This is a genomic window from Polaribacter sp. YIW18 (assembly GCF_057219325.1).
On record NZ_JBXVVE010000004.1, the window covers coordinates 173,014 to 230,684 of the forward strand.

The window sequence follows — 57,671 nt, forward strand, 5'->3', positions numbered from 1 at the left end:
ACACAGAATTCGGCTTATTAGCCTGCTTTTTTATTTTGATTTTTATAAAAAAAACACGAAAATTATTAAGTAGAAAAATGTAATTTATACACAGTTTAATAATTATCGCACCCATTTTCTCATAATTGGGAACTCTTCTTTTTTGCAAAGGTTCATCCATTCTAATAGAGGTAAACCTATATAATTTTTATTTGTAAATTGTTTAATTTAAAATCTTGATTCAGGATCTTCAAGATCTAGATTTTCTGTTTTTTTTAGATTTAAAACAAGATTTATTTTCTTACGTAAAATTTAATCAACGTTTAAAAAAAATTAGATGAAGTAAGTAAATAAAACTCTCTAATTTATATAGTCATTATGATAACAACTTAGCATAGTTAGTAAAATGACTTTTTTAATTATTTTTTAAGTAAATGCAAAAAAAGACGGTTTTATTTGAGTTAAATTTAGTTAATTTTCAAATATTCTTTTTTTATTCATTAATTCTTGCATTCTTTTAATTATACTTGAAAGTTACTAGAAAAAATGTATTTTTGTCAAATTAAATTAACCAAAAAATAAAGCACTATACCTTAGCTAAAATAGAGGTGTAAATTTTTAGAAAAAATAACTTTCTCATGCATACTTACAAAGACTACCTTATAGAAATTGAAGAACGTAAAGCGCAAGGTCTCCAACCAAAACCTATTGATGGTCAGGAATTATTAAGCGACATAATTTCACAAATAAAAGATATAAATAATCAGTATAGAGAAGATTCTCTAAACTTTTTTATATATAATGTACTACCAGGTACAACAAGTGCAGCTAGTGTAAAATCAAAATTTTTAAAAGAAATCATTTTAGGGGAATCTAAAGTTGATGAAATTACAACTGAATTTGCATTCGAGTTACTATCTCATATGAAAGGTGGTCCATCAATTACAGTTTTGTTAGATTTAGTATTACTAGGTAAAGACATTGAAATAGCGAAACAAGCTGCAGAGGTTTTAAAAACCCAAGTTTTCTTATACGAAGCTGATATAGAAAGATTAGAAGACGCTTATAAAAAAGGATGTCCAATATCAAAAGAATTATTGGAAAGCTATGCTCAGGCTGAATTTTTTACAAAACTTCCAGAAGTAGAAGAAGAAATTGAAGTGGTTACTTATATAGCAGGTGTTGGAGATATTTCTACAGATTTACTATCTCCAGGGGCAGATGCACATTCTAGATCTGATAGAGAATTACACGGTCAATGTATTTTTGAGCATAATAAAGATATGCAAAATGAACTTTTAGCTTTAAAAGAAAAACACCCAGATAAGCGAGTAATGTTAGTTGCTGAGAAAGGAACTATGGGAGTAGGCTCCTCTAGAATGTCAGGTGTAAACAATGTTGCACTTTGGACAGGTGTAGAATCTAGCCCTTATGTACCTTTTATTAACATAGCTCCTGTTATTGCAGGTACAAACGGAATTTCTCCAATTTTCTTAACCACAGTAGGGGTAACCGGTGGTATTGGAATAGACTTACAAAATTGGGTAAAACAAAAAGATGCAGAAGGAAATACTATTGTAGATAAAGATGGCGAACCAGTTTTAAAGCAAATGTATTCAGTTGAAACAGGAACAGTTTTAACAATTAATACTAAAGAAAAGAAGTTATATAGTAATAATGTTGCGTTAAAAGATATTTCCACAGCCTTAACTCCACAGAAAATGGAATTTATCAAAGCAGGTGGCTCTTATGCAGTTGTTTTTGGTAAAAAACTACAAACAATTGCTTGTAAAATATTAGGAATAGATATTCCTCAAGTATATGCTACTTCAAAAGAAATTTCTATTGAAGGTCAAGGTTTAACTGCTGTAGAAAAAATATTCAACAAAAATGCAGTTGGTAACACTCCAGGAAAAAAATTACACGCAGGTTCAGATGTTCGTGTAGAAGTTAATATTGTAGGTTCTCAAGACACCACAGGTTTAATGACTTCTCAAGAATTAGAAATGATGGCTGCAAATGTGGTATCTCCAATTGTTGATGCAGGTTATCAATCTGGTTGTCATACAGCTTCAGTTTGGGATGATAAATCAAAAGCAAACATTCCTAGATTAATGAAATTTATGAATGACTTTGGCTTAATTACTGCACGTGATCCAAAAGGAAATTATCACGCAATGACAGATGTTATTCACAAAGTTTTAAATGATATCACAATTGATGATTGGGCTATTATCATTGGGGGCGACTCTCATACACGTATGTCTAAAGGCGTTGCTTTTGGGGCAGACTCGGGTACTGTAGCTTTAGCATTAGCAACTGGTGAGGCAACAATGCCAATTCCTCAGTCTGTAAAAGTTACTTTTAAGGGAGATATGAGAAGTTTTATGGACTTTAGAGATGTAGTTCATGCAACGCAACAACAAATGCTAAAGCAGTTTAAAGGTGAAAACGTTTTTCAAGGAAGAATTATTGAAGTTCACTTAGGGACTCTTACTGCAGACCAAGCGTTTACATTTACAGATTGGACTGCAGAAATGAAAGCAAAAGCATCTATTTGTATTTCTGAAGATGACACATTAATTGAGTCACTAGAAATTGCCAGAGATCGTATACAAATTATGATTGAAAAAGGAATGGATAATGAAAAACAAATGTTACAAGGCTTAATAGATAAAGCCAATGCTAGAATTACTGAATTAAAAACAGGAATTAAGCCAGCGTTAACACCAGATGCAGATGCTAAATATTATGCAGAAGTTGTTATTGATTTAGATGAAATAGCAGAACCAATGATTGCTGATCCAGATGTTAACAATAATGACGTTTCAAAACGCTATACACACGATACAATTAGACCGTTATCTTTTTATGGAGGAACTAAAAAAGTAGATTTAGGTTTTGTAGGTTCTTGTATGGTTCATAAAGGAGATATGAAAATATTAGCTCAAATGCTAAAAAATATTGAAGCTCAACATGGTAAAGTGGAGTTTAAAGCTCCTTTAGTAGTCGCCCCTCCAACCTACAATATTGTCGATGAGCTAAAAGCAGAAGGAGATTGGGAAGTCTTACAAAAATATTCAGGTTTTGAATTTGATGATAATGCTCCAAAAGGATTGGCAAGAACTAAATATGAAAATTTATTATACTTAGAACGTCCAGGATGCAACTTGTGCATGGGGAATCAAGAAAAAGCAGAGCCAGGAGATACAGTTATGGCAACATCAACACGTTTATTTCAGGGTAGAGTAGTAAAAGATTCTGGAGAGAAAAAAGGAGAATCACTATTGTCATCTACTCCCGTAGTTGTATTGTCTACAATTTTAGGCAGAACACCAACTATGCAAGAATATGAGAAGGCTGTAGATGGTATTGTTTTAACCAAATTCAAACCATCTCAAAAACAGCTGGTTGGATAATAAAATTTTAAAAATAATTAAGCTCAAGTTTTACTTGAGCTTTTTTTTTATTGTAATTAAAAATCAAACAATAATAATTTAATAGAAAATAGATATAGTGCCATAAGATAAAGTTAGTAAGAGAAATTGTTATCTAATTTTTTTTATTTAAATTAGAGAGTAAAAATAAAAAAAAACTCAAACTATATGGCTTTTGATATTAATATGATTAAAAAAGTCTACGCGAACGTTGTAGAACGTGTAGATGCAGCACAAAAAATTACAGGAAAACCTTTAACTTTAGCAGAAAAAATATTGTACTCTCACCTTTGGGACGGGAATCCAAGTAAGGTTTTTACCAGAGGAAAAGATTATGTAGATTTTGCACCAGATAGAATTGCATTACAAGATGCAACAGCACAAATGGCGTTATTGCAATTTATGCAAGCTGGTAAATCTAAAGTTGCGGTTCCAACCACTACACACTGTGATCATTTAATTCAAGCAAAAAACGGTGCCAGTACAGATTTACAATCTGCGTTAAATACAAGTAACGAGGTTTTTAACTTTTTAGAATCTGTATCTAATAAATATGGTTTAGGTTTTTGGAAACCAGGTGCAGGTATTATTCATCAAGTAGTATTAGAAAATTATGCATTCCCTGGAGGAATGATGATTGGTACAGACTCTCATACAGTAAACGCTGGTGGTTTGGGTATGGTTGCCATTGGTGTTGGTGGTGCAGATGCAGTAGATGTAATGGCTGGTATGCCTTGGGAATTAAAATTTCCCAAATTAATAGGTGTAAAATTAACAGGTAAACTTTCTGGTTGGACGGCCCCAAAAGATGTTATTTTAAAAGTAGCAGATATATTAACCGTAAAAGGCGGTACAGGTGCTATTGTAGAATACTTTGGTCCTGGAGCAACATCAATGTCTTGTACTGGAAAAGGTACAATTTGTAACATGGGGGCAGAAATAGGTGCTACAACATCTACTTTTGGGTATGATGATTCTATGGAACGTTATTTACGTGCTACAGATAGAGATGATGTTGCAGATGCAGCAAACCAAGTCAAAGATTATTTAACAGGTGATGCAGAAGTGTATGAAAATCCAGAAAACTATTTTGACCAAGTAATAGAAATTAACTTATCAGAATTAAGTCCGCTTTTAAACGGGCCATTTACACCAGATTTATCTACTAAAGCTGGTTTAGAAATGACTAAAAAGGCAAATGAGAATGATTGGCCATTAAAAGTTGAATGGGGATTAATAGGTTCTTGTACAAACTCTTCTTACGAAGATTTATCAAGAGCATCTTCTATTGCACAACAAGCTATTGATAAAAATTTAAAAACAAAAGCAGACTTTGGGATCAACCCAGGTTCTGAAAAAGTAAGATATACTGCTGATAGAGACGGTATTTTAGGAGTATTTGAAAAATTAGACGCAACAATATTTACAAATGCCTGTGGACCATGTATTGGGCAATGGGCTAGATATTCAGATCCAAAAAATGCACCCAAAAACTCTATTATTCACTCTTTTAATAGAAACTTTGCTAAACGTGCAGATGGTAATCCAAATACACATGCCTTTGTAGCATCCCCAGAAATGGTGGCAGCTGTAGCTATTGCTGGTCGTTTAGATTTTAATCCAATGACTGATAAGTTAATCAATGAAAATGGAGAAGAAGTAATGTTAGATGAACCAACAGGATGGGAATTACCTCCAAAAGGTTTTGAAGTAAAAGATGATGGTTTCTTAGCTCCAGAAGAAGATGGAAGTCATGTAGAAATTGCTGTAAAAGACGATTCTGAAAGATTGCAATTATTAGAGCCTTTTACACCTTTAGGATCAGAAATTAAAGGAGCAAAATTATTAATAAAAGCCTTTGGAAAATGTACAACAGATCATATTAGTATGGCAGGTCCATGGTTACGTTTTAGAGGGCATTTAGATAATATTGCAAACAATACTTTAATTGGTGCAGTAAACGCATTTAACAAAAAAACAAATTTTGTAAAAAACCAATTAACAGGTGAATATGGTGGTGTGCCTGATGTACAGCGTGAGTATAAAAAAGAAGGTGTAAAAACGGTTGTTGTAGGAGATCACAACTATGGTGAAGGTTCTTCAAGAGAGCATGCTGCAATGCAACCACGTCACTTAGGTGTTGCTGCTGTAATTGTAAAATCTTTTGCACGTATACACGAAACAAACCTAAAAAAACAAGGAATGTTAGGCTTAACTTTTGCAAATGAAGCAGATTATGATTTAATTCAAGAAAATGATACTTTTAACTTTTTAGACTTACATGAGTTTGCACCAGAAAAACCTTTAACAATAGAAGTTGTTCATGCAGATGGTAGCAAAGATATTATTAAAGTGAACCACACATATAATGATGCTCAAATTGCGTGGTATAAAGAAGGTTCTGCTTTAAATTTAATTAAAAAGCAAAACGCTTAATATTATAAAAAAAAACTCCTGAATTTCTTCAGGAGTTTTTTATAAAAACTTATCTTTCTCTCCGTCTTCTACCAAAACCACCAGATTTTCTATCTCCAGAATTTTTAGGTCTATCACTAGAGCTTCTATCAGATCTTTTTCTTCCACCTCTTTCGGAAGAGCCTTCAGAGCTTCTTTTTCTTCCAAATCCTCCATCTTTTTTTCCAAAGGGTTTTTTACCGCGTCTTCTTCCACCACCAGAACGTTCTTTTTTAGTAATTTCTACATTTACAGAGCGTCCGTCAAAATCTGGTTGATTTTCTTCAAAAGCAGCTAATGTTTCGTTTTCGAAATTTTTATCTATTTCAAAGAACGAAAATGTATCTAAAATATCAATAGCACCAATTTCTATTTTATCACCTATATTTTGGTCATTAATTAAACCAATTAATTTGGCAGGGTTTAAACTATCTTTTCTACCAATGTTGATAAAGAAACGAGTCATGTTTTCATTTGTAGCTCTTGCTCTAGAGTTTTCTCTAGATGATAAATCGTTTAAATCTTTAGCATTTTCATAATAAGCTAACATGGTGTTAAACTCTAAAGAAACAAATTTTTGAATCAATTCTTCTCTGTCTAAAGCGGCAAGTTTTTCGTAAATAGTTGGTAAAAACTCGTTAATTTCAGATTCGTTAACTTTTGTAGCTTGTACCTTATCAATTAAATTCATCAACTGATTTTCTACAATTTCTTTACCGGTAGGTACTTTAGTTTCTACAAATTTCTTTTTAATAATTCTTTCAATTGCTCTTAGTTTTCCTTTTTCTTTACCGTTTACTAAAACAATAGAAATACCTTTATTACCAGCTCTCCCTGTTCTACCACTTCTATGTGTATAGTTTTCTATTTGATCTGGTAATTTATGATTTAAAACATGCGTTAATTCAGTAACATCTAAACCTCGTGCAGCAACGTCTGTTGCTACTAATATTTGTATGGTTTTTTTACGAAACTTACCCATAACAGAATCTCTCTGACCTTGAGATAAATCTCCATGTAAAGCATCTGCACTATACCCATCTTTTATTAAGTTATCTGCAACTTCTTGTGTTTCTCTTCTGGTTCTACAGAAAATAATTGCGTAAATATCTGGGTTTAAATCTGCAATTCTTTTTAATGCTGGGTAACGTGTTCTTTCTGTTACCGAGTAATATTCATGACTTACGTTATCAGAACCTTGGTTCTTTTCACCAGAAGTAATTTCTACTGGTTTGGTCATATAGTTTTTTGCAATAGCTTCTACTTCTCTTGGAAAAGTTGCTGAAAAAAGTAGGGTTTGTTTGGTTTCTGGAGTTGCTTCTAAAACTTTGTCCAACTCATCTTTAAAGCCCATGTTAAGCATTTCATCTGCCTCATCTAATACTAACCATTGTACATTGCCTAACTTTAAGGCTCTTCTATTAATTAAATCTACCGTTCTACCTGGAGTACCCACTACAATTTGAGATCCTCTTTTTAAAGATCTAATCTGTGTATCCATATTAGCACCACCATAAACCGTTGTTACTTTTACTTTTGGTAAATATTTACAAAAATCTTCTATGTTTTTACCAATTTGTACTGCAAGTTCTCTTGTTGGTGATAAAATAATAGCTTGTACATTGCTATTATCTTCATTTAAAAGTTCTAATATTGGTAAACTAAAAGCGGCTGTTTTACCGGTACCTGTTTGTGCAAATGCTTTTAAATCGTCTGTAGATGAAATAATTTGCGGAATTGCTTTTTCTTGAATAACAGTTGGTTTTTCGTAACCTAAATCTGTTAATGCATTGTTTATAGGTGCTTTTAAACCTAATTCTAAAAATGTTGACATTACTGTGTTTTTGTAGATTCACAGAACGCCCACCTGCAAATCAATTTATAATTTCGACTTGATTTTTATTCGAGTATATCTCAAAAATAAAACCGTGCAAAGGTACAGCAAATTAAATAGATAGCAAGTTTAAACTTGTTTTAATTATTTTTAGTGAGTTGTTTTAGCTGATAATAGATGTTTTGCGAAGCTATTGAAGCATAGCCATTTTCTACAATACCATTTTTGTTTACCAAAATAGTTCTTGGCATACCACTAGTTAAAAAGTTATTTTTTAGATTTTTGGTATTGATGTAATATTGATTTTTTATATCAATATTAGGAATTCTATTTAAGCTATTGCCATCTATTTCTATAATAGCAATATTTAAATCTGGAAATTTATTTTTAAGAAAAGGGATTCGAGTGCTTAAAAAAACTTTTGAATAATAATCTTCATTCCAAAAAACCAATAATGAGTTTTTGTTTAAAACAAAATCTTGAATGTTTATAGGTTGTTCTGTAAAATCATAAAATAGAAAATCTTTAATCTCATCACCTTTGTGTATGGCTTCACCATCATTTAAAATATTTTTAACCAACGATTTGTCTTTAACATTTGTACTGTATTTAAAAAAGGTATCAAAAGTTTTTGTATTAAAATTACAGCTAGATTTTTTGTAAAAATGTTCTAAAACAGTACTTTTTAAAAAGGCATTTTTAGAATTCTCAGAGCTTATTTTATCGTTTATAGATTTTAATAAGTCTACCGTAAAATTAGCAGTGTATTCATTTTTCATAGGTTTATAACCTAGAGCATATGTAACATTATATAAATAATCTCTTATATATCTTGTGTATGGTGGATAATACATTAGAGAATCGTTATTAAAATCTATATAATTTCTGTGGTTATAAAAATTACTTTTTGTTTCTATAAAACTATTGTGTTTATTTATTTTACTGTGGTTTAAGGGGTATCTTTCTATTCTAGAAAAAATAGGGTAGGTAAGTGCAATTTTTAAAAGTTTAAAATAATTATCTGTTTCTTTAGTATGATCTTTTACATAATCATTATAGGTATCTAATCTTATTTGAAGTATAGAATCTATTTTATTTTTGAAGATGGTTGGCTTAAATTTATTAAGTAGATAATAAGATCTTCTATCATTCTCATCTTCTAAAAAAATATCTATTAAAATATTGTTTCTTTCGGCACCTTTACCTGCGTAAACTAAAGATTCATCAAAATCCCATGTGTTTAAACGCAACATTAAACTGTCTTTAGGCTCTAAATATATGTATTGGTTTTCATTGCCATGTTCAAAGTAGTAAAGTCCTTCTTTTAAAGAAGTAAATTCTGCTAAAAACTTATTTTTATTATCTAATAAAATTGTATCAATTACTTTATCCTTAGCATATAAGACAACATATTTTGTTTTTGGGTTTATTATTTTACCACCAAAAAATGTAGGTTTATTTTTTTTAGAGTCCGTACAACTAATAGTTAATACTAAAAGTGTTAGGGATATATATAAAAATATGTTTTTTATCATTTATCATTTAAGTCTTGTGAACAAATTTAGAAATTTGGGACTGTTGTTCTTGTTAATTCACTGTTAAAATAGCCTTAAAAAAACTGCCAATATTATTAAAGATAGTGCAAAAATCTCTTGTATTTAAAGATTGTTAAGCAAAATGTAATTTGTACTTTTGCACAAAATTTAAAAATACAATTATGTTATCAGTTTCTAACTTATCTGTACAGTTTGGTAAGCGTGTTTTATTTGATGAAGTAAACACTAAATTTTTGCAAGGAAATTGCTATGGTATTATCGGTGCAAATGGAGCAGGAAAATCTACTTTTTTAAAAATTATTTCTGGTAAGCAAGAACCTACTTCTGGACAAGTACACTTAGAAACAGGAAAACGAATGTCTGTGTTATCTCAAGACCATTACGCTTATGATGAGTTTCCTGTTTTAGAAACGGTAGTTATGGGTAACAAAGAATTGTTTTCTATTAAAAAAGAAATAGATGCTTTGTATGCAGATTATACTGATGAAAATGCTGAAAAAATAGGAGAACTACAGGTAAAGTTTGAAGAGATGAATGGTTGGAATGCAGATTCTGATGCTGCAGCAATGCTTTCTAATTTAGGCATTGCAGAAGATTTGCATTACACTTTAATGAAAGATTTAGATGGTAAACAAAAAGTACGTGTTTTAATTGCACAAGCTTTATTTGGCAATCCTGATGTATTAATTATGGATGAGCCTACCAATGATTTAGATTTTGAAACCATTGCTTGGTTAGAAAATTTTATTGCAAATTTTGATAACTGTGTAATCGTAGTATCACACGATAGACACTTTTTAGATGCTGTTTGTACGCATATTTCTGATATCGATTTTGGTAAAATCAACCATTACTCTGGTAACTATACTTTCTGGTATGAGTCTAGCCAATTAGCAGCAAAACAACGTGCTCAACAAAACAAAAAAGCAGAAGATAAAAAGAAAGAATTAGAAGATTTTATACGTCGTTTTTCTGCTAATGTTGCAAAATCGAAACAAGCAACATCTCGTAAAAAAATGATAGACAAGTTAAATGTAGAAGACATTAAACCTTCTAGTAGACGTTACCCAGCTATTATTTTTGATAGAGACCGAGAAGCAGGAGATCAAATATTAAATGTAGAAGGTTTGTCTAAGAGTTTTGAGGATGAAAGTCTTTTTAATGAGGTACATATAAATTTGAATAAAGGAGATAAAGTAGGCGTAATTTCTAAAAATTCTAGAGCTATTACTGCTTTTTATCAAATTATTACTGATAATGAAAATGCAGATGACGGTAAACATTCTTGGGGTGTAACAACTACACAATCGTACTTACCTTTAGATAATTCAGATTTTTTTCAAAATGGAGATTTAAACTTGGTAGATTGGTTAAGACAATATGCACAAACCGAAGAAGAACGTGAAGAAGTTTTTTTACGTGGGTTTTTAGGAAAAATGATTTTCTCTGGAGAAGAAGCTTTAAAGAAAAGTAACGTTTTATCTGGAGGAGAAAAAGTACGTTGTATGTTATCTAGAATGATGATGAAAAGAGCTAATATTTTAATTTTAGATGAGCCAACAAATCACTTAGACTTAGAATCGATACAATCTTTAAACAACGCCTTAATTAACTTTAAAGGGACTGTGCTATTTTCTACACACGACCATGAGTTTGCACAAACGGTTGCTAACAGAATTATAGAATTAACTCCTAAAGGAGCTATAGATAGATATGCTACTTTTGACGAATACTTATCGGATCCAAAAATTAAAGAATTACGAGAAAAAATGTATTCTTAGTTATTTAATAATAAATACTAAAAAAAAAGGAAGCGGAAGAGCTTCCTTTTTTTATGATAATAATTTTATTTATTTTGCAAAGGACTAATAATTTTTACATCAGAAAAAGAAATAGCACCTCTAACTACACCATCAATAGTCTTTTTTAAAGCCTCTATTAATTGCATTTTTAATTGCGATTTATGGTAAATTAAACTCACCTCTCTTGCTGGTGGTGGATTTGTGAATTCACGTAAGTGTCTTTTATCAACATCGCTTAAATCAAGGGTATGTAAATAAGGCAACAAAGTCATTCCTAAGCCTTCTTTAGATAATTTTATTAAGGTGTCAAAACTTCCACTTGCCAACTGAAACCCTTTTTTATTATCTATTTTGTGATTTCTGCATAAATTTATTACACTATCTTTAAAACAGTGTCCATCTTCTAACAATAAGATATCTTCCATTTCTAACTCACCTTCAGTAATTTGTTTGTTATTAAAAAGTCTGTGGTTTTGCGGAATTAAACCCACAAATGGTTCATAATACAAAGGTTTTTCTTTAATTGCCTCATTTTCTAGCGGTGTTGCAGCAATGGCTGCATCAATGTGACCATCAGTTAACTTTCTAACAATTTCTTCTGTAGTTAGTTCTTCTACAATCAATTTTACTTTTGGATATTTTTTAGTAAAATTATTTAAAAACATTGGTAATAAAGTAGGCATTATAGTTGGTATAATACCTATTTTAAACTCACCCCCAATAAACCCTTTTTGTTGGTGTACAATATCTATTATTCGGTTACTTTCGTCAACAATAACTTTGGCTTGCTCTACTATTTTTTTACCCACAGCAGTGAGTTCAATAGGTTTTTTAGAGCGATTAAATATTTGTACTTTCAATTCATCTTCTAGCTTTTGAATTTGCATACTTAACGTAGGTTGCGTAACAAAGCTATGTTCTGCAGCTATGGTAAAATTTTGGTATTCTGCAACAGATAAAACATACTTTAATTGGGTAATTGTCATTTTATATAATAATTTTCGATAAAGATATTAAAACTATCAATATTTACTATGGTAAATCGTTATAAATTTTTTGTAATTTTAAAATAAATAAAAATAGAAGAATATGAGTATATCAATAATAGGATTAGACAAAAAAGAAAGTGCAAATTTAGTAAATAAATTAAATGGTTTATTGGCAAATTTTCAAGTATATTATCAAAATTTAAGAGGTTTACATTGGAATATTAAAGGAAAGAACTTTTTTGAATTACATGTAAAATTCGAAGAATTTTACACAGACTCTCAAGTTAAAATAGATGATATTGCAGAACGTATTTTAACTTTACAAGGTAAACCATTGCACACGTTTACAGATTACATAGAAAATGCATCTGTACCCGTTGGAAAAGATATTTCTAATGATGTTGAAGCTGTAAACTTAGTTGTAAACTCTTTATCAGAATTATTAAAAATTGAAAGAGAAATATTAGACCTTTCTGATGAGGCAAATGACGAAGGTACTAATGCAATGATGAGTGATTTTATATCTGAACAAGAAAAAACAATTTGGATGTTAAACTCTTGGTTAGGTAACTAAATTATTTAAAAACTTACAATCTAAAAAACGCTACAAAATTTAAGTTTTGTAGCGTTTTTTAGTTTAAAATATATTGCAAACCAACTTCAAAACCCAGAAACGAATAACCATTATTTGGTTTTTTAGTATCAAAATTAGAAACATGGCCAATATTACTCCCTATATATAACGTAGTTTGTTTGTAAAATTGGTAACACAAACCTAAAGAGCCATTTTCTAAAAAGGTAAATCCTTTAGCCAAACGTTCAGTACTAGTATCTATGGTAGCAACCCCTAAACCAATAGTTGCTAAAAATTTTATATTTTTTAATAATTTTTTTTTTAAAACAAAACCCAACTCAAAACCATATAAATTAATGTTTTTAGGTGATGTAAACTCTGTTCTTTTTTCTAAGTAATTTAATTCTGAAGGTAATACAAATTGTTCATTATCAAGTTGATGATAAATTCTTTGATATTGTGGTTGTACAATTAATTCAAAATCTAAAGATTTCCAGCTACCTAGATAGTAAAAAGCTTGTATTTTGTAGGTTTTTGTATTGTACGAATAATCTTTATCATCAAAAATAAAGTTTTTTTCGTTGGCATAATTGTATAAAAAGCCAATTTTTTTAAGTTTTAATTTATCAATTTTCACCTGAGCTTTTATGGTAGTAACTGTAAAAAAAAATACAATGAGAAATAAAAATATCTTTTTCATATATCAACTTAAGAAAACATACTCGCTACTTTTTCTGCTTTTCTGCTTTCTGAATAATCGTAAAAACCTTCACCAGATTTTACCCCCAATTTACCAGCCACCACCATATTTACTAATAATGGGCAAGGAGCATATTTAGGATTTTTAAATCCATCATACATTACATTTAAAATAGACAAACAAACATCTAAACCAATAAAATCTGCCAACTGCAAAGGTCCCATAGGATGTGCCATTCCTAACTTCATAACCGTATCAATTTCTGCAACACCAGCAACTCCATTATATAGGGTTTCAATAGATTCGTTAATCATGGGCATTAAAATTCTATTAGCAACAAAACCAGGGTAATCATTTACCTCAACAGGAATTTTATTAATTTTATTTGCCAAATTTACAGTAAAATCCATTACAGTATCAGAGGTATTGTAACCTCTTATAATTTCTACCAACTTCATAATTGGCACAGGATTCATAAAGTGCATCCCAATAACTTTATCAGGTCTATTTGTTTTCGCAGCAATTTGCGTTATAGAAATAGAAGAAGTATTGGTTGCTAAAATGGTGTCTTTAGGGCAAAACTTGTCTAATTCTTTAAAAATATTACCTTTTAAAGCAACATTTTCTGTAGCAGCTTCCACCACTAAACTTGCATTTTTAACCCCCTCTTTAATAGAAGTATAGGTTGTTATATTTGCTAATGTATTGTTTTTATCATTTTCTAAAATTTTTTCTTTAGCAACCATTCTATCCAAATTTTTACTAATGGTAGCCAAGCCTTTTTTTAGAGCATTTTCAGACACATCTATAAGTTGTACACTATAATTAAACTGTGCAAAAGTGTGTGCAATTCCATTTCCCATAGTTCCTGCACCTATTACTGCTATGTTTTTCATTGTATTTTTTTTTGGGCGTTTTAACAGGCTTTCGCTACTCGCTTTTCGCTTTTGGCGTAAGAGCTCAAACAGGTCGCTCAATCCTTAACGCATTTATTAATCAACTTTATTGATATATTGTTACTTACTGCAATTCTAAATTTTAATTGTTTAAAAACAATCAATAATCATTTGTGCAACACGTAAAGCTTCAGCACCTTGGTGTAAAGAAACAATTGGTTTTGTACCATTATTTATGGCATCTGCAAAAGCTTCTAATTCATCTAAAATGGCGTTGTTATTTTTAACTTCAGGATTATCAAAGTAAATTTGTTTTTTTATACCTTCTGCATTTTGCAAAATCATAGCAAACTCATCGGGTTTTTCAGGTACATCTTTCATTCTAACCACTTCCGATTTTTTCTCTAAAAAATCTACAGAGATATAAGCGTCTTTCTGAAAAAAGCGAGATTTACGCATGTTTTTCATAGAAATTCTACTAGCTGTTAAATTGGCAACACAACCATTTTCAAATTCTATTCTTGCATTGGTAATATCTGGAGTTTCAGAAATTACAGAAATACCACTAGCGTGTACATTTTTTACTTTAGAATCTACAACCGAAAGTATAATATCTATGTCATGAATCATTAAATCTAGTACAACAGGTACATCTGTTCCTCTAGGATTAAACTCTGCCAATCTATGAGATTCTATAAACATAGGTGTATCTATTTTATCTTTTACAGTTGTAAAAGCTGGGTTAAAACGTTCTACATGACCTACTTGACCTTGTACATGAAATTGGCTTGCCAAAGTTTTAATAGCCTCTGCCTCTAAAACCGTTTTGGTTATGGGTTTTTCTATAAAAATATGACACCCTTTTTCGATAGCTACTTTTGCACATTCAAAATGAGATAAAGTTGGGGTAACAATGTCTACAACATCTACAGCTGCAATTAAATCATCGATAGAATCAAACAATTTATAGCCAAATTCTTTAGAAACTTTCTCTGCATTTTCTTTAAAAGGATCAAAGAAACCTACCAATTCATATTTTTCTGATTGTTGTAATAAACGAAGATGAATTTTACCTAGATGACCAGCACCTAAAACGCCTGCTTTTAGCATAAAATGTATTATTTTATTTTGTCTGCTCGAGCGCAGTCGAGAGGTTTGTAATTAATTATAAGATAGTTCTTGACTGCGCTAGAACTGACATATTAAATAATAAAAATTAAAAAATGCCAAAAACAAAGATACAATTTTATGAGTTTGTAATTAGAATTATTCTTATTTTTAGCTCATAGAAATTTGTTAAAATTGAGAGACACTTCGAAACACCAAGGACTTAGAAATCAGTTAGCTAAAGTATTAATGGCTAAAGGTATTACAGATAAAAATGTATTAGAAGCAATTCGTAAAATTCCACGTCATTTATTTATAGATTCTAGTTTTGAGGCGCATGCATACCAAGACAAGGCTTTTCCTATTGCAGCAGAACAAACCATTTCTCAACCTTATACAGTGGCATTTCAATCGGAAACTTTGGCTGTAAAACCCGAAGAAAAAGTGTTAGAAATTGGTACAGGTTCTGGTTACCAAACCGCAGTTTTATTAGAATTAAATGCAGAAGTATTTACCATAGAAAGACAACACGAACTGTTTAAAAAAACAAGTTTTTTTTTACCTAAAATAAGTTACAAACCAAAGAAATTTATTTTTGGCGATGGGTATAAAGGTTTACAAGATCAAGCTCCTTTTGATAAAATAATTGTAACTGCTGGAGCACCATTTGTGCCCAAACCTTTACTTTCTCAATTAAAAATAGGAGGGATGCTGTTAATACCTGTAGGAGATAAAACACAAATTATGACACTTTTTACAAGAAAATCTGCCAAAGAATTTGAGAAAAAAGAATTGGGTGATTTTGCTTTTGTGCCAATGTTAGAAGAAAAGAACTAGTTTTTGTTTTATAGTTTTTTTTACAAAATTAAATAACTCTTTCCCAATAAGCAGTTTTTCCAAAAAATGAAACACCAATATAGCCTCTTATTTTTAATTTATTAGGTTCTTCTATCTTAATATAACACTTGTAAACTTTTCCATTTCTTGGATCTAAAATAGTACCTCCAGACCATTCATCGTTCTCTTTTTCTAAACCAGATAATATATTTAAACCTAGTATTGGTTTGTTTTTATTTTCTCCTTCACAAGCAACACAAAGTGCATTTTTTCTATCAGGATTTAAAATTTCTATAATTTTAGCATACGCTTTCCCATCCTTTTTATATACTTCTAAAACGGAATCTACCTTACCAGCATCGTTTTTAGAGTGCCATTTACCAAAGATAGTTTGTGCATTTATGCCAATTGAAATTAATACGAATAAAAATGTAATACTTACTGTTTTCATACCTGAGAAGTTTTAATTATTTTGTGAAAATATAAACTTTTTAGCAAATAATTTGTTAAAACTATACACTCGCATCAAAATTTTCTGTCCATTTGTTTTGTACTCGTAAAACTTGTTCTATTACATCTCTTACACACCCTTCTCCACCTTTTTTGTCTGAAATATATTTAGAAACTTGTTGAATTTCTCTAACAGCATCATTTGGGCAAGCTGGTAAACCCACTAATTTCATTACAGGATAATCTGGAACATCATCACCCATATACAAAATATTCTCTGGTTTCAAATTGTATTTTTTAACCAGCTCACTATACTGTTTTATTTTATCATGTGCCCCTAAAAAAACATCATCAATACCTAAAGCTTGCAATCTATTTCTTACGCCTTCATTAGTTCCTCCAGAAATAATACATACTCTAAACCCCTTATTTAAAGCGTTTTTCATGGCATAACCATCTTTTACATTCATATGTCTAACCAATTCGCCATCTGGCATAATGGTTAAAGTACCGTTGGTTAAAACCCCATCTACATCAAAAATAAAAGTGTTTATTTTTGGTAATATTTGTTTATAGCTAATTTCCATAATTTTTTATTAAAGAGCTTTTAAATACGCTCTAATTGACAATTTAATTCAACTTATTTGAAGATTTTTTTATTGACTTTGTTAAAATTTTATATATTTTTTTCTGCTGTTTATCTAACAAAGCTAAATGATTTTTTATCGTTTTTCTATCGTTTCTAATTGCGGGTCCAGTTTGTGCTTGCTTTGGCGAAAGTTCTTTTATTTTTTCAGAAGTTTCGTTAATTAGAGGCTGTAAAATATCAAAAGGAATATTGTTTTCTTGGCAAATATCATTTCCTATTTTATATAAATGATTGGTGAAATTATTTACGAAAACAGCAGCTACATGTAGTTTTTTTCTTTGTTCTGAATTGATTTTATATATTTTATGTCCAATTGATTTTGTTAACTTTTCCAAGACTATATAATCTTTTTTATTTGTAGCTTCTAGGCAAAACGGAACTAAAGAAAAATCGATTTTTTTATCTTTAGAAAAACTTTGTAACATATAAAAAACCCCTTTTCTAGTGTTGTTTTTTAAGTCTTTTAGAGCAAAACTACCAGAAGTATGCACCACAAAAGAATTGTTGATTTTTGCAGAAACTTCTGCAATAGCATCATCTGAAACCGCAATAATAGTAACATCGGTTTCTGGAATATTTTCTAATTTTCTAGAATTTACTTGTATAACTTCCACATTTTTAGCTTTTAAAAAAGCATTGTGTAAATGTGTGGCTACATTTCCATTTCCAATAATTGCTACTGTTATCATTACAACGAAGATATTGATTTTTTGTAGAAATTTAGAGTTGGATTTGGTAATTTAGCAATAGAAAATTCGATACAATGAAAAATTCAAATAAATTAGGAATAAATACAACCTGTGTGCATACAGGAGAAGTAAAAGACGAACAATTTAAAGGAGCAGTTTCGCCTATATATATGTCTACTTCTTATGCTTTTGATGGAGTTGATGTAAAACGTTACCCACGTTATTTAAACACACCAAATCAAGAAATGTTGTATAAAAAAATAGCCGCTTTAGAACATACAGAAGATGGTTTGATATTTTCTTCTGGAATGGCAGCAATTTCTGCAGCAATGCTAGCATTTTTAAAAACAGGAGATCATGTAATAATACAACAAGTGATTTATGGAGGAACTTATAATTTTATTGTAAAGGAATTTGATAAATATGGTATTGAATATTCTTTTACTGAAAGTGATCAAACAGAAGATTTTATTCCTTTGATAAAACAAAACACTAAGATTATTTACATAGAAACACCTTCTAATCCGCTTTTAGGAATTACAAATTTAGAAACAATAGCAACTTTGGCAAAGCAACATGATTTGCTAACTATGATAGACAACACGTTTGCATCACCTATAAATCAAAATCCTGCAGATTTCGGAATTGATATTATTTTGCACTCAGCCACAAAGTATATGGGAGGTCATTCAGATATTTCTGCGGGTGCAATTGCAGGATCTAAAGAACATATTTCGCAAATTTGGGAAACAGCCATTAACTTTGGTGGTAATCTAAGTGATCAAACAGTTTGGTTGTTAGAAAGAAGTTTAAAAACATTAAATCTTCGTGTAAAAGAACAGACTAAAAATGCAATGGAAATGGCAAATTATCTAGAAAATAATCCGAAAATTGACGCTGTTTATTACCCAGGTTTAGAGAGTCATCCACAGCATGTATTAGCAAAAAAGCAAATGAAAGGGTTTGGTGCAATGTTATCTTTTGAACTAAAAAAAGGAATAGATGCTATGGAATTTCAGAATAATTTACAATTGATAAAACCTTCTATGAGTTTGGCAGGTTTAGAAAGTACCACAGTAAGTCCTGCGCAAACTACACATGCTCTATTAAGTGAAGAAGAGCGTTTAGAAAGAGGAATTAAAGAGGGGTTAATTCGTTTTTCTGTAGGTATAGAAGAACCCAAAGATTTAATTGCTGATATTGAACAAGCTATAAAAAAGTCTCTTAAATAATCAAGAGACTTTTTTAAGTAATTTTTATTTTCTTTTTTATTTCTAATTTTTTTAAAAAGGCCAAATAATTGGCACTAATAATAAAGTGGTGATTAAGAAAATTATTAAAAGAGGTAAGCCTACTTTAAAATAATCCATAAATTTATAATTACCAGAGCTTATTACCATGGCATTGGTAGTTGTACCAATGGGTGTTAAAAACGCTGTTGATGCACTAACAGCAACTGTTATTAATAGTGGTTCTGGAGATATGCCAACTGTACTTGCAGCTAATAAAACTATTGGCGCCATTAGTACTGCTGTTGCAGAATTGTTTATAAACTGACTAAATGTTGTGGTTAAAATAAATATACCTGCTAATAAAAGTGTTGGATTTTCTTTTCCTAAAAAACCAATTAAAGAATTAGAAATTAATTCTGCTGCACCTGTTTTTTGAATGGCAACCCCCATGGGAATCATTGCAGCAATCATTACCACACTTGTAAAACTTATACTTTTATAAGCTTTAGAAAAAGGTACACAGCCTGTAAATAATACAATACCAGCAGAAATTAATGCAGCTATAGAACCTGGTACTAATTTTAAAACTAACATGGCAATCATTAAAAATAATGCACCCAAAGCTATGTAAGATTTTGGGGTTAATTTATCCACATCTTTTAGCATTTCTTCTGGACTACCCACCACAACAATATGTTTGTGTTGGTCTTTTAGTTTTTCTATATTTTCCCAAGGACCTCTAATGATAAAACTATCTCCAGCATTTACTCTCATTTCTTCTTCTAAGAAAGGTTCGCGATTTCTAGATGCTGCTAATAATTGTATCTCATATCTTTTAAAATATTCTTTAAGTTTTATTTTTCTACCCACTAACTGAGAGTTTAGAGAAATTAAAACCTCAGACATACCAACTTCTTGATTAATTAAATTGGTTCTTAATTCCGTCTTTGCAGATTCTTTTGGTAATAAACCCAATCGAAATTCAATCATTATTTTATTGATATCTGCTGTATTCCCCTTTACGGTTATAATATCATGATACCTTAAATCTGTATCATTTTCAGGAAACTCTATAAAAGGTTGGGTTCCTTTTAATCTATTTGGATGTCTTCTTTTTAAACGAATAAGATGAATGTGATATTTATTTTCTAAATCCCACTCACTTATTTTCGTATTAATTAATGGCGATGCAGATCTAATTCTTAATTGATAGTAATCATTATCTATTTCATAACCTTTAATCCACTCGTGTAGAGTACTATCTATAATGATTGGTTTATTATTTGTCTTATTTTTAGGTAAAACTTTAAAGCCGATATATCTAAAATAAAGCAGTGCAATAATTAGCAATGGCAAACCAATCAACCCAAATTCAAAAAAAGAAAAACCTTCAAAACCGGCATCTATTAATGCATTATTTGCAATAATGTTTGGTGGTGTACCAGTTAAGGTTAATAAACCACCAGTATTAGAACCAAACGCTACAGGTATTAATATTTTAGAAGGCATTGTACCAATACTCCAAGCAGAAGATATGGTGGCTGGTAATAATGTGGCTACTGTACCCGTATTACTCACAAAACCAGATAAGACACCAGAACCTAAAGTAATAATAACTAACAATTTTGGCACACTTTTGCCTGCCAATTCTATTAATTTTTTCCCTGCTAAGGCTGTCCAACCAGTTTGAGATAAACCTTCACCAATAATAAATAGTGCAGCAATCATAATAACCGTAGGGTTGCTAAATCCGCTTAAAGTTTCATTTAAATTTATAATTCCGCATAAGAATAAACTTAGCATTGAAACTAATGCAATTACATCTGGTGAATATTTTCCCCAAACAAATAAACCAATTGTAATTGTTAAAATAATAAGCATTAAAGTCATAAATTTATTTTTTTATTTTCTTTTACGATGTAAAATTAGGTTGATATTAAATGGGGTTACATGATATATATCATAACTTTTCAAATTGTAAAATTTTTGTAATTATCATAAAAAAAAGACATTATTTTAACTATTTACAAATACGAAAACTTAATAGAAATAATATCTTCTTATATTTTCTTTTAAAATTGATTATTTTTGAAGTGTTAATTTTTTATTGAAAAGAATTTCATGAAAATTACACAAAAATATTTGCTAACTTAACGATTATTGTAGTTTCTTATAATAAAAGTTAAGGTTATAATTAAAAAAATTTAAATAGATTACAAATATATATGAAATTAGATATATTGGCTTTTGGGGCACACCCAGATGATGTAGAACTAGGTTGTGGTGCTACCATTGCTAAAGAAGTTTCTTTAGGAAAAAAAGTAGGTATTATAGATTTAACAAGAGGCGAGTTAGGTACACGTGGCTCTGCTGAGATTAGGGACGTAGAAGCTACAAATGCAGCAAAAATATTAGGCGTTTCTGTTCGTAAAAATTTAGGTTTTGCAGATGGTTTTTTTATAAATGATAAAAATCATCAACTTGAAATTATAAAAATGATCCGAAAATATAAGCCAAAAGTAGTGTTTTGTAATACCATAGAAGACAGACACATAGATCACGGAAAAGGTAGCAAATTAGTATCTGATGCTTGTTTTTTAAGTGGTTTGATGAAAATAGAGACGAATTTAGATGGAGAATCTCAAGAAAAATGGCGCCCAAAACAGGTGTACCATTATATGCAATGGAAAAACATAGAACCCGATTTTGTTTTAGATGTTAGTGGTTTTATTGATAAAAAAATAGCTTCTGTTTTAGCCTATAAAACTCAGTTTTACGACCCTAATAGTAAGGAGCCAGAAACACCTATAACAAGTAAAAACTTTATAGACAGTATAAATTACAGAGCAAGAGATTTAGGAAGATTGGTTGGAGTAGAATGTGCAGAAGGTTTTACTACAGAACGTTACGTTGCTGCAGAAAATTTAGACAAATTAATTTAAATTTTTGTTGTTTTAGAATAGAAAAAATATTTATATTTGCACCCGCAACAAATGGTGGTTGTAGCTCAGTTGGTTAGAGCGTCGGTTTGTGGTACCGAAAGTCGTGGGTTCGAGCCCCATCTTCCACCCAAAATACAAAGCTTCTTAGAAATAAGAAGCTTTTTTTGTGGAAAAAAATACAGCAAAATCATTTTTTTCTTTACTATTTATAACTTTAGTTATTTTTAGAATTCTTAGAAGTTGAATTAAAATTCGCGTAATATTTAATTTTAACTAAAATAATGACCACATAGAAACAAAGAAAACAATGTCTTTATCTCTTATAAAATTCCTAAAATATCAATTTATCAGCCAAATATTTAGCAGTATACGATTTTTTATTTCTAGCTAAATCTTCTGGAGACCCTTGAAAAATAAGTTCTCCACCATTTTTACCACCTTCTAAGCCTAAATCTATAATATAATCTGCACATTTTATGAGTTCTATGTTATGTTCAATCACAACAATGGAATGACCTCTTTCAATTAAGGCATTAAAACTTGCTAATAATTTTTTAATATCATGAAAATGCAAGCCTGTTGTAGGTTCATCAAAAATAAATAAAGCTTTGTCTTTAGTATTTCCTTTTACTAAAAAGGATGCCAATTTTATTCTCTGAGCTTCACCACCAGAAAGTGTAGACGAAGATTGACCTAAAGTTACATAACCCAAACCAACATCTTGTAAAGGCTTTAGTTTGCTAGCAATTTTAGTTACTAAATTTTCTGAGAAAAAAGCTACAGCTTCATCTATGGTTAAATTTAAAATGTCATCTATCGATTTTTCATGAAATTTTACCTCTAAAACCTCTTTTTTAAAGCGTTTTCCATTACAAACATCGCATTTTAAATGCACATCTGCCATAAATTGCATTTCTATAGTAACTGCTCCTTCACCTTTACAAACCTCACAACGACCACCTTCTACATTAAAAGAAAAGTGTTTGGGTTTGTAATTTCTAATTTTAGATAATTTTTGATTAGAAAATAAGGCACGAATGTCATCATACGCTTTAATATATGTAACTGGGTTAGATCTCGATGAGCGTCCAATCGGATTTTGGTCTATAAACTCAACATGTTTTAATGTATCAAAACTACCTTTTACAGCTGTATGTTGGCCCACTTTATCGCCATAACCTACTAGTTTTTTTTGCATGGTTGGATATAGTATTTTTTTAACCAATGTACTTTTACCAGAACCAGAAACTCCTGTGATTACACTTAAACAATTTAAAGGCAAAGAGATATCGATATTTTGTAAATTGTGTTCTCTTGCACCCAGAATTTCTATGGTATTTTTTGATATTCTACGTTTTGTAGGTACTTCAATTTTTAAATCTTCATTTAAATATTTTGCTGTTAAAGAATCTGATTTTAAAATTTCATTGAAAGTACCTTCTGCAACTACTTTACCGCCAAAAGTACCAGCTTCTGGACCAATGTCTATAATATAGTCTGCTTCTTTCATGATGTCTTCATCATGTTCTACAACCACAACTGTGTTGCCTAAATCTCTTAAATCTTTTAAAACCCCAATTAAACGCTCTGTATCTTTTGGGTGTAATCCAATACTAGGTTCATCTAAAATATACATTGAACCTACTAAAGAACTACCTAATGAGGTTGCTAAATTTATACGCTGGCTTTCGCCACCAGAAAGTGTGTTAGAGGTTCTATTTAAGGTTAAATAAGACAAACCAACATTTGTTAAAAATTGCAATCTATTATTAATTTCTGTTAACAAGCGTTTCCCAATTTTTTCTTCGTATTTGTCTAGGGTTAAATTTTTAAAATAAACAGACAATTCATCTAAAGGCATGGTTACCAAATCAGCAATTGTTTTATCGTTTATTTTTACATAATTGGTTTCTTCTCTTAAACGCTTTCCATTACAAGATGTACATTTTGTTTTACCTCTGTAACGCGAAAGCATTACTCTATTCTGAATTTTATAACTTTTTTCCTCTAATGTTTTAAAAAAGTGATGAATTCCGTTAAATGATTTGTTACCATTCCAAACTAATTCTTGTTGTTTCTTTGTTAGTTGAAACCAAGGTTTATGTATAGGAATATCAAATTGATAAGCTACGTCTATTAATGCGTCTTTATAATGAATATACGAAGGTGTTTTAAACGGAAAAATGGCGTCTTCCATAATAGATAAGCCTGTATTTGGTATTACCAAATCTTCATCGATGCCAACTACGTTTCCATAACCTTCACAAGTTGAGCAAGCACCATAAGGATTGTTAAAACTAAAAAAGTGTGTATTGGGTTCTAAAAACAACATGCCATCTAACTCAAATTTATTGCTAAACTCGGTAACTTTTTTTGTTGACAAATTTTCTACAAAACAAGTACCTTTTCCTTCAAAAAAAGCAGTTTGTATCGCATCTCCCAATCTGTTATAAAAATCTTCGTCATTTTTGGTAACAATTCTATCTACAACCAAAAAAAGAGGTTCGTTTTTAAAGTCTTTTTGAGGAAAATTGGCAATTCTATAAACAGTGTCTTTCCATTTTAAACGAGCATACCCTTGTTGTTCTAAAACCTGTAAAACGGTTTTTAAATCTCTATTTTCATCAATAGTAATTGGCGCCAATAATAAAAGTTTTGTGCTTTCTTCAAACTTTTTTACAAAATTAACAACGTTAGAAACGGTATCTTTTTTTACCTCTTTGCCAGAAATAGGAGAGAAGGTTTTACCAATTCTAGCATATAATAATTTTATATAATCGTAAATTTCTGTAGATGTACCCACAGTAGAACGCGGATTTGTAGCATTTACTTTTTGTTCTATAGCAATGGCTGGCGCAATTCCTTTTATATAATCTACTTTGGGTTTGTCTAATTTACCTAAAAATTGCCTTGCATAAGAACTTAGGCTTTCTACATAACGTCTTTGTCCTTCTGCATATAAAGTATCAAAAGCTAAAGAGGATTTACCAGAACCAGAAAGCCCAGTAATTACTACCAATTTATTTCTAGGTATTACTACATCAATATCTTTTAAATTGTGCAGTTTAGCGCCTTTAATTATGATGTTTTCTTTAGGATTTACTTTAGAAAGATCTGTCTTCATGTATCAATAAAATATAAGCTATAAAATTACCAAAAAAATAGCTGTTTTTAGAAGTAGTAAAAATCTTTTTTTGTTAAATATTTGTTTGTATTATAAAAAATACACATATTTGTTACTTATAAACCGCACAAAATTACACGTATATAGCATAAAACTACTTTTTTAATTAATAATTAATAAAAAAATAGAAAGGCCTCTAAGCTTTTCCAAAAGTAGTTATGGTACGTACAAATTCAATTTCTGACAGTAAATTAGTTAACGATTACATTAATGGTAGTGAAGCTTCTTTGGCTGTTTTAATAAATAGACATCAACAAAGACTTTTTAGTTTTATTTACAGTAAAGTACAAGATAAAGTGATTACTGAAGATATTTTTCAGGATACTTTTATAAAAGTAATTAGAACACTAAAAAAAGGTAATTACAATGAAGAAGGTAAATTTTTACCTTGGGTAATGCGTATTGCACACAACCTAGTAATTGATTATTTTAGAAAAAATAACAGAATGCCAAAATTTAAAAATACTGATGAATTTGATATTTTTTCTGTTATAAATGATGGTAATTTAAATGCTGAAAAACAAATTATACAAGAGCAAATTTATCATGATGTAAGAGGTATTATCAACGAGCTGCCAAACGAACAAAAAGAAGTTTTGGTAATGCGCATATATAAAGATATGAGCTTTAAAGAAATAAGTGAAAATACTGGTGTAACTATTAATACAGCATTAGGTAGAATGCGGTATGCTTTAATAAATATGCGTAAATTAATAGAAAAGCATAAAATTATTTTGGTAAACTAACAATAAAGTAAAAAAGGCATCGTTATTGTTTTAGTAACCAACATTTTAAATAACATATATGATGCAACTTTACTCTAAAAAGTCGTCTGATTTACAGATGCAACCCCAAAAAGAAACAATTCAATTTTTGATTAATTTTTCCAAATCATTCCAAGTAGTTAAAACCAAATCAAAAGATTTCATTGAATTGAATTTGAATTAAGAGTAGAAAAAGCTTCAACTAATGTTGAGGCTTTTTTTATTTTATCCTAATCTTAACAGGGTGATTGTAATCTAATCTTTAAAAAAATATTCAAGTATTTTGTAGATTAATTTTTTTAAAATAAAAACTTCTAGCTTCAAATTTCTTACTTCTTGCTCTTGTAATAAGCACCTAAAACAGATTTTCTTCCAATGGTTTTAGTAATAATATCCTTTTCTAAATCCCAACCACGAGCTGTAGAATATTCACGACCATACCAAATAATTTGTAAGTGTAAATCGTTCCATAATTCTCTAGGGAACAATCTTTTTGCATCCTTTTCTGTTTGTGCGACACTTTTTCCGTTACTTAAGTTCCATCTAAACATTAAACGTTGTATATGAGTATCTACAGGAAAAGCGGGCACACCAAAAGCTTGACTCATAACCACACTTGCAGTTTTATGACCCACAGCAGGTAATTCTTCTAAACCTTCAAAAGATTGTGGAACTTCACCATTATATTTTTCTATTAAAATTTTAGACAAACCATAAATACCTTTACTTTTCATTGGAGATAAACCACAAGGTCTAATAATGGTTTTAATTTCTTCTACAGACATTTTAACCATATCAAAAGGATTGTCTGCCTTTGCAAATAATAAAGGTGTAATTTGGTTTACTCGCACATCTGTACATTGTGCAGATAATAAAACTGCAATTAAAAGGGTATAAGGGTCTTTATGGTCTAAAGGAACAGGTATTTCTGGATATAACGTTTGTAAGGTTTCTATTACAAAATCTACTTTTTCTTGCTTGGTCATTCTTTGACTATTTAAGTTGTAAAGTTAAAAAGTTTATAAAGTTTAACGGTTTATTCTCTAAAAAGTTTTTCATTCAGTTTTTACTTTTTAACTTTCCACTTTATTTTTTTAAACAAATCAATATGACAACATTAAAAGTAGGAGATAATGCTCCAAAATTTGAAGCAAAAGATCATGCAGGAAATACAATTAAATTAGAAGATTATACTGGTAAAAAGTTAGTTTTATTCTTTTATCCAAAGGCAAGTACACCTGGTTGTACAGCAGAAGTCTGTAATTTAAGAGATCACTATCAAACTTTTTTAGCCAAAGGATTTGATGTTTTAGGTGTAAGTGCAGATTCAGCAAAAAGACAACAAAATTTTATCAATAAAAATGAACTTCCTTTTCCTCTTTTAGCAGACGAAGACAAAGCTGTTATAGAGTCTTTTGGTGTTTGGGGACCTAAAAAGTTTATGGGTAGAGAGTATGACGGTATCCACAGAACAACCTTTGTTATTGATGAAAATGGAGTAATTGAAGATGTAATTAGCAAAGTAAAAACCAAAGCTCATGCTACGCAAATTATAGATTAAGCTATTTACTTTTTTAAATACTAAAAATAGAGTGTTGTTTTAATATCAACACTCTATTGTATTTTTTTAAATTCTTAAAACTGCATACTAACTTTAAAGTTTAACACTCTACCGGTCATAAAGTTAGGAATCCCAAATTGATTTTTAGAATACACATCTCTAACCCAAGTGTTGGTAATAGCGTTTTGAATGTCAAACATATTAAAAAGCTCTAAACCCGCTGTTAATTCTTTAAATTTAGACATCCATCCATTTTTATATTGTTTGTTTGCATCTGCAAAAACATAAGAAACACCCAAATCTGCTCTTTTATAATCTCTTAATCGCTTTTGAAAACTGTATACATCTGAGTAGGATGGAGCTCCCCCAGGAACACCGGTATTGTAAACTAAATTTAAGTATGCTTTTAAATTGGGTAAATTAGGTACATAATCTTGAAATAAAATTCCGAATTTTAAACGTTGGTCAGAAGGTCTAGAAATATCACCTTTATTATCTATGTTTTCTTCTGTTTTTAAATACCCTAAACTAACCCAACTTTCGCTACCAGGAACAAATTCGCCATTTAACCTGAGATCAAAACCTTGTGCATAGGCAGTTGTAAGGTTGTCTGCTCTATATCGAATTCTAACATTATCTATAGAATAAGCGTTTACATTTGTTACATCTTTATAGTAGAGTTCTGTAGTTAATTTAAAAGGTCTTTCCCATAAATTAAAACTGTAATCCATACCCGCAACTAAGTGTAAAGAACTTTGTGCTTTTACATCTTTATTAATTTTACCATTAAAGTTTTTTAGCTCTCTGTATGAAGGTGGCTGCTTATACCATCCACCAGAAAAACGAAACAACATGTCTTGCTGCCAATTAGGTTTTAAAGCAAACTGTGCTCTAGGACTTAAAATTATTTGGTTACTCGATTTCTGTCCGTTTGCAGAAACTGTCCAATTATGAGCTCTTAAACCAAAGTTGTACCAAACTTCATTATTGCCCATATATAAGCGTTCGTTAAATTGCACAAAACCTGTAAACCTATTTATTACAACATGGTTATCTTCTCTAATATTTTGAAAAGGTGTAATTGGGCCTTCAAAAGGTTCGTAAGGTTGGTTATTGTTTACAAGTTGATTTGGAGGTCTTACAGAAAAGCCTAAAGAATCTATAATTTCCCATTCTCTTATGCGTTCTCTTATGTCTTCATTTTGATACTTTACTCCAAAATCTATCTTTTTTTTATCAACTTTGTAGCTTCCTCTTATTTGCACATTGTTTATCAATGCATCTAAATCATTTCTTGCGTGATTTAATTGAGAGCCAATTCCTTGAGTAAAATCAACTTCACCAAAACTTTCAGAACCGATATTTGTGTCTACTTCTCCTAAATTATAAGATGCTGCAATATCGTAATACTCTTCTTCTTGAGTATTGTAGCTAGAAATAGTTGTTTTAAAACTAAGATTATCATTTACTTTATAATCTGCTGAAACGGCATTAAATAGCGTTAAATAATTGTTTTCTTCTTTACCATCATAAAAAACAATTAACTCTAAAGGATCTGCAACTGTACCAAAACGAGTTTTTCTTGAAAAAGGTTGATAATTATAATTGTTTAAAGAAAAATTACTTAGATAGCTTAAAGAAAAGTTATTTGTAAAATTATAGGTAATAAAAGATTGTAAGTCTGTAAAAGTGGGTCTAAAATTGGTTTCAATCTGTTTACTATTTACAAATAAACTATTGTCTCTGTATCTTGCACCTGTAATAATCTTTAGTTTATTATTTAAAAAACCACCCTCAAAAGTTACACTACCCCCCAACAAACTTGCCTCTAAACTTGTGCTAATTTCTTTTGGTTTTCTATAAGTTATGTCTAAAACAGAAGATAATTTATCACCATATTTTGCTTGAAAACCACCTGCAGAAAAGTTGATGTTTTGTACCATATTTGGATTTATAAAACTTAAACCTTCTTGTTGGCCAGATCTAATTAAAAAAGGTCTGTACACTTCAATTCCATTTACATAGACAAGGTTTTCATCAAAATTACCACCTCTAACATTGTATTGTGTACTTAACTCGTTGTTATTGTTTACACCAGGTAAAGTCATTAAAATATTTTCTACACCCGCATTGGCACCAATAATGGTTTTTGCTTTTAGTGGATCTATATTTAAAATACCTTGTGCTTCTTTTTTTCTGTCTTTAACAATAATTTCTTCTAATTTTTCTGTTTTTAAAATTAACGTTGGAGAAAAGCGAAGGGTAGTTCTGCTTTTTGCAGTAAGGGTGTACTCAAAAGTTCTAAAAGAAATATGACTGAACTTAATGGTAATTTCCTTTTTATAAGGTATTCTAATTGAGTAGTTACCCTTTTTATCGGTTACAGTTCCTGTTTTACCAAACTTAATAGATACATTTTCTATAGGTTGTTTGTTTTTATTTTTAACAGTACCTTTTAAGATGCTTGTTTTTTGAGCAAATGCACAAAGAGGTAAAAAGAAAAGTAGTAAAAATGTTTTTTTCACGTATATAAGTTTATTTCTTAAAGAACGTAATAGAACGCTCTGTAGTATTGCCCACATTATCTGAGACTACAATTTTAAAGATATGTTTGCTACCAACCAATTTTTTATCATTAAAATTATAGGTTAATACGCCTTTTTTATGGTTAAACTCCATTAAAACCCACTTACCATCTAAAGTTGCTCTCCAATTATGTATGCCAGAACCAATATCTGTTATTTTAACTTTTAGCGTTTTTAAACTAGAAATCCACTGTTTGTCTTTAAAATAAAGAAATTTAATATTTGGTTTTATCTTGTCTGATTTTAAAGTATAGTTCCCTAAAGTTTTTGTTGTTGTATAAAAAATACTATCTCTTTTTCGAGTGTTTTGGTATATTGGGTATTTTGGATAATCTACATTTGCAATATACATTTGTTCTTTTTGGGCTTCTGTATATTTAGAAACGTTAAAGGTTAGTGTATATGTTCTATCTATAGGAATAGTAGGATTGTGTATTTTTGCTATTCCTTTTTCGACTTCAAAATCTATGTATACATCTTCATAAAATGTATTTTTTGGAAAAGCAATAGTTACATTATTTTTAGTGAATTTTTGAAATTTTTTAGCAACAATTTTATACCCAGTAGTATCTAGCTGTTTTTGAAAAAGAGTATTGATTTCTTTACCAACAATAGGTATTTTAATAGTACTTTTATTTCCATTAAAGTCTTTTGCAATTATTTCTACATTATAGTTTAAACCTTCTATAATATTAATTTTTCCATTATTTAATAAATCTTTATAAATCGATAATTTATTAGCTTCTGTCTTGTAGGTTCTTTGAACTTTACTTCTGTATTTTTTGTAATATTCGTAGTCAATTAGTAGGTTTAAATACTTACTTTCAGCAAAAGAAAATGTAGCAACATCATGGTAGTAATATTTTTTGCCATTAACCAACATTTCTAAACTGTAAATTCCGTTTCTATTTGGTGCTCTATTTAACTTATCAAAAGCATTTACACCAAAACCAATAATACCACTTGCAGAAATTCTATCTGCTTTGTAAATACCTTTACCTATATATTTTATAGGAACTTTAAAGCTATTGTGTTGTTTGTTTATTCTGGCATTATAGCCTAAAGGATATACATGTAAAGCGTTAAAAGTTGGCGCTTTTGTGTCTGGAGTAGTAATGCCAAAATGCATCGGATTTATAACATGTTCTGTTTTGGTATCTCTAATTTCAAAATGCAAATGAGGCCCACTAGAACCACCAGTATCACCAGAAAAAGCAATTACCTGTCCTTTTTTTACTTTAAATTGATTTTTTTTCGGAAAAATATTTCCTGTTTGGTAATTCTTTTTTTTGTATTGAATATTTTTTACATAACGTTCTATTGAATCTGCAAATTTTTTAAGATGACCATAAACAGAAGTATATCCATTCGAGTGAGTAATATAAATTGCTTTCCCATAGCCATATTGTTGCACTTTTATTCTAGAAACGTAACCATCTGCAACTGCAAACACGTTTAAACCTTGTTTACCTTGTGTTTTAATATCTATACCCGCGTGAAAATGATTGCTACGCAACTCACCAAAAGTAGCAGAAAGTACAATGGGGATGTCTAATGGATTTATATAAGAATCTTTTGGATATTTCTTCTGAGAATAGCATAAAAAAAAGAATAAAAAAGAAAGTGTAAAAAGAATTTTTTTCAAATGACAAAATTTTATGTAAAAGTACTAAAAATACTTACTTTTATAAAAGTTTAGTAATCAGTATATTATTAAAATATCAATTAAACCTTGTAAAATTTAAAACAGAATGTTAACTTTGTAGATATAGTTTTATGCTAGTATTTTATGAGTAATACCTTGGATGCAATTCATTTACTGCAAGATAAGTTAGAAAGTTTATTTTTTAATTACGAGTTTCTTAAGAAAGAAAATGATATTTTGCTAAAAAGTACCATAGTATTACAACAAAAATTAGTAGAAAAAGAGCAAGCTTTAGAAATTCAAAAAAAAGAATATGATTTATTAAAAATTGCTAAAACTATAGAAGGCAGTAGTGATAATACAAGAGATACAAAACTCAAAATAAATACATTAATCAAAGAAATAGATAAGTGTATTTTTCAGTTACAAGAATAACGTTCTTTTAAATAGTGGATAAATTAAAAATTAACATAGTAATTGCTGGTAGAACTTACCCCTTAAGCGTTAAAAATACCCAAGAAGAAGAAGGTATGCGTAAAGCTGCAAGTGCTATAAATAAGTTAATTTCTAGATACGAGCAAAATTATGCAGTTAGCGATAAACAAGACGTTTTAGCAATGTGTGCATTGCAGTTTGCCTCTAAATTAGAAATATCATCACTAGAAAAAAGTTCTGAAAATACTGAAGCAATAAAAAAAATAAAAGAGTTAACCAATTTGGTAAATACTCATTTAAAATAAGTTCTTTAAAATACATTAACAACACACTGCCTACGTTAGTAATTTGTTTGATAAACTCAACAAATACCTATTATGAAGGATGAGTCTTAGTTGCTAAAGCATGCCACTAGAATTGAACTTGTTTCATTTCTTTGGTGGACCCTTGATCAGCTAGTTAGTCCTAAACTTGTCATAATGGAGTTTATAAAAACCACACTATCGTAGGCTTTTTTTATATATTAAATTTAAATTATGGATGGAATGTTACTTCCCACTATTGTGGGAATCATAGGAGTTTTAGTTGGTTTTATAATTGCTAAATCTCTAGAAAAAGCAAAGGAAAAAAAGCTGTTAAATACAACTAAAAAAGAAGCTACTTCAATTATAAAAGAAGCAAAAATAGATGCAGAATCTATTAAAAAAGAAAAAATATTACAAGCAAAAGAAAAATTTATTGAGCTTAAATCAGAACACGAAAAAGTAATTTTAGCTAGAGAAAAAAAGATTTCTGATGTAGAAAAAAGAATACGAGATAGAGAATCTCAAGTAGCATCTGAAGTAGATAAAAATAAGAAATTAAATAAATCTATAGAGCAAAAACAAAAAGACTACGACTTTAAATTAGACTTTTTAGAAAAGAAAGAAAACGAGTTAGAAAAAATGCACAAAAGGCATGTAGACATGTTAGAACAAATTTCTGGCTTATCTGCTGACGAAGCTAAAAAAGAATTGGTTTCTTCATTAAAAGACGAGGCTAAAACAGAGGCCATGGCTTTTATACAGACTTCTATAGAAGAAGCTAAATTAACAGCCGAACAAGAAGCAAGAAAAGTTGTTTTAGGAACTATACAAAGAGTAGGAGTAGAACAAGCTGTAGAAAACTGTGTTTCTGTTTTTAACCTAGAATCTGATGATGTAAAAGGGAGAATAATTGGTAGAGAAGGTAGAAATATTAGGGCCTTAGAATCAGCTACTGGTGTAGAAATTATTGTAGATGATACTCCAGAGGCTATTATTTTATCTTGTTTTGACCCTGTGAGAAGAGAAATTGCACGCTTAGCAATGCACAAATTAGTAACAGATGGTAGAATACACCCTGCAAGAATTGAAGAAGTAGTTCAAAAAACTGAAAAACAAATTACCCAAGAAATTATAGAAGTTGGTAAAAGAACAGTAATAGATTTAGGGATACATGGTTTGCACCCAGAGTTGGTAAAAGCTGTGGGTAGAATGAAATATAGATCTTCTTACGGACAAAACTTATTACAACACTCGCGTGAGGTTGCAAATTTATGTGGAATTATGGCAGCAGAAATGGGGTTAAATTCTAAGGTAGCAAAACGTGCTGGTTTATTACACGATATTGGTAAAGTGCCAGATGCAGAAAGCGAATTACCACACGCATTATTAGGTATGCAATGGGCAGAAAAATATGGTGAAAAACCAGATGTTTGTAATGCCATTGGAGCTCACCATGATGAAATTGAAATGAAAAGTTTAATCTCGCCAATTGTACAAGTTTGTGATGCCATTTCAGGTGCAAGACCAGGTGCAAGACGTCAAGTTTTAGATTCTTACATACAACGTTTAAAAGATTTAGAAGATATTGCTTTTGGTTTTACAGGTGTGCAAAAAGCTTATGCCATACAGGCAGGACGTGAATTACGTGTAATGGTAGAAAGTACCAAAGTAAACGACACCAAAGCCTCTGAATTATCTTTTAATATTTCTCAGAAAATACAAAATGATATGACCTATCCAGGACAGGTAAAAGTTACTGTAATTAGAGAAACTAGAGCCGTAAATGTTGCTAGATAATAAAAAAAACAAATATTTTTAGATATAATTAAATTCCTGTTTTTCTAGCAGGAATTTTTATTTTCTAGGATGAAAACATTCTACAACTTGCTTTAAATAAGTTTTGTCTAAATGAACATAAACCTCTGTTGTGGTAATACTTTCATGACCAAGCATTTGTTGGATGGCTCTTAAATCGGCTCCATTTTGTAGTAAATGTGTTGCAAAAGAATGTCTTAAAGTATGTGGACTTATTTTTTTTTGAAGATTTATTTTTTGTGATAAATCTTTTAAAATCATAAAAATCATTTGTCGCGTTAAACCTTTACCGCGTCTATTTAAAAATAAAGTATCCTCAAAACCTTTAATAGCTTGTATTTGGTTTCTAATAGTGTTTCTATATAAATTTACAAATTTTATGGCTTCATTATGTATAGGAACGTAACGTTCTTTGTTCCCTTTTCCTAAAACACGTATAAAACCTTCCTCAAAAAACAAGTCTGATATTTGAAGAGAAATTAACTCGCTAACACGTAAACCACAACTATACATTATTTCTAAAATAGTTCTGTTTCTTTCTCCTTGTGGATGACTTAAATCGATGGCTGCAATTAAATTATCAATTTCTATAGGCGATAGTGTATCAGGCAATTTTCTTCCTATTTTTGGTGTTTCTAGTAAATCTGTAGGATTGTTATCTCTATAATCTTCAAACACCAAATAATCAAAAAAACTTCGAATACCAGAAATAATTCTAGCCTGACTTCTAGGGTTAACAAATTTGGCAGTTTCGTAAACAAACTGTTTTACAACATCACTATTAATAGAAATAGGAGACATGTTTATTTCTTTTTCATGTAAAAAAAAATATAACTTTTCTAAATCTCTAGAATAACTATCAATAGTATTTTTTGATAGGCCTCTTTCGATCTGCATATACATTTGGTAGTCTTTAATTGCATTGTGCCAGTTCATGAAATTAAAGATAAAAAAATATTAAATAGTAACGAGTATATTCAGAATAAAAATTATATTTGATTAAACTAAAAAAAAAAATTATTATTTATTACTGTATTAGCAATTTTAGGATTAGGAAAAGTAAATGCTCAAGAAGCTGCTTTTGGTGTAACTGGTGGGTTTCACAATTTTACAATTAGTCTGTCGTAAGATAATGCATCAGCATCAGAAAGTTACGCAGGATTTTTTATAGGTGTTTTTGCAGATTTTATCATTTCTTATAAATTTAGTATTCAACCAGAATTACAATATGCAGCAGTCACTGTAGAGAATGAGACTTTAGATGAGTTAATTATTCCGATTGCAGTTAAATATTATGTAGCAGAAAAATTTTATTTACAAGCAGGACCTCAGTTCGATTATGTTATGGAAGAAGACTCAGAAGGTATAAATAAATTTGGTGTTGGTTTTCTTATTGGTGCAGGTTTTGACTTTACCGATAAACTATTTGCTACAACAAGGTACTCTTTTGGGTTAACTAATAGAGTTGAAGGTACTCCCTCTGGTTTATCTTCTAGATTTAATACTTTTCAAATTGGCTTAGGTTATAGATTTTAAAGAAAAATAATAAGTTCTCAAAAAGGAAGTCTTTAAGGCTTCCTTTTTTTATTTAAAAAATGTATTTTTACTTTATGAAATTAATTATTATAAACGGACCCAATTTAAATCTTTTAGGTAAAAGAGAACCAGAAATTTATGGTTCCAAAACTTTTGAAGACTATTTTAGAGATTTAAAACTACAATTTAACAAGGTAGAATTGTCTTATTTTCAATCTAATATAGAAGGAGAAATTATAGATAAATTACACGAAGTAGGTTTTAATTATGATGGTATTATTTTAAATGCGGCAGCCTATACACATACATCTGTAGGTATTGGTGATGCAATAAAAGGTATAGAAGTACCCGTTGTAGAAGTACATATTTCTAACATACACGCTCGTGAAGATTTTAGGCAACACAGTTACATATCACCTAATGCTAAAGGTGTTTTATTTGGTTTTGGCTTAAAAGGTTATAACTTAGCAATTCAAAGTTTTCTTTAGTATCAAAATTTATAACTTTATTATTAACTTTAGCAAACAAAAAATAGCCGCGAGCTATTTTTAATTGCTTAACACTTTTTTATCAATTAGATTCTATAAAAAATAGACAACCCTTTTACATTTGGATGTAATTTGTGCTTTAGTTAATAAAGAAAAAATACTTTCTTAGGTTTTAAAATTTTTATAAAAAAAATTACTAAAGTTTTATTTTTTTGAGTTTAATAAAAATTGATAAAGAAACATATACCTCACAAAAAACAAGAATATCAAAGGGATTATAGCTATTGGAAAAACCTGAATTTTAAAAATCCACAATACAATAGTTAGTAATAAAAACACTAAAAGAATTCCTATATATTTTTGAAACCATGTTTTTGAGATTTTTTTAGACAATTTAAAAGCCAAAATTAAGTTTGGTAAAAATGCCCACAAAATATTAAAATTATTAGGGGCAGTTTTGTGTGATGAAAATACCCACAAGTACACCAAAATTAAACCAACAAAGCCAGTGGTAAAAAACACTAAAAAATCTGCTATCTTAGTTCTTTTTTTGTTTTTAAAGTCTTTATAAGTTATAAAGACTCCAATAAAAGCAATAAGTGTAAATAGTATAATTGGACTAAATAGGTTAAATTTAGAGTTACTTTTCTCTTTAAAATTTAACAATACATCTTCTCTTAATACAAGTTGCTTGTTTTTGTCATTATTAGTTTTTACAGTTGCATTTTTAAAAATCGAATACACATAATCTGGCAAATACATATATGCTTCTGATTTTCTTTTTTCATCTAAAATAATACCTGCAATTAAATTGATGCCTAAATTTCCCCAAGAATTAAAGTAAAGTTCTTGGTTCATTAAATTTCTTAAAGATTTATAATCCCCTATATCTTTATTTTTAAACTGGACGTCATTTTTAAAAACGTATTTGGTAATATCTCTAAGTTTTGTGGCACAATTATTAAAAAAAGGATCATATAAATAAGTTGCATTTTCTTTTAAGGCATTGGTTTCTAAATAGTTAAAATAAGCTTGTTTTTGTTGTTGATTTAAATTTAAAACTTGCTGTTTTACCCAACGTTTTTCCTTTTTGTAAGTATTTAAAAAATATTTAAAATCGTATTTTGCGAGTAAATAATACATTTTACCTTGCGCAAAATTGGTGTAAAAATTAGGAGCATTAAAATCGAAAATACCATAATTATAAATAATATCTAAATTTAAAACGGGGTCTTTAATTCTGATAGCAGAGTGTCCAAATTTTTCATATAATTCATCTCCTGGACCAGCTGTAATAATAGAAATTTCTGAATATACAGAAAGGTTTACTTGTGCTTTTTGTAATTGAATTACGAAAAATATAAATAGCAGTGATAAGAAAATATTTTTTTTCATAAAAAACTAAGGTCTAAGAAATAGAAAATCGAAAGTAATAGAAAAAATATTAGAATATAACGCATTACCAACACTACCAATGTTTGTAAGTGCATAATCTACTTGTATGCCTTTATAGTTAAAACCAACTCCAAAATTGGGTTGTAATGATAGTGATTTTGTATTGTCAAACTGTGTAATGTATTGAAAATTACCAACTCCAGCTCTTAAATAAACCAATTGGTCATAATCTACTTGAAACCCAACAGCTGGATTGATACTTGCTACATCTGAAGAAATGATATCATTTGTTTTTGCAAATCTTACATTAACATCTACTTCTGTTAATAGGTTAAAAAAGCGTCCAATTCTAAAATCTTTGGCAACACCTACTTGTAATTTTGGCTTTGTAATTTCTGTGGTTTCTGGTAATTCTTGATTTTGCCCAGGGATGGCGTTTTTTATTTTATCAAATTCAGTTTCATTAATTGCCCAACTATTAAAAGTAGTTGTAATATCTCTAGCCATGATGCCAAATTTCCAATTATTTCTTTCAAATTGAAAACCAGCATCAAAACCAAAACCCCAAGAGGAAGCAAAATTACCAATGGTTCTTCTTACAATTTTAGCATTTACTCCAAATTTTACATCTTTAAAAATTAAATTTCTAGCATAAGCAAAATTAAAGGCATAATCTGCAGCCGAAAAAAGACTAATTCTATTAAAATCTATATTTCCTTCACTATCAATTAATTCTGTTGTATTTAAAATATCATCTACCCCAAAACGAATTATAGAAATACCCACAGCACTTTCTTTGTCTATTGGCATTGCAAAAGCAGCGTGATTATAGTTAGCAATACCTGCAAAATAAGAGGCATGCATTAAAGAACCTTGATAATCTTCTATACCCACCAATCCTGCAGGATTCCAATAAATAGCATTTACATTGTTGGTGGTTGCTACTACAGTTTTACTCATTCCTAAGGCAGCTGCATCTACACCAATATTTAAAAACTCGTTGGAATAACTCCTAAATACTTGCGCATTTAGTAAGTAACTTGTAAATAAAAAAGTAAGTATGAATTTAATTTTCAAGTGTCTATTTTTCTTTAACAAATATCTAAAATACTTATAAAATAACAGATGTTTTTACAAGTTATTGTTTAATGGATTTTAATTTTGATATTTTCTTCTATAAACCTTGCAATTCTTTTTTCTAACCAAGTATTTTCATAAGGTTTAAAAGAACTCATAAAGCCTACATGACCACCAAAATTAGGTATTTCTAAAAAGAAATAGTTAGATTGTATTGCCTCTTTTCTAGGATAACACTCTGCTGATAAAAAAGTATCATCTTTGGCGTTTATTAGTATTGTAGGTCTGTCTATTTTAGAAATATAAGGTTTAGAACTTGCTTTTTTCCAATAATCGTCTGGGCTTTTAAATCCAAAAACGGGCACCGTATATAAATATTCTAAATGTTTAAATTTTGTAGCTTTAAAAAGTTTGTCTTTGTCTAAATTAAATTCTGGAAACTTATATGCTTTTTCTAAAACCTTGTTTTTCATCGTTTTAAAAAACATTTCTACATACAATTTATTTTTTAATTTTTCCATTTCTACTTCTGCAGTAGCAATATCGATAGGTACAGAAACAGCAATAGCTCCTTTAATTTTATCAGATAATTTCTTTTGATATTCACCCATATATTTTAGAGTTAAATTTCCTCCTAAGCTAAAACCTATCAAAATTAAATTTTTATAATCATATGAATTTAAAAGGTGATTCACTATAAAGTCAACATCCTCAGTTTTACCACTATGGTAGGTTGCTAATAACAAATTATCTTCTCCACTACAACTTCTTAAATTAAAACAAACAGTATCTAACCCTTTGTTATTTAAAAAGTTAGAGGTAGATACCATATATTTAGATTCTGAACTTCCTTCTAAGCCATGTATTAACAAAACCAAGGTTTCTGAACCTACCAAAGAAAAATCTAAATCTATAAAATCCTCATCCCAAGTGGTAACTCTTTTTCTAAGATAATTACAGGTATCCTTCATAAAAAGTGGCCTATACATAGTATTAAAATGACCATTTTTAAAAGGTAAAGTAGGAGAGAAGTCAGATTTTAAAATTGGCATAGCAGTAAATTAATCCTATTTTTTAAAAATACATAAAAAAAGACAATATTAGAAAACAACCCAATTTCTATTTCTTATTTTAGCTTTTTATTCCAATTTATTATGAAAAAACATATTCCTAATTTATTAACACTTGGTAATCTTTTTTGCGGAATGATTGCCACAATTTTTGCAGTACATGGAGTTTTTGAAATTGCAGCACTTTTTGTTGTATTGGGTATCTTTTTTGATTTTTTTGATGGATTTTTAGCGCGTTTACTAAATGTTTCTGGAGATTTAGGAACACAATTAGATTCATTGGCAGACATGGTTACAAGTGGTGTTGTACCGGGTATTATTATGTTTAGTTTGTTATCTCCAAACGATTATTTTGGGTCAAGTTTTGAAGAAACTGAAAAGATGATTTGGAGTGGAGTAAAAATAGCTCCTATTCAATTTTTAGGTTTACTTCTAACTTTAGGTGCTTGTTACAGGTTGGCAAAATTTAACATAGACAATAGACAAACCGATTCATTTATAGGTTTGCCAACACCGGCTATGAGTTTGTTTGTAATTTCTTTACCTTTAATTCAACAATTTTCAGATATTGAATTTATACAAGATTTAATTTCTAACAACTACTTTTTAATTGCAATTACCCTAATTTTAACGTATTTAATGAATGCTGAATTGCCTTTGTTTTCATTAAAATTTAAAGAATATTCAGTTAAAAATAATTTGCTAAAATATTTATTTTTATTGGTTTCATTAGGAATGATTATCTTCTTACAATACCTTTCAATCCCATTAATTATAACGCTTTATGTAATTTTATCAGTATTTTATAAGGATGGAAAAAAAACAACAGTTTAAATCGATAAGACCTTTTATTGGTACTAAAGACTTTGAGAAATCTAGAGCTTTCTATACAGAATTAGGATTTTTAGAATTGGTTTTATCAGAAAACATGTCTGTTTTTAAGGTTGATGAAAAGTTGAGTTTTTATTTACAAAAAGCCTATGTAAAAGATTGGGTAGATAATACAATGCTATTTTTAGAAGTAGAAAATGTTGAAGCGTATTTAGCAATTTTAAAAGCTAAAAAACTTACAGAAAAGTTTAAAAAAGTAAAGCTTTCAAAAATTGTAAATAACGATTGGGGTAAAGAGTTTTTTTTGCACGATCCCTCTGGAATTCTATGGCATATAGGTTGTTTCTATTGAAAAGTCTTCTTCTTTTTCAACTCAAAATCTTTACCTAAATATACTTTACGTACCATTTCATCTGCAGCTAATTCCTCTGGTGTACCTTCTTTTAAAATACTACCATTATACATTAAGTATGTTTTATCTGTAATCGCTAAAGTAGCTTGCACATCATGATCTGTAATTAAAATACCAATATTTTTATTCTTTAATTGAGCAACAATACTTTGTATATCTTCTACAGCAATTGGGTCTACACCTGCAAAGGGTTCATCTAATAGAATAAAGTTGGGGTCAGAAGCCAAACAACGTGCAATTTCTGTTCTTCTTCTTTCTCCACCAGATAATAAATCGCCTCTGTTTTTTCTTACGTGGCCAATATTAAATTCTTCTATTAAAGATTCTAATTTTATTTTTTGTTCTTTTTTAGAACGTCCTGTAAATTGTAAAACAGACATAATATTATCTTCTACAGATAGTTTTCTAAATACAGAGGCTTCTTGTGCCAAATAACCAATACCTTTTTGTGCACGTTTGTACATGGCATCTTGTGTTATTTCTTCATCATTTAAAAAAATAGTGCCAGCATTGGGCTTAATCATACCAACAATCATGTAAAAAGAAGTTGTTTTTCCAGCACCATTTGGTCCTAACAATCCAATAATTTCTCCTTGCTGTACTTCTAAAGAAATGCCTTTTACAACTTTTCTACTTCCATAAATCTTCTGAATGTTGTCTGCTTTTAAAATCATTTGTTAAATAGGTGTAATTGTATAACTATTGAAACGTTTAATTGTTGTTTTTGTAAAAGTAATAAAGAATATTGATAGGAAATCTTAAAGCACTCACAAACGTTTAGACATTTATATGATGAAACCATTCATTAATTAAGCTTCTTTAGTTTCAAGAAACTCCCAATATTCTACAGCTCTTCTTAAGTGAGGTATAACAATAGTGCCCCCCACTAAATTAGCAATAGACATAGTTTCCATCATTTCTTCTGTAGTTACCCCATTTTTTTTAGCTGCTTCTAGGTGATATTGTACACAATCATCACACCTTAAAACTGCTGAAGCTACTAGGCCTAAAAGTTCTTTTGTTTTAACTGGTAAATGTCCTTCTTTAAAGGCATTTGTATCCAAATTAAATATTCTTTTGATAACTTTATTATCTGACGCTAGAATTTTATCATTCATTTTAGAACGATAATCATTAAACTCTTGGACTTTTTTGTGCATTTTTTTGCTGTTTTTTAATGACCATTTTAGAGACTTTAATACTTACTTCGTATAAAATAAGTATTGGAATTGCTACAATTACTTGGCTAGCAATATCTGGAGGCGTAATAATTGCTGCTAAAATTAACACAACAACCAAAGCATGTTTTCTGTATTTTTTTAAAAATTCTGGGGTTACCAAACCAATTTTAGTTAAAAAATAAACCAAAACAGGTAATTCAAACAACACAGAAACGCCTAGTAACATGTTGGTTACTAATCCTATGTGAGAGTCCATAGTAAAATTATTCTGTATTAAATCTGTAATTTGGTAATTGTATAAAAAATGAATAGATATAGGCGCAATTACATAAAAACTAAAAGCGATTCCAATAAAAAATAAAAATGAGGCTATAAAAATAAAACCTCTTGAGTTTTTAATTTCTTTATCAGTTAAACCAGGAGAAATAAAACGCCAAATTTCCCACAACAAATAAGGAAAAGAGAGTACAATACCTAAAATTAATGAAGACCAAATAGAGTTCATTAACTGTTGTGTAGGTTTTAAACTGATTAAATTGTCTTTAAAAGTAACATCGCAAAAGGTACTATCTATACCCAGCATATTAAAAAAATCGCAAAAAAGTTGGTAGGTAATAAAATCTGGTTTTCTGTGTGCTAATAAAAAGTGTTCGTATACTTCTTTTTGAAAAACAAATAATACAATAGCTATAATAAATATAGCTGATGCACTTCTAACCAAATGCCATCTTAATTCTTCTAAATGTCCTAAAAAAGACATTTCTTTTTGTGCTTTTGCCATTAGAAAATACCTTCTTTTATTAAATCATGTAAATGTACAACACCTACATAGTTATTATAATCATCTACAACTAATATTTGTGTTATATTATTATTTTCTAGCTTTTCTAAAGCTTCAACAGCCATAGCATCTTTATGGATAGTTTTTGGGCTTTTACCCATAATATTTTCTGCCAATAAATTATTAATATCTGTTGTTTTACTTAGCATTCTTCTTATATCACCATCTGTAATAATACCCACAAGTGTATTATTTTCTAAAACAGCAGTTACTCCAAGACGTTTTTCAGAAATCTCTACAATTACCTTAATAACAGAGTTTTTTATATCTACTTGTGGTTTTTCGTTGTTTTTAATAAGATCAGAAACCCTTAAATATAGTCGTTTACCTAGTGCACCACCTGGATGATATTTTGCAAAATCTTTACTAGAAAATCCTCTTAAATCTTGCAAACAAACAGCCAAAGCATCGCCCATAACTAATTGAGCAGTGGTACTAGTTGTTGGCGCTAAATTATTAGGGCAAGCTTCTTTTTCTACAAAAGTATTTAAGGTAAAATTTGCATTTTTACCTAAAAAGGAGTCAATATTTCCAGTAATGGCAATAATTTTATTTCCGTAGTTCTTAATTAGTGGTACCAAAACTTTAATTTCTGGGGTGTTTCCACTTTTTGATAAACAAATGACCACATCATTTTGCTGAACATTTCCTAAATCCCCATGAATGGCATCTGCAGCATGCATAAAAATAGCAGGTGTACCAGTAGAATTTAACGTTGCTACTATTTTTGTAGCAATATTAGCGCTTTTTCCAATTCCTGTAACAATTACTCTACCATTTGAATTTAAAATGTAGTTTACAGCATTCTCAAAATTACTATCTAATAAATTTTTCAAATTTGCAATTGCATTACTTTCTAGTAATATTGTTTCTTTTGCAGTTTGTAAAATTGGTTTCGAATTTTTCAATGGATTTGTATTTTATCAGAATAAAAAAAAGTTATATCTTTAGATTAAGAAACGAGCAAATTTACTATAAAAAATAGTTACAACAAATAATAAAGAAAGTTTGTACATTGTTTTTAATTTAAAACGAATATTAAATAAATGGATTTACATAGTCCTTTAAAAAAGTTCTTCGGATTTAACAAATTCAAAGGCTTACAGGAGCAAGTTGTTAAAAGTATTGTATCGGGTAATAATACCTTTGTTATTATGCCAACAGGTGGTGGTAAATCTCTCTGTTACCAATTGCCAGCTTTAATGCAAGAAGGTACAGCAATTGTGGTTTCACCATTAATTGCTTTAATGAAAAATCAGGTTGATGCTATTAGAGGAATCTCTGAACATAATGGGGTTGCTCATGTTTTAAACTCCTCTTTAAACAAATCTGAAGTTGCGCAAGTAAAAGAAGATATTGCAAACGGCATTACAAAGCTTTTATACGTAGCACCAGAATCTTTAATAAAAGAAGAATATGTTACGTTTTTAAGATCTCAAAAAATTTCTTTTGTAGCTATTGATGAAGCCCACTGTATTTCTGAATGGGGTCATGATTTTAGACCAGAATACAGAAATTTAAAACATATTATAAAAGCAATAGATAACGTTCCTGTAATTTGTTTAACAGCTACTGCTACAGAAAAAGTACAAGAAGATATTTTAAAAACGTTAGGAATTACAGAAGCAAATAGATTTAAAGCTTCTTTTAACAGACCTAACTTATTTTATGAAGTAAGACCAAAGACCAAAGAAGTAGAAAAAGACATTATTAGGTTTATAAAACAAAGACAAGGAAAATCTGGTATTATTTATTGTTTAAGTAGAAAAAAAGTAGAAGAAATTGCTCAAATATTACAGGTAAATGAAATTAATGCTGTGCCTTATCATGCAGGGTTAGATGCTAAAACACGGATAAAACACCAAGACATGTTTTTAATGGAAAATTGTGATGTTGTAGTTGCTACCATTGCTTTTGGTATGGGAATAGATAAGCCTGATGTGCGTTATGTAATACATCACGATATCCCAAAAAGTTTAGAAAGCTATTATCAAGAAACAGGTAGAGCAGGACGCGATGATGGAGAAGGGTATTGTTTGGCATTTTATGCTTATAAAGATATAGAAAAGCTAGAAAAATTTATGGCAAGCAAGCCAGTTGCAGAACAAGAAATAGGTCATGCGTTGTTGCAAGAAGTGGTAGGTTATGCAGAAACCTCTATGAACAGACGCAAATATTTATTGCATTATTTTGGAGAGGAGTTTGATGAAGTAAAAGGAAAAGGTGCAGATATGGATGACAATTCTAGAAATCCGAAGAAAAAGCATGAAGCTAAAGAGGATGTTGCAAAACTTTTATCTGTTATTAAAAACACATTGCAAAAATATAAATCTAAAGAGATAGTAAATACGTTGGTTGGTAAAGAAAATGCTTTATTAACTTCTCATAAAACGCATTTACAGCCTTTTTTTGGTATTGGTAAAGATAAAAAAGCCTCTTACTGGATGGCTTTAATTAGACAAGTTTTAGTAGTAAATTATATTAAAAAAGAAATTGAGCAATATGGTGTTATTAAATTAACAAAAAAAGGGACGCATTTTTTAGAGCAACCGACTTCTTTTTTAATGACTGAAGACCATTCTTATTCTGCTGAAAATGACAATACAATTATTACCAATGCAAAATCTGCTGGTGGAACTGCTGATGATAAATTGATAAAACTTTTAAAAGATTTACGCAAAAAAGTAGCTACCAAATTAGGTGTACCACCTTTTGCCGTTTTTCAAGATCCATCGATAGATGATATGGCTTTAAAATACCCAATTACTTTAGAAGAATTATCTAAAGTACATGGTGTTGGAGAAGGTAAAGCAAGAAAATTTGGTAAAGATTTTATAAAATTAATTGCACAATATGTAGAGGATAATGATGTACTAAGACCAGATGATTTAATTGTAAAAAGTACCGGTACAAATTCAGGGTTAAAGCTATTTATTATTCAAAATACTGACAAAAAACTTCCCTTAGATGACATGGCAAAGTCCAAAGGGTTAGAAATGGAAGAATTGATAAAAGCAATGGAAGCTATAATTTTTTCTGGAACCAAGTTAGACATCAATTATGCATTAGATGATTTATTAGATGAAGATCAGCAAGAAGAAATCTATGACTATTTTATGGAAGCAGAATCTGATAAAATACAAGAAGCTTTAGACGAGTTTGATGGTGATTATGATGAGGAAGAACTTAGGTTAATGCGTATTAAATTTATTAATGAAGTTGCGAATTAAAACAGATACCTTTTATCAATTTTATATTTAATAAGCATTTTTCTACAAGGTAAGTTTTGTTTTAAAGTCTTATTTTTTCTTTAAGTATTTGTTGTTTTTATTTTTTTCAAATATTCATTAATATGTCAAAAAAACATAAATCTATTAACAAATAGGCATGTCACTTTCAATAAAAATTTGCAAAAATCTATAATGTAAAAATGGTTAACATTATTCCCAATAAAATTGCCATAAATTTGTGTAAATTAAATTTATGATTTTCTGTAGTTTCAAAGAGAATAATTGTAGAAATATGTAAGAAAACACCAATAATTATAGCTGTAATTTCAGTGTAATACGTTTTGAAAAAGTCAATTTTATCACCAAATAAAACCCCTAAAGGACTCATGAATGCAAACACTATCAAAAAACTAAAAATTATCTTTTTAGAATAATTAGTGTGAATTAAAAAAGTAGTTAACACAATTGCAATAGGTATTTTATGCACTACAATGGCCCACAATAAATTACTATCTGCATTGTGTATTGGCAAACCTTCAGAAAATGCATGTATACATAAACTAAAAAACAATAACGTTGGGAATTGTTTGCTATCAGAATGCATATGAATATGGCCATGTTCTGCACCTTTAGAAAAAGATTCTAAAACAGACTGTAAAATTATACCAGCAAGAATAAAAACACCAATAATTTTGCCATCAGCACTTGTTGTATAAACATCTGGTAATAAATGTAAAATGGTTACAGAGAGTAAGTAAGCACCGCTAAAAGCTAGTAGTAAACGAACAATTTTGTTACTTGGTTTTATTAAAAATACTAGTAAAGCCCCAAAAAAAACTGCAGTTATTAAAAATATATAACTCATTTTGCCACTATAATTAATCGATTAGAATTTTTAGCATCAAACTTATTTAATTGATAATTGCCAAAAACATGTGTTATTTTAAAACCTATTTTATCTAAAAAAGTGGTCATTTTTTCTAAATCTAAATATTTTACACGTTCTGTAAAATGATGATTTTTTCCATCTGCAAAAAATGAAATATGTTTTAAAATAAATCCCTCTTTTATTTCTCTTTTAATGTAAAAAGTAATGTTATCTACAATTTTAGTTTCTTGGGCAACCAAATTGTTTTTTACAAAAGTTGCATTTAAAAAATCAAACACAAAAAGACCATTTTTTGTTAAACCGTTTTTAATGTTTTGTAAGGTTAAAATATCCTCTGCATCATCTTTAAAATAACCAAAACTGGTAAACAAATTAAAAACAGCATCATACCTGTTATTAAAAGGTTTACGCATGTCATGTAATTTGAATTTTAAAAGGTCATTTTCAAACCTTTTAGCTGCTTTTATACTGTTTTCAGATAAATCTCCACCCGTAACTTTATAGCCTAAAGAATTTAAAAAAACAGAATGACGCCCTTTACCACATGGTAAATCTAGAATATGAGTACTTTTTGGTAACTCTAAAAAAGAGGTAATGTTACGCATAAATAGCTGTGCATCATCATCATTTCTATCTTTATATAATATGTGGTAGTAAGGTGTATTAAACCAATCTACAAACCAATCTGTTGTTTTCATACTTAAAATAATTTGTAAATGTAACTAAATCTTACTTGCTAAAAAATCAAATTTAGAATTTCTAATAATTCCTATTTAGAAAGTGTATTTTTGCAATCAATTTTTATGAGTATGAACAGAGATTTTAAAATGACAGCAACCACCCTTTTTGGTTTAGAAGGTGTATTAGCTAACGAACTTAAATTATTAGGGGCACAAGATATAAAAGAAGGTGTTAGGAGCGTTTCTTTTAGAGGCGATAAAGGTTTTATGTACAAAGCCAATATTGCCTTAAGAACTGCAGTGCGTATTTTAAAGCCTATAAAGACTTGTAAAATTTACGATGAAGAAGATTTGTATGAAGCCATTCAGAAAATAAAATGGGAGAATTATTTAGATGCAGAAGGGACTTTTGCTATTGGTGCAGTTGTAAATTCTAAAAACTTTACTTCCAATTCGCATTATATTTCTTTAAAATCTAAAGATGCCATTGCAGATTATTTTAGACACAAATATCATAAAAGACCCAATGTAGATTTAAAATATCCAGATGTAAAAATTCATGTTCATATTCAAAAAGACTGGTTAACAGTTTCTTTAGATTCTAGTGGAGATTCTTTACATAAAAGAGGATATAGAACAGCCACTAATATTGCACCTATAAACGAAGTTTTGGCAGCAGGTATGGTTTTATTATCTGGTTACAGAGGCGATGAAAATTTTATAGATCCCATGTGTGGTTCTGGAACCATTTTAATAGAAGCTGCAATGATTGCCAACAACATTCCGGCAAACATCAACAGAAAACTTTTTGCTTTTGAGCATTGGAAAGATTATGATGAAGATTTATATTTTACCATACAAGATGCCTTGCTAAAGAAAATTAGAAGCTCGCACTTTAAAATTATGGGTTTTGATAAAGCACCATCTGCTGTACAAAAAGCTAAAGCCAATATAGAAAGCGCCAATTTAGACGAATTTATTGGTGTACATCATGTGAATTTTTTCAACTCAACAAAAGAAGTTTTTGGCAATACCACCATTTTGTTCAATCCACCTTATGGAGAGCGTTTAAATATAGACACTCTAGAATTTTACAAGAAAATTGGCGATACATTAAAACACAATTACCCAGGTTCTACAGCTTGGTTAATTACTTCAGATACCGATGCTTTAAAGTCTGTAGGCTTAAGAACCTCTAAAAGAATTGCTCTTAAAAATGGCGATTTAGATTGTAAGTTTGTAAAGTATGAATTGTATGAAGGTAGCAGAAAAATAAAGCCTCGTAAAGATGAGGCTAACTCAGATGGGTAGATTTTTTTTAGTAATTAACCTTTTTTTAATGACATTAATTAGATGCTATTTTTACTAGAATGATAGATTGGTGTCAACACATGATTTTATTTTTTTTACTGATAATCAAACACTTAAAACCTTATAGTTTTTTATCCAATAAAAAATATCTTTTAAAATATGTTTGTGACCTTTATTTTTTTAATAAATCATTATTAAAAATCTGATACCCCAAAAAAAGTTACTATTTGTTTTCAAATTATTGTTTACAATCTAACGATTTTTATGTAGTTTTGATAGCTAATAAACATATAAAAATGTCAGTTCGAGTGATTCCGATTTTTCATCGGAATTGTATCGAAAACTTTTTTAAAGTGAAGACTTTTTATTTTTTATCATTTCAAAAGAAAAACCAAACGAAGTGACAAACCACTTTATAGATCTTATTTTACCCATTCCACTTCAAAAAACGTTTACCTATTCCGTAACAGAAGACGAAGTTAATTTTTTACAAAAAGGAATGCGTGTAGCTGTTTCTTTTGGGAAAACAAAAATGTACACAGGTTTGGTTTTTAAGATCCATACAACAGCACCTACTTTGTATGAAGCCAAAGAAATCAATCAAATTTTAGATGAAGCACCTATTGTAAGTGAGCAACAATTACAACATTGGCAATGGATTGCAAATTACTACATGTGTGCTTTAGGCGATGTTTATAGAGCATCTTTGCCATCAGCTTTTTTACTAGAAAGCGAAACTATTATTTACAAAAACGAGGCTTTTACAGACGATGTTTCTTTAGAAGACAACGAGTTTCTTATTTTTGAGGCGCTGCAACATCAATCTCAATTAACCATCCATCAAGTTGCTGCTATTTTAGGTAAGAAAAAAGTAATGCCTATTGTAAATGAGCTCATAAAAAAATCTGCCATTTATATAAAAGAAGAAATTTACGAAACCTATAAACCTAAGTTGGTAAAATATGTTCGTTTACATGCAAATTATAATTCAGATGATTCTTTAAATGCCTTATTAGAAGAGTTAACTAGAGCCAAAAAACAAAGAGAAGCCGTTTTAACATTTTTTCAATTATCAACCACAAAAAAACCAATAAAAGCGAAAGATTTAGAAACTGCAGCCAATGTTTCATCTTCCATTTTAAAATCTTTGGTAACTAAAAATATCTTCGAATTTTATCACATACAAACAGATAGAATCAATTTTAAAGGAGATACCAACGATTTAAAAACCTTAAACGAATTCCAAGTAAAAGCACTTTTAGAAATTAAAGAAACGTTTACAACAAAAGATGTTACATTGTTGCATGGAATTACAAGTTCTGGTAAAACAGAAGTGTATACAAAACTAATTCAAGAGGTTTTAGACACTGGTAAACAAGTATTGTTTTTACTTCCAGAAATTGCCTTAACAACGCAAATTATAGCGCGTTTAGAATTTTATTTTGGGAATCAAATTTCTGTATTTCACTCAAAATATTCTATGAACGAAAGAGTAGAAGTGTGGAACAATGTTTTGGAAAACAAAACAAAAGCACAAATTATATTAGGGGCAAGATCTTCGGTTTTTTTACCTTTTTCTAACTTAGGTTTAATTGTGGTTGATGAAGAGCATGAAACTTCTTACAAACAATTTGAGCCTTCACCAAGATACAATGCTAGAGATGCTGCTATTGTTTTGGCAAAAATACATCAAGCAAAAATATTGCTAGGTTCTGCAACACCATCGTTAGAAACCTATTTTAATGCACAGCAAAACAAATATGGTTTTGTAGAATTAAATAGGCGTTTTGGAAATGTTCAATTACCAAAAATTGAGTTGATTGACGTTAAAGAAAAACATAAAAAAAGAGAAATGAATGGTCATTTTTCTGATAGAATGCTCAAGTTAATTCAACAAGCTTTAGACGAAAAAGAGCAAGTTATTTTATTTCAAAACAGGCGTGGTTATTCGCCAGTTGTAGAGTGTAAAACCTGTGGTGTTTCTCCAGAATGCCCAAATTGTGATGTTACTTTAACGTTTCATAAATACAAACATGAATTACGTTGTCATTATTGCAGTTATCAACGTGCAATGCCTAATATTTGTGCCGCTTGTGGTAGCAATACTTTAGATACCAAAGGCTTTGGAACTGAGCAAATTGAGCTGGAATTAAAAGAGCTATTCCCCGATTTTAAAATCGGTAGAATGGATTTAGACACCACTCGTGGTAAATTTGGTTATCAGAAAATAATAGGTGCTTTTGAAGCTAGAGAAATAGATATTTTAGTAGGTACACAAATGCTCTCAAAAGGTTTAGATTTTGAAAATGTGTCTTTAGTAGGTGTTTTAAATGCAGACACCATGTTAAACTTTCCAGATTTTAGAGCACATGAAAGAGCGTATCAAATGATGGTACAAGTTTCTGGTAGAGCAGGTCGTAGCAAAAAACAAGGCAATGTTGCCATCCAAACTTACAATCCATATCATAAAATATTGCAACAAGTTTCTACCACAAATTATATAGAAATGTATAAAGAACAGTTGCAAGATCGTTGGCAATACAAATACCCGCCTTATTACAGATTGATAAAAATCACTCTAAAACATAGAGATTACAACAAAGTTGATACAGGTGCAAATTGGCTATTTAAAGCTTTATATAATGTTTTTGGAGAGCATGTGTTAGGTCCCACAGCCCCTGCAGTTTCAAGAATCAGAAATCAGTATATTAAAAATATTGTAATTAAAATTCCACCAAAACAAAGTTTAGCAAATACCAAAAACTCAGTTTCTAAAATTAAAAATACTTTTGATGCTGTTAAAGACTTTAGACCTATTCGTTTTATTATTGATGTGGATGCGTATTAGGTAGGTTTTTGGTTTATAATTTTTAATTATTTTTTTTGTATTTAGTTATTTTACTAAAACTATCAAACAAAAACTAAAAGTCATTTTTTTTTTTTTTACAAAGCAACCATTTTTAAACTTTGGGAGTCTATATATTTGTAAGGCAGTAAAAATAGAATCTAAGAGGCTTGAAAATTATACCATTGCATAACCAAAAATCACTTATTAAAAAAGCAAGTGATCATGACAGAGAAGCGCAAAAACAATTATTTGAGCAATTTTCTCCTAAAATGTTGGGCGTTTGCAGGCAATATGTAAAAGATTTACATCACGCAGAAGATTTAATGTTGCAAGGATTCTTAAAAGTCTTTACCAATTTAGCTAAGTTTAAACACGAAGGGAGTTTTGAAGGCTGGATTAGAAGAATTATGGTGAATACCTGCTTTTCTTACCTCCGAAAAAAAAATGTAATAAATCTATCTGATGAAGATTATATATTTAATGATGCAGCAATAGAAAGTTTAGAAAATACTTCTGGAGAAGATATTCAAAAACTGATAGATCAATTACCAGAAGGATATAAAATGGTATTTAATTTATATGCCATAGAAGGTTATAAACACTCAGAAATTGCCCAAAAGTTAGGTGTTTCTGAAAGTACATCAAAATCGCAATTATTTAAAGCACGTAAATTATTGCAAGAAAATTATCTTAAAATGAATACAACAATTCATGAAATCAAATAAAATAGATACTAATATAAAAGAAAAGTTAGCAAACAGAACTTTTGAACCCTCAGCTTCTGCTTGGGAACGTTTGTCTACTCAATTAGACCAACAGTCAAAGCAACAAAAGAAGGGTTGGTTTTTTTATATAGGGTATGCAGCAAGTATTTTGGTGCTAATTTCTATAGGGGTTTATCTTTTATCTAATAAAGAAGTAGTAATTATACCAGAAAACATCATAGTAGATACACCTATTGATACTGTAATTATTAAAAATAAAATTGATAAAATTTTTAATGAAATTCCTGTAGAGGAAGTCATTGTTAAAAACGAGAAAAAAGTAAAAGAAATTAAACCTAAAAATGTAAGTTTGATTACAGAGAAAAAATCAAAGAAAAAAGTAAATACAATTGCAAATAATGTAAATATTATTAAAAAGGAAATGAATAAAAAAGAAATTAAAAATAAAGTAGCTGTATATATTGATGAACTAAAACCATTAGTAAAGAACCAAACCGTTGCATCTAAAATAGTAAACAATACAAATAGTCGAATTAAAGTAAGTGGAGCAGATTTATTATATGCTTTAACGCACACAGAAACAGAAGTAAAAGCCTATTATGCAAAGGTTAATGTTACAAGAGATGACGTTTTAAAAACGATTAAAAGTGAGCTTAAAAAATCGAATTTAAAAGTGAATCCTGAAACCATTTTAGCAGAAGTTGAAAGTACTATAGATGATGATTTTTTTCAGAATAATTTTCTAAAATCGCTTAAAAGAAGAGTAACAGACATAGCCTCTGCAATTGCTAGTAGAAATGATTAATTATATTGTTAACTTAAGCAGAAACAAAGATCTTGAAAAAATAATAAAATTTAAAAATCAAAAAAACATGAAAAAAATATTACCAATAGTATTCTTTTTTGCATCATTAGTTGTTGTTGCACAAGAAAAAACCTTTGAAAAAGAAGTCGCAAAAATTTCTAAAAGAATTGAGTTAATTACAAAAAAACAGAAAGATTCTTTAAAAACCAAAGTGCTAGAAATTGACAAAAAACTAGAAAAAGGAGAAATTACAAAGCCAACTGCAGAAACTTTAAAGAAAGAATTAGCGGCTTATCATGCAAAGCAAATAGAACTAAAAGTTGGTGAGCAAGAACATCTGTTACAGTTATTGGTGCAAGATAAAACCAATGGTAAAATAGCAAGTTCTTCAAATAAAAATTTTAGTAATAATGACGAAATAAACACATTCACAGTTGGTAATAAAACGTTTCGTTTTACTGTTGATAGCGATAATGGTGATACTAGTAGAAATAAGGAAAAACAGCATAGATCTAACAGAAGAAACAGAAGTACCACTACACAATTTGTATTTGCCATGGGGGTAAATAATGTATTGCAAAACAACCAACTATCTTCTTTAAACGATTCAGAATATCAATTTTGGCGCTCTCGTTTTTACGAGTTAGGTTTTACTTGGAAAACAAGGTTTTCTAGAGAAGCTTCTCAATTATACTTCAAGTATGGTGTTTCTTTTCTTTGGAATAATTTGCGCTTGAAAGACAATCAATATCATGTAAAAAATGACGATGTAACAGAAATTCAAGTCTTTTCACAAAGTTTAAAAGATAGTAGATTACGACATGTACAAATGAATTTCCCAATACATCTAGAGTGGGATTTATCTAAAAATAAAAAATACAAAGATGGTTTTGTATATGATAAAAGAAACAGATCTGTAAAAATTGGAGTAGGAGGTTTTGCAGGTTTTAAGTTAGGAACAAGGCAATATTTAGAATATTCAGATCCAAATAATGGAGACATAGAACAAGTAGCTTACGATAATTTTAACATGAATATATTTAATTACGGTTTAAGCACTTACGTGGGATATAGATCTACTAGTCTTTACGTAAAGTACGATTTAAATCCACTATTTAAAGATACAGAAACAAGAAATATTTCTATGGGGATTCGTTTTGACCTAAATTAAAAGAACATATAATTTTTATGAAGAGGATTGAGAAAAATTATTATGACATCTCAAAGAGATAAATAAAGCATTTGATCTCAAAAAAAATAGCTAAACAATTTGTGTTTAGATAGCTGTAATTATTAAAAAGTTATTATATTTGCACCCTTAAAAATAAACAATAAATATTTAATTATGAATCATTACGAAACTGTTTTCATTTTGAATCCCGTTTTATCTGATACTCAGATAAAGGAAACAGTACAAAAGTTTGAGGACTATTTGGTTTCTAAAGGTGCCGAAATGATTTCTAAAGAAGATTGGGGCTTAAAAAAATTAGCGTATCCAATCCAAAAGAAAAAAAGTGGTTTTTATCACTTATTTGAGTACAAAGTAGCTGGTGAAGAAATTGCTGCATTTGAGTTAGAATTTAGAAGAGATGATAGCGTTATGCGTTACCTTTCTGTTAGATTAGACAAACATGCTGCTGCTTGGGCAGAGAAAAGAAGAGAACGTGTTAAATCTACTAAAAAATAAGACATGGCAACAATAGAACAACAAGCAAAAGGAGGTAAATCTGCTGACGTTAGATATTTAACGCCATTAGATATAGACACTAAAAAAGAAGCAAAATACTGTAGATTTAAAAAGAAAGATATCAAGTATATCGATTATAAAGATGCAGACTTCTTAATGTATTTAGTAAACGAACAAGGTAAAATTTTACCAAGACGTTTAACAGGAACATCATTAAAATATCAACGTAAAGTTGCGCAAGCAATTAAAAGAGCGCGTCATTTAGCGTTAATGCCTTACGTTGGAGATCTATTAAAATAATAAATACGTAGAGACATGGAATTGATATTAAGACAAGACGTAGAAAATTTAGGTTTTAAAGATGATGTTGTAACTGTAAAAAATGGTTATGGTAGAAACTTTTTAATACCTACTGGGCAAGCTGTTTTAGCTACAACTTCTGCAAAGAAAGTATTAGCAGAAAATTTAAAACAACGCGCTTATAAAGAAGCTAAATTAATAGAAGATGCTAACAAAATAGCAGAAGTTATTAAAGGATATGAAATTAAAATTGCATCTAAAACTGGTTCTGGAGACAAATTATTTGGTTCTGTAAACAACATAGATTTAGCTGCAGCTTTAGCAAAAGAAGGAACAGAAGTTGACAAGAAATTCATTAAAGTTGTTGGTGGTTCTGTAAAAAGATTAGGTAAATACGACGCATCTGTAAGATTACACAGAGAAGTAGTTGCTGATATTACTTTTGAGGTTGTTGCTGAATAGTAACAAACTTTTACACATTTTTTAAAAAGCTCGTTAGAAATAACGGGCTTTTTATATATACAATCTAATGTCAGATTAAGCGCAATAAAATATAAATTAAATATATTTATGAAATACAGACAATTAACAAAAGAGCAATTTGAAAGTTTACACCAAGAATTTGCTCGTTTTTTAGCGAGTCAAAATATAGATGCAACCGAATGGAAACAAATTAAAGAAGAAAAACCAAACGTTGCAGAAGATGAAATGAATGTGTTTTCTGATGTTGTTTGGGATGATGTATTAGATAAAACAAAATATTTAGAGCACTTTTCTAAAACAACAGCCAATTTGTTTAAATGCGAAAATGAAGAAATACACAGAATTGCTATTCAAGTAAATTGGGATATTAATCTATTAGAACAAGAAGGTTTTGAGTGGTTACTTAAAAACCCAATGGACAATTCAGTAGAGGTTTTTAGAGGAACAAAACCCTACAATCAATCTGACAGAAATGCAGAATTATTTGATTTAATTGAAAAAGGAAGTTCTATTTCTAAAGGAGAAATCTACGAGTATTTCAATCAATTGATATCTTAATCAAAATTATATATCAAATAATATTTTTCCTAAAAACTCAATTATTTTACATAAAATTTATTAAATCTTAACTTTTTTTTAAAAATTACTTTATTTAAGCTAATATTGTATTCATTAATTATTAAAATAAAAATGAAAAAGAAATTAAATGTTTTATTGATTGAGGATAATCTAATCGAAATTATGAAAATGAAACGTACAATTTCGTTTCTTAAATTAAATCATAAACTCCAAGAGGCAAAAAATGGGGAAGAAGCTCTAGAAATCTTAAAGGATAAAAATAACTTTCCTGATATAATTTTGTTAGATTTAAACATGCCTAAAATAAGTGGTATCGAATTTTTATCTATAATGAAAGAGAATGAAGATTTAAGGCATATTCCTGTTATCATTCTAACAACTTCAGATAATAAAAAAGATTTAACAGAGTGCTTTAAAATAGGCGTTTCTGGCTACATTTTAAAGCCATTAAAATATGATGACTATGTATTTAAAATTGAAAAAGTTTTAAGTTATTGGAGCTTAAACGAATTAAAAAAAGACTAAGTATGAAAGGCATTGTTTTTACAGAATTTTTAGATTTGGTAGAAGATAAATTTGGTTTAGAAATGGTTGATAAAATTATTTTAAACGCTAATTTAAAATCTGAAGGAGTTTATATATCTATAGGAACATATAGTTTTTCTGAAATGTTACAATTATTACAACATCTTAGTAAATACACAGATATTTCTATAGATAACTTACTTTTAATCTATGGAGAACATTTCTTTTCAGTAATAGAAAATAGCTACCCAGGTCTTTTAGCAACTTATAAAGATCCTATAGAAATGCTTTCATCTATTGAAAATCATATACATGTTGAAGTATTAAAAATTTACCCAGATGCAGAATTACCTACCT

51 protein-coding genes, 1 tRNA gene, 2 other RNA genes and 1 pseudogene (2 of these 55 only partly in view) are annotated in these 57,671 nt (G+C 29.5%); 31 read left to right on the top strand and 24 right to left on the bottom strand.

Annotated features, from left to right (window positions below; translation table 11 throughout):
* The 3 genes from rnpB to AC2D6T_RS06145 form a co-directional block, all read left to right on the top strand.
* Window positions 1-33, top strand: an RNA gene (gene rnpB, locus AC2D6T_RS06135) — RNase P RNA component class A; it begins 270 nt to the left of the window's first position.
* 584 nt (window positions 34-617) lie between these two features.
* A complete protein-coding gene (locus AC2D6T_RS06140) occupies window positions 618-3,398 on the top strand; it encodes a bifunctional aconitate hydratase 2/2-methylisocitrate dehydratase (protein ID WP_484680840.1) in 2,781 nt (926 codons plus the stop codon).
* 186 nt (window positions 3,399-3,584) lie between these two features.
* Window positions 3,585-5,852: an aconitate hydratase gene (locus tag AC2D6T_RS06145; RefSeq protein ID WP_484680841.1), complete on the top strand. Its 2,268-nt coding sequence runs from the start codon at window positions 3,585-3,587 to the stop codon at window positions 5,850-5,852.
* 49 nt (window positions 5,853-5,901) lie between these two features.
* Here the strand turns inward: AC2D6T_RS06145 and AC2D6T_RS06150 are convergent, their stop codons facing one another.
* On the bottom strand, window positions 5,902-7,704 hold the full coding sequence (locus tag AC2D6T_RS06150; protein ID WP_484680842.1) for a DEAD/DEAH box helicase: 1,803 nt from the start codon (window positions 7,702-7,704) through the stop codon (window positions 5,902-5,904).
* A 140-nt stretch (window positions 7,705-7,844) separates the two neighbouring features.
* A complete protein-coding gene (locus tag AC2D6T_RS06155; RefSeq protein WP_484680843.1) occupies window positions 7,845-9,239 on the bottom strand; it encodes a hypothetical protein in 1,395 nt (464 codons plus the stop codon).
* A gap of 182 nt (window positions 9,240-9,421) precedes the next feature.
* Between AC2D6T_RS06155 and AC2D6T_RS06160 the strand changes: the two genes are divergently transcribed.
* Window positions 9,422-11,041 (top strand): ABC-F family ATP-binding cassette domain-containing protein, encoded by a 1,620-nt coding sequence (locus tag AC2D6T_RS06160; protein WP_484680844.1) that lies wholly within the window; start codon window positions 9,422-9,424, stop codon window positions 11,039-11,041.
* Between the two features lie 65 nt (window positions 11,042-11,106).
* On the opposite strand, the gene AC2D6T_RS06165 is transcribed toward AC2D6T_RS06160, so the two are convergent.
* Window positions 11,107-12,048 (bottom strand): hydrogen peroxide-inducible genes activator, encoded by a 942-nt coding sequence (locus AC2D6T_RS06165; RefSeq protein WP_484680845.1) that lies wholly within the window; start codon window positions 12,046-12,048, stop codon window positions 11,107-11,109.
* A 103-nt stretch (window positions 12,049-12,151) separates the two neighbouring features.
* On the opposite strand from AC2D6T_RS06165, the gene AC2D6T_RS06170 reads away from it, so the two are divergent.
* A complete protein-coding gene (locus AC2D6T_RS06170; RefSeq protein WP_484680846.1) occupies window positions 12,152-12,625 on the top strand; it encodes a Dps family protein in 474 nt (157 codons plus the stop codon).
* Between the two features lie 58 nt (window positions 12,626-12,683).
* On the opposite strand, the gene AC2D6T_RS06175 is transcribed toward AC2D6T_RS06170, so the two are convergent.
* From AC2D6T_RS06175 to AC2D6T_RS06185, 3 genes are all read right to left on the bottom strand, one after another.
* Window positions 12,684-13,262, bottom strand: coding sequence for an acyloxyacyl hydrolase (locus AC2D6T_RS06175; protein WP_484680847.1), 579 nt, complete (start codon window positions 13,260-13,262; stop codon window positions 12,684-12,686).
* A gap of 71 nt (window positions 13,263-13,333) precedes the next feature.
* A complete protein-coding gene (locus AC2D6T_RS06180) occupies window positions 13,334-14,221 on the bottom strand; it encodes a 3-hydroxyacyl-CoA dehydrogenase family protein (RefSeq protein ID WP_484680848.1) in 888 nt (295 codons plus the stop codon).
* 150 nt (window positions 14,222-14,371) lie between these two features.
* Entirely contained in the window at window positions 14,372-15,331 is a 960-nt protein-coding gene (locus tag AC2D6T_RS06185; protein ID WP_484680849.1) for a Gfo/Idh/MocA family protein, read from the bottom strand.
* A 192-nt stretch (window positions 15,332-15,523) separates the two neighbouring features.
* Between AC2D6T_RS06185 and AC2D6T_RS06190 the strand changes: the two genes are divergently transcribed.
* Window positions 15,524-16,165, top strand: coding sequence for a protein-L-isoaspartate(D-aspartate) O-methyltransferase (locus AC2D6T_RS06190; RefSeq protein WP_484680850.1), 642 nt, complete (start codon window positions 15,524-15,526; stop codon window positions 16,163-16,165).
* A gap of 28 nt (window positions 16,166-16,193) precedes the next feature.
* Here AC2D6T_RS06190 and AC2D6T_RS06195 read toward each other — a convergent pair whose 3' ends face one another.
* From AC2D6T_RS06195 to AC2D6T_RS06205, 3 genes are all read right to left on the bottom strand, one after another.
* Window positions 16,194-16,616, bottom strand: coding sequence for a DUF2147 domain-containing protein (locus AC2D6T_RS06195; protein ID WP_298946580.1), 423 nt, complete (start codon window positions 16,614-16,616; stop codon window positions 16,194-16,196).
* Between the two features lie 61 nt (window positions 16,617-16,677).
* Window positions 16,678-17,202, bottom strand: coding sequence for a KdsC family phosphatase (locus tag AC2D6T_RS06200; RefSeq protein ID WP_438988312.1), 525 nt, complete (start codon window positions 17,200-17,202; stop codon window positions 16,678-16,680).
* 43 nt (window positions 17,203-17,245) lie between these two features.
* Complete coding sequence (locus AC2D6T_RS06205; RefSeq protein WP_438988313.1) at window positions 17,246-17,953, bottom strand: Rossmann-like and DUF2520 domain-containing protein; 708 nt, start codon at window positions 17,951-17,953, stop codon at window positions 17,246-17,248.
* Window positions 17,954-18,027: 74 nt separating this feature from the next.
* On the opposite strand from AC2D6T_RS06205, the gene AC2D6T_RS06210 reads away from it, so the two are divergent.
* Window positions 18,028-19,185: a trans-sulfuration enzyme family protein gene (locus AC2D6T_RS06210; protein WP_484680851.1), complete on the top strand. Its 1,158-nt coding sequence runs from the start codon at window positions 18,028-18,030 to the stop codon at window positions 19,183-19,185.
* Window positions 19,186-19,236: 51 nt separating this feature from the next.
* On the opposite strand, the gene AC2D6T_RS06215 is transcribed toward AC2D6T_RS06210, so the two are convergent.
* Entirely contained in the window at window positions 19,237-21,075 is a 1,839-nt protein-coding gene (locus AC2D6T_RS06215; RefSeq protein ID WP_484680852.1) for an SLC13 family permease, read from the bottom strand.
* Between the two features lie 335 nt (window positions 21,076-21,410).
* On the opposite strand from AC2D6T_RS06215, the gene bshB1 reads away from it, so the two are divergent.
* The gene (gene bshB1, locus AC2D6T_RS06220; RefSeq protein ID WP_484680853.1) at window positions 21,411-22,127 is read left to right on the top strand and encodes a bacillithiol biosynthesis deacetylase BshB1; all 717 of its coding nucleotides are present in this window, start codon (window positions 21,411-21,413) and stop codon (window positions 22,125-22,127) included.
* Between the two features lie 53 nt (window positions 22,128-22,180).
* Window positions 22,181-22,256 (top strand) — tRNA-His (locus AC2D6T_RS06225).
* Between the two features lie 202 nt (window positions 22,257-22,458).
* On the opposite strand, the gene uvrA is transcribed toward AC2D6T_RS06225, so the two are convergent.
* A complete protein-coding gene (gene uvrA, locus AC2D6T_RS06230) occupies window positions 22,459-25,251 on the bottom strand; it encodes an excinuclease ABC subunit UvrA (protein ID WP_484680854.1) in 2,793 nt (930 codons plus the stop codon).
* Between the two features lie 218 nt (window positions 25,252-25,469).
* Between uvrA and AC2D6T_RS06235 the strand changes: the two genes are divergently transcribed.
* Window positions 25,470-26,057 carry an RNA polymerase sigma factor gene (locus AC2D6T_RS06235; protein WP_484680855.1) on the top strand — a complete coding sequence of 196 codons (588 nt, stop codon included), beginning with the start codon at window positions 25,470-25,472 and terminating at the stop codon, window positions 26,055-26,057.
* 347 nt (window positions 26,058-26,404) lie between these two features.
* Here the strand turns inward: AC2D6T_RS06235 and AC2D6T_RS06240 are convergent, their stop codons facing one another.
* Entirely contained in the window at window positions 26,405-27,061 is a 657-nt protein-coding gene (locus AC2D6T_RS06240; RefSeq protein ID WP_484680856.1) for an endonuclease III domain-containing protein, read from the bottom strand.
* A 122-nt stretch (window positions 27,062-27,183) separates the two neighbouring features.
* On the opposite strand from AC2D6T_RS06240, the gene bcp reads away from it, so the two are divergent.
* On the top strand, window positions 27,184-27,636 hold the full coding sequence (gene bcp, locus AC2D6T_RS06245) for a thioredoxin-dependent thiol peroxidase (RefSeq protein WP_484680857.1): 453 nt from the start codon (window positions 27,184-27,186) through the stop codon (window positions 27,634-27,636).
* Window positions 27,637-27,710: 74 nt separating this feature from the next.
* Here bcp and AC2D6T_RS06250 read toward each other — a convergent pair whose 3' ends face one another.
* Together AC2D6T_RS06250 and AC2D6T_RS06255 are read right to left on the bottom strand one after the other, a co-directional pair.
* Entirely contained in the window at window positions 27,711-30,161 is a 2,451-nt protein-coding gene (locus tag AC2D6T_RS06250) for a TonB-dependent receptor (RefSeq protein ID WP_484680858.1), read from the bottom strand.
* A gap of 10 nt (window positions 30,162-30,171) precedes the next feature.
* On the bottom strand, window positions 30,172-31,866 hold the full coding sequence (locus AC2D6T_RS06255; RefSeq protein ID WP_438988321.1) for a M23 family metallopeptidase: 1,695 nt from the start codon (window positions 31,864-31,866) through the stop codon (window positions 30,172-30,174).
* A gap of 144 nt (window positions 31,867-32,010) precedes the next feature.
* On the opposite strand from AC2D6T_RS06255, the gene AC2D6T_RS06260 reads away from it, so the two are divergent.
* From AC2D6T_RS06260 to rny, 4 genes are all read left to right on the top strand, one after another.
* Entirely contained in the window at window positions 32,011-32,301 is a 291-nt protein-coding gene (locus tag AC2D6T_RS06260) for a hypothetical protein (protein WP_484680859.1), read from the top strand.
* A gap of 14 nt (window positions 32,302-32,315) precedes the next feature.
* Window positions 32,316-32,606 (top strand): cell division protein ZapA, encoded by a 291-nt coding sequence (locus AC2D6T_RS06265; protein ID WP_298946602.1) that lies wholly within the window; start codon window positions 32,316-32,318, stop codon window positions 32,604-32,606.
* Between the two features lie 54 nt (window positions 32,607-32,660).
* Window positions 32,661-32,789: non-coding RNA, 6S RNA (gene ssrS, locus AC2D6T_RS06270), on the top strand.
* A gap of 48 nt (window positions 32,790-32,837) precedes the next feature.
* Window positions 32,838-34,403 carry a ribonuclease Y gene (gene rny / locus AC2D6T_RS06275; protein ID WP_298946603.1) on the top strand — a complete coding sequence of 522 codons (1,566 nt, stop codon included), beginning with the start codon at window positions 32,838-32,840 and terminating at the stop codon, window positions 34,401-34,403.
* A gap of 57 nt (window positions 34,404-34,460) precedes the next feature.
* Here the strand turns inward: rny and xerD are convergent, their stop codons facing one another.
* Window positions 34,461-35,357, bottom strand: coding sequence for a site-specific tyrosine recombinase XerD (gene xerD, locus AC2D6T_RS06280; protein ID WP_484680860.1), 897 nt, complete (start codon window positions 35,355-35,357; stop codon window positions 34,461-34,463).
* A 210-nt stretch (window positions 35,358-35,567) separates the two neighbouring features.
* Here xerD and AC2D6T_RS06285 point away from each other — a divergent pair.
* A pseudogene (locus AC2D6T_RS06285) lies at window positions 35,568-35,957 on the top strand (porin family protein); the annotation flags it as partial.
* Window positions 35,958-36,031: 74 nt separating this feature from the next.
* Window positions 36,032-36,445 (top strand): type II 3-dehydroquinate dehydratase, encoded by a 414-nt coding sequence (gene aroQ, locus AC2D6T_RS06290; protein ID WP_484680861.1) that lies wholly within the window; start codon window positions 36,032-36,034, stop codon window positions 36,443-36,445.
* A 204-nt stretch (window positions 36,446-36,649) separates the two neighbouring features.
* Here aroQ and AC2D6T_RS06295 read toward each other — a convergent pair whose 3' ends face one another.
* The 3 genes from AC2D6T_RS06295 to AC2D6T_RS06305 all read right to left on the bottom strand — a co-directional run bounded on the left by AC2D6T_RS06295 (window position 36,650) and on the right by AC2D6T_RS06305 (window position 39,969).
* Window positions 36,650-37,840 carry a lipoprotein N-acyltransferase Lnb domain-containing protein gene (locus tag AC2D6T_RS06295; RefSeq protein WP_484680862.1) on the bottom strand — a complete coding sequence of 397 codons (1,191 nt, stop codon included), beginning with the start codon at window positions 37,838-37,840 and terminating at the stop codon, window positions 36,650-36,652.
* Between the two features lie 6 nt (window positions 37,841-37,846).
* Window positions 37,847-38,917, bottom strand: coding sequence for a putative type IX sorting system protein PorV2 (locus AC2D6T_RS06300; RefSeq protein ID WP_484680863.1), 1,071 nt, complete (start codon window positions 38,915-38,917; stop codon window positions 37,847-37,849).
* A gap of 68 nt (window positions 38,918-38,985) precedes the next feature.
* Complete coding sequence (locus AC2D6T_RS06305; protein WP_484680864.1) at window positions 38,986-39,969, bottom strand: YheT family hydrolase; 984 nt, start codon at window positions 39,967-39,969, stop codon at window positions 38,986-38,988.
* Between the two features lie 102 nt (window positions 39,970-40,071).
* Here AC2D6T_RS06305 and AC2D6T_RS06310 point away from each other — a divergent pair, with 102 nt between their 5' ends.
* Window positions 40,072-40,821, top strand: a complete 750-nt coding sequence (locus AC2D6T_RS06310; RefSeq protein WP_298946617.1) for a CDP-alcohol phosphatidyltransferase family protein — start codon at window positions 40,072-40,074, stop codon at window positions 40,819-40,821.
* Entirely contained in the window at window positions 40,799-41,170 is a 372-nt protein-coding gene (locus AC2D6T_RS06315) for a VOC family protein (RefSeq protein ID WP_298946619.1), read from the top strand. Before AC2D6T_RS06310 ends, AC2D6T_RS06315 begins: the two co-directional genes overlap by 23 nt.
* Here AC2D6T_RS06315 and lptB read toward each other — a convergent pair.
* From lptB to AC2D6T_RS06335, 4 genes are all read right to left on the bottom strand, one after another.
* Window positions 41,164-41,904, bottom strand: coding sequence for an LPS export ABC transporter ATP-binding protein (gene lptB, locus AC2D6T_RS06320; protein ID WP_438988329.1), 741 nt, complete (start codon window positions 41,902-41,904; stop codon window positions 41,164-41,166). The genes AC2D6T_RS06315 and lptB overlap by 7 nt on opposite strands.
* A 135-nt stretch (window positions 41,905-42,039) precedes the next feature.
* On the bottom strand, window positions 42,040-42,390 hold the full coding sequence (locus AC2D6T_RS06325; RefSeq protein ID WP_438988330.1) for a carboxymuconolactone decarboxylase family protein: 351 nt from the start codon (window positions 42,388-42,390) through the stop codon (window positions 42,040-42,042).
* On the bottom strand, window positions 42,365-43,192 hold the full coding sequence (gene tatC, locus AC2D6T_RS06330; RefSeq protein WP_484680865.1) for a twin-arginine translocase subunit TatC: 828 nt from the start codon (window positions 43,190-43,192) through the stop codon (window positions 42,365-42,367). The genes AC2D6T_RS06325 and tatC overlap by 26 nt, the downstream gene beginning before the upstream one ends.
* Window positions 43,192-44,160, bottom strand: coding sequence for a KpsF/GutQ family sugar-phosphate isomerase (locus tag AC2D6T_RS06335; protein ID WP_298946627.1), 969 nt, complete (start codon window positions 44,158-44,160; stop codon window positions 43,192-43,194). The genes tatC and AC2D6T_RS06335 overlap by 1 nt, the downstream gene beginning before the upstream one ends.
* Window positions 44,161-44,298: 138 nt before the next feature.
* Here AC2D6T_RS06335 and AC2D6T_RS06340 point away from each other — a divergent pair, with 138 nt between their 5' ends.
* Window positions 44,299-46,482 carry a RecQ family ATP-dependent DNA helicase gene (locus AC2D6T_RS06340; protein WP_484680866.1) on the top strand — a complete coding sequence of 728 codons (2,184 nt, stop codon included), beginning with the start codon at window positions 44,299-44,301 and terminating at the stop codon, window positions 46,480-46,482.
* Between the two features lie 187 nt (window positions 46,483-46,669).
* Here the strand turns inward: AC2D6T_RS06340 and AC2D6T_RS06345 are convergent, their stop codons facing one another.
* Both AC2D6T_RS06345 and AC2D6T_RS06350 read right to left on the bottom strand, forming a co-directional pair.
* Window positions 46,670-47,347 carry a ZIP family metal transporter gene (locus tag AC2D6T_RS06345; RefSeq protein ID WP_484680867.1) on the bottom strand — a complete coding sequence of 226 codons (678 nt, stop codon included), beginning with the start codon at window positions 47,345-47,347 and terminating at the stop codon, window positions 46,670-46,672.
* Window positions 47,344-48,069, bottom strand: coding sequence for a class I SAM-dependent methyltransferase (locus tag AC2D6T_RS06350; RefSeq protein WP_298946633.1), 726 nt, complete (start codon window positions 48,067-48,069; stop codon window positions 47,344-47,346). Before AC2D6T_RS06350 ends, AC2D6T_RS06345 begins: the two co-directional genes overlap by 4 nt.
* 111 nt (window positions 48,070-48,180) lie before the next feature.
* On the opposite strand from AC2D6T_RS06350, the gene AC2D6T_RS06355 reads away from it, so the two are divergent.
* From AC2D6T_RS06355 to AC2D6T_RS06405, 11 genes are all read left to right on the top strand, one after another.
* Window positions 48,181-49,362, top strand: coding sequence for a THUMP domain-containing class I SAM-dependent RNA methyltransferase (locus tag AC2D6T_RS06355; RefSeq protein ID WP_484680912.1), 1,182 nt, complete (start codon window positions 48,181-48,183; stop codon window positions 49,360-49,362).
* Between the two features lie 400 nt (window positions 49,363-49,762).
* Window positions 49,763-52,210 (top strand): replication restart helicase PriA, encoded by a 2,448-nt coding sequence (priA, locus tag AC2D6T_RS06360; RefSeq protein ID WP_484680868.1) that lies wholly within the window; start codon window positions 49,763-49,765, stop codon window positions 52,208-52,210.
* Between the two features lie 167 nt (window positions 52,211-52,377).
* Window positions 52,378-52,935 carry an RNA polymerase sigma factor gene (locus AC2D6T_RS06365; RefSeq protein ID WP_484680869.1) on the top strand — a complete coding sequence of 186 codons (558 nt, stop codon included), beginning with the start codon at window positions 52,378-52,380 and terminating at the stop codon, window positions 52,933-52,935.
* Window positions 52,922-53,740: a hypothetical protein gene (locus AC2D6T_RS06370; protein WP_484680870.1), complete on the top strand. Its 819-nt coding sequence runs from the start codon at window positions 52,922-52,924 to the stop codon at window positions 53,738-53,740. The genes AC2D6T_RS06365 and AC2D6T_RS06370 overlap by 14 nt, the downstream gene beginning before the upstream one ends.
* Window positions 53,741-53,807: 67 nt before the next feature.
* Window positions 53,808-54,911, top strand: coding sequence for a hypothetical protein (locus tag AC2D6T_RS06375; RefSeq protein WP_484680871.1), 1,104 nt, complete (start codon window positions 53,808-53,810; stop codon window positions 54,909-54,911).
* A 174-nt stretch (window positions 54,912-55,085) separates the two neighbouring features.
* Window positions 55,086-55,427, top strand: a complete 342-nt coding sequence (gene rpsF, locus AC2D6T_RS06380; RefSeq protein WP_138535038.1) for a 30S ribosomal protein S6 — start codon at window positions 55,086-55,088, stop codon at window positions 55,425-55,427.
* Window positions 55,428-55,430: 3 nt separating this feature from the next.
* Window positions 55,431-55,727, top strand: coding sequence for a 30S ribosomal protein S18 (rpsR, locus tag AC2D6T_RS06385; RefSeq protein WP_298946645.1), 297 nt, complete (start codon window positions 55,431-55,433; stop codon window positions 55,725-55,727).
* A gap of 15 nt (window positions 55,728-55,742) precedes the next feature.
* Window positions 55,743-56,189: a 50S ribosomal protein L9 gene (gene rplI, locus AC2D6T_RS06390; protein ID WP_298946647.1), complete on the top strand. Its 447-nt coding sequence runs from the start codon at window positions 55,743-55,745 to the stop codon at window positions 56,187-56,189.
* Window positions 56,190-56,297: 108 nt separating this feature from the next.
* On the top strand, window positions 56,298-56,768 hold the full coding sequence (locus AC2D6T_RS06395) for a DUF6495 family protein (protein ID WP_484680872.1): 471 nt from the start codon (window positions 56,298-56,300) through the stop codon (window positions 56,766-56,768).
* Between the two features lie 132 nt (window positions 56,769-56,900).
* Complete coding sequence (locus AC2D6T_RS06400) at window positions 56,901-57,314, top strand: response regulator (protein ID WP_298946651.1); 414 nt, start codon at window positions 56,901-56,903, stop codon at window positions 57,312-57,314.
* A 2-nt stretch (window positions 57,315-57,316) separates the two neighbouring features.
* Window positions 57,317-57,671, top strand: partial view of a heme NO-binding domain-containing protein gene (locus AC2D6T_RS06405; RefSeq protein WP_484680873.1) — the 5' portion only. It continues 185 nt past the right edge of the window; 355 of the gene's 540 nt are visible here — the first part of the coding sequence; its start codon is at window positions 57,317-57,319; the stop codon falls past the right edge of the window.

Excerpts from the sequence above, each read along its gene's own strand:
- AC2D6T_RS06140 (WP_484680840.1), top strand. The coding sequence starts at position 618 with ATGCATACTTACAAAGACTACCTTATAGAAATTGAAGAACGTAAAGCG.
- AC2D6T_RS06145 (WP_484680841.1), top strand. The coding sequence starts at position 3,585 with ATGGCTTTTGATATTAATATGATTAAAAAAGTCTACGCGAACGTTGTA.
- AC2D6T_RS06150 (WP_484680842.1), bottom strand. The coding sequence starts at position 7,704 with ATGTCAACATTTTTAGAATTAGGTTTAAAAGCACCTATAAACAATGCA.
- AC2D6T_RS06155 (WP_484680843.1), bottom strand. The coding sequence starts at position 9,239 with ATGATAAAAAACATATTTTTATATATATCCCTAACACTTTTAGTATTA.
- AC2D6T_RS06160 (WP_484680844.1), top strand. The coding sequence starts at position 9,422 with ATGTTATCAGTTTCTAACTTATCTGTACAGTTTGGTAAGCGTGTTTTA.
- AC2D6T_RS06165 (WP_484680845.1), bottom strand. The coding sequence starts at position 12,048 with ATGACAATTACCCAATTAAAGTATGTTTTATCTGTTGCAGAATACCAA.
- AC2D6T_RS06170 (WP_484680846.1), top strand. The coding sequence starts at position 12,152 with ATGAGTATATCAATAATAGGATTAGACAAAAAAGAAAGTGCAAATTTA.
- AC2D6T_RS06180 (WP_484680848.1), bottom strand. The coding sequence starts at position 14,221 with ATGAAAAACATAGCAGTAATAGGTGCAGGAACTATGGGAAATGGAATT.
- AC2D6T_RS06185 (WP_484680849.1), bottom strand. The coding sequence starts at position 15,331 with ATGCTAAAAGCAGGCGTTTTAGGTGCTGGTCATCTAGGTAAAATTCAT.
- AC2D6T_RS06195 (WP_298946580.1), bottom strand. The coding sequence starts at position 16,616 with ATGAAAACAGTAAGTATTACATTTTTATTCGTATTAATTTCAATTGGC.
- AC2D6T_RS06200 (WP_438988312.1), bottom strand. The coding sequence starts at position 17,202 with ATGGAAATTAGCTATAAACAAATATTACCAAAAATAAACACTTTTATT.
- AC2D6T_RS06205 (WP_438988313.1), bottom strand. The coding sequence starts at position 17,953 with ATGATAACAGTAGCAATTATTGGAAATGGAAATGTAGCCACACATTTA.
- AC2D6T_RS06210 (WP_484680851.1), top strand. The coding sequence starts at position 18,028 with ATGAAAAATTCAAATAAATTAGGAATAAATACAACCTGTGTGCATACA.
- AC2D6T_RS06215 (WP_484680852.1), bottom strand. The coding sequence starts at position 21,075 with ATGACTTTAATGCTTATTATTTTAACAATTACAATTGGTTTATTTGTT.
- bshB1 (WP_484680853.1), top strand. The coding sequence starts at position 21,411 with ATGAAATTAGATATATTGGCTTTTGGGGCACACCCAGATGATGTAGAA.
- uvrA (WP_484680854.1), bottom strand. The coding sequence starts at position 25,251 with ATGAAGACAGATCTTTCTAAAGTAAATCCTAAAGAAAACATCATAATT.
- AC2D6T_RS06235 (WP_484680855.1), top strand. The coding sequence starts at position 25,470 with ATGGTACGTACAAATTCAATTTCTGACAGTAAATTAGTTAACGATTAC.
- AC2D6T_RS06240 (WP_484680856.1), bottom strand. The coding sequence starts at position 27,061 with ATGACCAAGCAAGAAAAAGTAGATTTTGTAATAGAAACCTTACAAACG.
- bcp (WP_484680857.1), top strand. The coding sequence starts at position 27,184 with ATGACAACATTAAAAGTAGGAGATAATGCTCCAAAATTTGAAGCAAAA.
- AC2D6T_RS06260 (WP_484680859.1), top strand. The coding sequence starts at position 32,011 with ATGAGTAATACCTTGGATGCAATTCATTTACTGCAAGATAAGTTAGAA.
- rny (WP_298946603.1), top strand. The coding sequence starts at position 32,838 with ATGGATGGAATGTTACTTCCCACTATTGTGGGAATCATAGGAGTTTTA.
- xerD (WP_484680860.1), bottom strand. The coding sequence starts at position 35,357 with ATGAACTGGCACAATGCAATTAAAGACTACCAAATGTATATGCAGATC.
- aroQ (WP_484680861.1), top strand. The coding sequence starts at position 36,032 with ATGAAATTAATTATTATAAACGGACCCAATTTAAATCTTTTAGGTAAA.
- AC2D6T_RS06295 (WP_484680862.1), bottom strand. The coding sequence starts at position 37,840 with ATGAAAAAAAATATTTTCTTATCACTGCTATTTATATTTTTCGTAATT.
- AC2D6T_RS06305 (WP_484680864.1), bottom strand. The coding sequence starts at position 39,969 with ATGCCAATTTTAAAATCTGACTTCTCTCCTACTTTACCTTTTAAAAAT.
- AC2D6T_RS06310 (WP_298946617.1), top strand. The coding sequence starts at position 40,072 with ATGAAAAAACATATTCCTAATTTATTAACACTTGGTAATCTTTTTTGC.
- AC2D6T_RS06315 (WP_298946619.1), top strand. The coding sequence starts at position 40,799 with ATGGAAAAAAAACAACAGTTTAAATCGATAAGACCTTTTATTGGTACT.
- lptB (WP_438988329.1), bottom strand. The coding sequence starts at position 41,904 with ATGATTTTAAAAGCAGACAACATTCAGAAGATTTATGGAAGTAGAAAA.
- AC2D6T_RS06325 (WP_438988330.1), bottom strand. The coding sequence starts at position 42,390 with ATGCACAAAAAAGTCCAAGAGTTTAATGATTATCGTTCTAAAATGAAT.
- tatC (WP_484680865.1), bottom strand. The coding sequence starts at position 43,192 with ATGGCAAAAGCACAAAAAGAAATGTCTTTTTTAGGACATTTAGAAGAA.
- AC2D6T_RS06340 (WP_484680866.1), top strand. The coding sequence starts at position 44,299 with ATGGATTTACATAGTCCTTTAAAAAAGTTCTTCGGATTTAACAAATTC.
- AC2D6T_RS06345 (WP_484680867.1), bottom strand. The coding sequence starts at position 47,347 with ATGAGTTATATATTTTTAATAACTGCAGTTTTTTTTGGGGCTTTACTA.
- AC2D6T_RS06350 (WP_298946633.1), bottom strand. The coding sequence starts at position 48,069 with ATGAAAACAACAGATTGGTTTGTAGATTGGTTTAATACACCTTACTAC.
- AC2D6T_RS06355 (WP_484680912.1), top strand. The coding sequence starts at position 48,181 with ATGAACAGAGATTTTAAAATGACAGCAACCACCCTTTTTGGTTTAGAA.
- AC2D6T_RS06370 (WP_484680870.1), top strand. The coding sequence starts at position 52,922 with ATGAAATCAAATAAAATAGATACTAATATAAAAGAAAAGTTAGCAAAC.
- AC2D6T_RS06375 (WP_484680871.1), top strand. The coding sequence starts at position 53,808 with ATGAAAAAAATATTACCAATAGTATTCTTTTTTGCATCATTAGTTGTT.
- rpsF (WP_138535038.1), top strand. The coding sequence starts at position 55,086 with ATGAATCATTACGAAACTGTTTTCATTTTGAATCCCGTTTTATCTGAT.
- rpsR (WP_298946645.1), top strand. The coding sequence starts at position 55,431 with ATGGCAACAATAGAACAACAAGCAAAAGGAGGTAAATCTGCTGACGTT.
- rplI (WP_298946647.1), top strand. The coding sequence starts at position 55,743 with ATGGAATTGATATTAAGACAAGACGTAGAAAATTTAGGTTTTAAAGAT.
- AC2D6T_RS06395 (WP_484680872.1), top strand. The coding sequence starts at position 56,298 with ATGAAATACAGACAATTAACAAAAGAGCAATTTGAAAGTTTACACCAA.
- AC2D6T_RS06400 (WP_298946651.1), top strand. The coding sequence starts at position 56,901 with ATGAAAAAGAAATTAAATGTTTTATTGATTGAGGATAATCTAATCGAA.